This is a genomic window from Streptomyces sp. NPDC029122, from assembly GCF_055569445.1.
In genome coordinates this window covers 35044-87775 of record NZ_JBVHWK010000015.1, presented here as the reverse complement: position 1 = coordinate 87775, position 52732 = coordinate 35044, and the positions used below count along the sequence as shown (strand labels likewise).

Sequence of the window (52732 nt, the reverse complement as noted above, 5' to 3'; positions counted from 1 at the left end):
GGGCACCGGTCTCGTCAGGGGAGAGTGGGAGGGCTGGGGAAAAACTAGCCTCACCCCCCCCCCCCCTCCCCCCTTCTCTCCCCCCCCCCCCCCCCCCCCCCCCCCCCCCCCCCCCGCGCGCGTGCGCGGCGCCCGCCCGGCGGCTCAGCGCGCCCAGTCCGCCAGCGCGTCGAAGTCCGGCCGGGTCAGGCCGATCCGCTCGTCCACGTACATCAGCAGGGCGTGCGCGAGGTGACGCTGTCCGACGTACTCGTGGTCCATCGCCGTGATGTCGTCGTCGATCCAGGCGAAGGGCCGCGCGCCCGCGTACTCGAGGACGTACTGGGTCTTCCAGAAGGTCCCGCGCGGGGCCCGGCCGTGCATCCGCGGCCAGTCGATGAAGGGGAGCCGCGGCAGCCCCAGCCGCGGCCCTATCCAGTCGTTCGCCTCGTCCTTCCAGGTGGTGGCCCAGACGAGGTCGTACGCGTCCGCCAGCGCGAGCAGCTCCGCCCCGTGGTCCGGGTTCAGCCACACCCGCAGCGGCTTGCCGTCGGTGAAGCCGGTGGGCCGCATCCGGTGGGTGGTGTAGCCCTCGGGCCGCCGCTCGGCCTGGGCGGCGTACGGGTTCAGCGGGCCGTCGACGTCGATCAGCAGCAGTGGCTTCATGGCCGCATGCTTCCTCTCCGGCTGCCCGTTCGGCAGCCGATTTTTCTTGATCCGAACCGGCGAATGAGACGAGAACGTCTCATTCGGTTTATGCTTGTCTCATGGCCATGGATCGTGACCAGGTGCTCCGCCACGCGGCGGCCCTCCTCTCCCGCAAATCGACCGCCACGATGGACGAGGTCGCCCGCGCCGCGGGCATCGGCCGCGCCACCCTCCACCGGCACTTCGCCGGCCGCGACGCCCTCGTGCGCGCCCTCGAGGACCTCGGCATCCGAGAGTTCGAGGGGGCCTTCGACCGGGCCCGGCTCGACGAGGGAACGGCCGTGGACGCCCTGAGGCGGCTGATCGCCGAGGCGGAGCCCAACGCCCAGCTGCTGGCCTTCCTCGTCACCGAGAACCAGCTCTTCGAAGGCGACCAGGTCAACGAGGGCTGGGCCCGCCTCGACGCCCGCGTCAGCGCGCTGTTCAGGCGCGGCCAGCAGGAGGGCGACATCCGCATCGACCTGAGCCCCTCCTGGCTCACCGAGGCCCTCTACGGCCTCATCGGCACCTGCGCCTGGGCCGTCATGGACGGCCGGGTCGCGGCCAAGGACTTCCAGTACATGATCACCGAGTTGCTGCTCGGTGGCGCACGACGGAGTGTGGAGTGATGAGCCGAACCGAACAGCTGAAGCGGCGGACGGGAGCGGAGGGGAAGAGCCGCGGGCGCTGGCTCGCACTCTCCGTGCTCGTCCTGGCCGTCCTGCTGATCGCCGTCGACGCCACCGTACTCGGCCTCGCCACCCCCTCCCTCAGCGAGGACCTCAAGCCGTCCGGCACCCAGCTGCTGTGGATCGGCGACATCTACTCCTTCGTCATCGCCGGCCTGCTCGTCTCCATGGGCTCCCTCGGCGACCGGATCGGCCGCAAGAAGCTCCTCCTCGCCGGGGCCACCGCCTTCGGCGCCGTCTCGGTCCTGAACGCCTACGCGACCAGCCCCGAGATGATGATCGTCGCCCGCGCCCTGCTCGGCGTGGCCGGCGCCACCCTGATGCCGTCCACGCTCGCCCTGATCCGCAACATCTTCCACGACCCGCGCGAGCGCAGCCTCGCCATCGGCATCTGGGGCGCCACCGCGTCCGCCGGCGCGGCCGTCGGACCCGTCGTCGGCGGCGCCCTGCTCCAGCACTTCTGGTGGGGCTCGGTCTTCCTGATCAACCTCCCGGTGATGGCCGCCCTGGTCCTCGTCGGCATACGGCTGCTGCCCGAGTCCAAGAACCCGGTCGCGGGCCCCTGGGACCTGGTCAGCGTCGCCCTCTCCCTCGTCGGCGTCATCAGCGTCGTGTACGCCGTCAAGGAGGCGGCCACCCACGGCGGCACCCCGGGCGTCTGGATCGCCGCCGCCCTCGGCACCGCCTGCCTCTACGCCTTCGTGCGCCGCCAGTTCACCCTGGCCTCCCCCCTGCTCGACATGCGGCTCTTCCGGCACCGCGGCTTCTCCGGCGCGGTCCTCGCCGACCTGCTGACCGTTTTCGGCCTCTCCGGGCTCGTGTTCTTCCTCTCCCAGTTCTTCCAGCTGGTGCAGGGCCGCGACCCGCTGGAGGCCGGACTCGCCGAGCTGCCCGCCGCCGTCGGCGCGGTCGTCACCGGCCTGGTCGCCGGCAAGTACGCCCGCGCGTACTCCGTACGCGCCATCGTCACCGGCGGCCTCGCCGCCATCGGCCTGGCCCTCGCGGCGCTCACCGTGATCCACCGCGAGACCGGCTACCCGCTGCTCGGCGCCGCCCTCCTCGTCGTCGGCCTCGGCGCCGGCTTCTCCTTCACCGTCACCGCCGACGTGATCCTCTCCAGCGTCCCCAAGGAGCAGGCCGGTTCCGCCTCGGCCGTCTCCGAGACCGCGTACGAACTCGGCGCGGCCCTCGGCATCGCCCTGCTCGGCTCCGTCGTCACCGGCGTCTACCAGGGCTTCACCGCCCCCGCCACGGTCCCCGCCCCGGTGGCCGACGCCGCGCACGAGTCGCTCGGCGGCGCCGTCGAGGCCGCCCGCGCCCTGGACCCGCAGACCGCCCACACCATGGTCGGCGCGGCCCAGGAGGCCTTCGTGGACGGCCTGCGCCTCGCCTCCGGCGTCGGCGCCGCCGTGCTGCTGGCCACCGCCGCGGCCGCCTGGTTCCTGCTCAAGGGTCAGGAGCTCCAGGAGGGCGTCGAGCACTGACGCACCGCCAGACCGCGCCGCCCGCAAGGGGATCGGCGGAATTGACAGCCCGTCGGGCCCCGGGACACCATCCCCGCGATGGAGATCAACGATCTGACCCCGGCCGAACGACGCGTATGGGAAGCCTTCCCGCGCGGTGAGGCAGTCGACTTCCGCGAGAGCCCCGAGGAGACCTCCCACGACGGTGCCTCCTGGGGCCCCGGGCGCACCGTCCGCGCCGAGGTGCTGCGCGCCCTGCTGGTCGGCGGCTCCGCCGACGAGGGACACGTCGCGGGGATCAAGCTCTACGGTGCGAAGATCAGCGGCAAGCTCGACCTCAAGTACGCGGTCGTGGACCACCCGATCCGGATGCGGGTCTGCTGGTTCGAACGCAAGCCCATGATGTACGGGGCCCAGCTGCGCGCCGTCGTGCTCGGGGACTCCACCCTGCCGGGCCTGACCGCCGCCACCGTACGCGTCGAGGTCGTGCTCAGGCTCTCCTGCTGCCGCATCGACGGTCCCGTCCGGCTCGCCGGCGCCAAGATCGGGGGCGGCCTCTTCCTCCAGGGCGCCGTCATCCGGCCCGGGACCCTGCCCGACGAGGCCGACGAGCCGCCGCTCCAGCTCAACCACGCCGAAATAGGGACGGACATCATCGCCGGCGGCCTCACCGTCCACGGCGAGTTCCGCCTCAACGGATCCACCATCGCCGGCCAGGTCAGCCTCGACGGGGCCCGGCTCATCAACCCCGGCGGCATCGCCCTGCACGCCGAGACCCTCACCGTCGGCAGCGACGTACGCGGCCACCGGCTGCACGCCGAGGGTATGGTCAACCTCACCGGGGCCCGCGTCCCCGGCCAGGTGATACTGACCCGGGCGAGCCTGTCCAACCCCGGCCAGGTGGCGCTGCGCGCCAGCTCCGCCGTCATGGGGGAGTTCTGGCTGCGCAAGTGCCCCACCATCGACGGCATCGTCAACCTGCGCCGCAGCCAGGTCGACATGCTGTGGGCCGAGCCGTCCGTCTGGCCGCCCGTGGTCCGGGCCGACGGGCTCAGCTACCGGCTGCTGCACCCGCACCTGCCCGCCGAGGAGCGGCTTCCGCTGCTGGAACGCGAGGAGGACGGATACCTGCCGTACGCCTACGAGCAGCTGGCCGCCTCCTACCGCACCGTCGGCGACGAGGCGGGCGCCCGCACCGCCCAGCTGGCCAAACTGCGCCGCCACCGGCGCACCCGGCCCCGGCACACCCGCCTCTGGGGCCTGCTCCAGGACGTCACCGTCGGCTACGGCTTCCGGCCCCTGCGCGCGGCGGCGTGGCTGCTCGCGCTGACCGTCACCGGGACCGTCGCCTACGGGCTGGCGCCGCCCCGGGCCCTGAAGGCGGGGGAGGCGCCGGAGTTCAACCCGCTCTTCTACACCCTGGACCTGATGCTGCCGATCATCGGCTTCGGCCAGGAGGGCGCCTTCGCCCCGGCCGGCTGGTACCAGTGGCTGTCGTACCTGCTGATCGTGACCGGCTGGGTCCTCGCCACCACCACGGCGGCGGGCGTCAGCCGGTCACTCCAGCGGCAGTGAGCGCGCCGGGGGTCAGGCGGCCTTCGCCTTCGTGGCGTACATGTCCACGTACTCCTGGCCCGACAGCCGCATCACCTCGGCCATCACCGAGTCGGTGACGGCGCGCAGCACGTAGCGGTCGCGGTCCATGCCCTCGTAGCGGGAGAACTCCATCGGCTCGCCGAAGCGGATCGTGACCCGGCCCGGGCGCGGCATGCCCGCGCCGCCGGGCTGGAGCTTGTCCGTGCCGATCATCGCGAACGGGACCACCGGGGCGCCGGTCATCAGGGTCAGGCGGGCGATGCCCGTACGGCCGCGGTACAGCCGGCCGTCGGGGGAGCGGGTGCCCTCGGGGTAGATCCCGAAGATCTTGCCTTCCTCGAGGATCCGGCGGCCCGTCATCAGCGCGGCGACGCCGCCGTTCGCACCGTCCCGGTCCACCGGGATCATGCCCGCCCCGGTGAAGAACCACGCCATCAGGCGGCCCTTGAGCCCCTTGCCCGTCACGTACTCGTCCTTGCCGATGAAGTGGACCGTACGGTCGCAGACGAGCGGAAGGACCATCGAGTCGATGAAGGTGAGGTGATTGCCCGCCAGGATCACCGGACCCGTGCCCGGGATGTTGTCGAGCCCCTCCACCTTGGTGCGGAACATCAGGCGCATGACCGGTCCGACGGTGGCTTTGATGAGCGCGGTACGGAACAACGTGAGCCCTCCGGCATCGAAAAGCGGCTTTCGCACCACACGGCGGTAGTGCAGGTGAGGACGATACTCGCGGGTCACCCCTGATCGCACATCGGGTTCACGAGCTGGATACGCGTTGTTGACACATGTTTCCGCCATGTTCCGGCGGAGCCCACCCCCGGGCCACCCGCCCCCGCCTACGATCGCCACGCCGATCCGGGCCTCCACGCCCCCCGGAGATCCCGGGGCCGCGGGCCCGTCGCAGAACGAGGAGTGGCACTGATGACACACGGTGGGGCAGCGCGGCGGACGGTGCTCGGAGCGGCCGTACTGGCGGCCGGAACCGGCATCACCGCAATGACGGCGGGAACCGCCACGGCCGCCACGGCCGCCCCGGGCGAGCACGGCGGGGGCGGCTACCGCGATCTGCCCGTCCCGCTGGTGATCGGCCACCGCGGCGCCAGCGGCTACCGGCCCGAGCACACCCTCGGCTCCTACCAGCTGGCCCTCGACCTCGGCGCCGACGTCATCGAGCAGGACCTCGTCCCCACCAAGGACGGCCACCTGGTCTGCCGCCACGAGAACGAGATCGGCGGCACCACCGACGTCGCCGACCGCTCCGAGTTCGCCTCCCGGCGCACCACCAAGACCGTCGACGGGGTCTCCGTCACCGGCTGGTTCACCGAGGACTTCACCCTCGCCGAGCTGAAGACCCTGCGCGCGAAGGAACGCATCCCGGCCGTCCGCCAGCGCAACACCCTCTACGACGGCAGGTGGGCCGTCCCCACCTTCGAAGAGGTGCTGCGCTGGGCCAACCGCGAGGGACGCCTGCGCGACAAGCGGATCTGGCTGCACGTCGAGACCAAGCACCCCACCTACTTCCGGAGCCTGGGCCTCGGCCTGGAGGAGCCCCTCGCCAAGCTGCTGCGCCGCTACGGCCGCGACGGCCGCGACGCCGCCGTGTTCCTCCAGTCCTTCGAGCCCTCCAGCATCCAGCGGCTCGCGCGCCTGGTGTCCGCCCCGCGCGTGGTGCTGCTCTCGGCCGCCGGCACCCGGCCCTGGGACTTCGAGGTGGCCAAGGACCCCCGTACGGTCGCCGACCTGGTCAAGCCCGAGGGGCTCCAGTGGATCGCCGGCTTCGCCCAGGGCATCGGCCCCACCCTCGACCTGATCGTGCCCCGCGACGCGGCCGGCAGGCTCACCACCCCGACCACCCTCGTACGCGACGCCCACGCCCGGGGCCTGGTGCTCCACCCCTACACCGCGCGCAACGAGAACAGCTTCCTGCCCGCCGAGTACCGCAAGGGCACCGACCCGGCCGCCTACGGAGACGCCTTCGGAGCCTTCCAGAGGTACTTCGAACTGGGCATCGACGGCATCTTCACCGACAACCCGGACACCGGACTCCTCGCGGCGGAGGCCTTCCGCCCGGGCCGCGGCGTCAACCGCTAGCCCCCGGGCCCCGATCGGGTGGGCCGGGCCCGGAGGGGAAACCGCCCGGCCCGGCCCCCGCGTCCCGCCCGGCATGGACCTGTTACAGGAACCCGATCTGCTCGAGGAACTGGGCCCGCTGCTCTCGGCGGAGGCGGCCGCCGAGGCCCCGGCCGCCGGAGTGGAGGCCGCCGACCTCGAACAAGCCGTCTGGGTGCGGCTGCTGGAGCGAGGCCCGCGCGCACCCGACCCCACAGGCCGCGCCCGCTGGCTGCGGCGGGCGGTGCGCGCCGAGGCCCGGCACGCACGGCGGAGGGCCCGGCGCGAGGTCCCGTACGGCGGCACGCCCGCGGACGCCGCCGGCGAGCCGGAGGACGCCCTGCTGCACGGCGAGGCGAACCGGGCCCTCCGATCGGCGGTCGCCCGATTGCCGGGACGCTGTCCGGAACTGATGGCGGCACTTCTGTCGCCCAGAGACCTGACTTACCGTGAAATCGCAGGAGAGTTGGGTATCTCACAAGGAAGTTTGGGACCGGTACGTTCCCGTTGCCTGGGATGTCTGCGCAGAATGCTGGCTGTCGAGGTTGCGGCTCCTGACCCATGGGGAAAGGAGCGGTAGACCGGAGAGCCACCAGGTGAGCGGGAGGCATGCGCACATGGGCATGAGTGTGACCATTTCGGCGGCGGCCGCCGAAGACGCCGAGCAGATCTTCAAGCTGCAGTACCTGGCGTTCCAGCGGGAGGCCGAGCTGTACGGCAACTACCTCATCCAGCCCCTCACCCAGTCCCTGGACTCCCTGAAGGCGGAGCTCGCCGAGGACACCGTCCTGGTGGCCCGGCTCGGCGACGAAGTGGTGGGCGCGGTGCGCGGCAGCGTCGGCGAAGACGGCACGGCCAGCATCGCCAAGCTGTGCGTGCACCCCCGCCTCCAGGGCCACGGCCTCGGCGCGCGACTGCTGCGCGGGGTCGAGGAGGCCCTCGCCGGCCGCGGCGGCACGACCCGCTTCCGCCTGTACACGGGCCACAAGAGCGAGTCGAACCTGCGGCTCTACCGCAAGGCCGGCTACGCCCAGGTCGGCAACCGCACCGCCTCCGACGGCGTGCACCTGGTGATCCTGGAGAAGGACGCCAAGGACACCGACTACGCCGTCAGCGCGTAGCCGCACCGCGTGTCGCGGGCCCGGTCGTGGACCGGGTCCGCGGCCTCAGCGCCTGGACCGGAGCCAGAGCATCCCGGTGACCGGCAGGATCACCGGGATGAAGAGGTAGCCCATGCCGAAGTCCGACCAGACGGTCGCGTCGGGGAAGGCCTCGGGCCGCCACAGGGTCCAGGCCCCCACGGCCAGCACACCGGCGAGTTCGGCGCCGCAGCACACCAGCGCCGCCCTGCGGGCCCTCTCCCCGCCGCGCACCAGGGAGTACGTGATGAAGGCGTAGGCCAGGGCCGCCGCCGCCGACAGCGAGTACGGCAGCGGCGCCCGGTCGAACTCGGTGGAGATCTGGTAGGCCGAGCGCGAGACCGCGCCGACCACCATCACCCCGTAGAGCCACACCAGCAGCAGCCCCGGACCGGAGACCAGTCGCTTGCGCCCGGCGGGCGGGGCGGTCGTCGTGTCAGGCACCGGCGGATCCCCAGATGTCGTAGAGGCGTACTTCCAGCACGGCGAGGACGACCGCGCCCGCGGCCACCGTCACCGAGCCCCACTTGGTGCGCTCGGTCAGCGAGAGCATCCCGGCCGCCGGGACCGCCGCGAAGGCGCCCAGCAGGTAGGCCACGAAGATCACCGTCCCCTGTGCGGGCTCCTCGCCCCGGCCCAGCTGGACCAGGCCGATCACCAGCTGGGCGAGGACCAGCACGGTCACCACGGCCATGCCGATGAAGTGCCAGTCCTTGGTCGGCTGGTCCCGCCATGCGGCGTGGCCGCACCAGGCGGCGAGGGCGAGGGCGGCCGCACCGATGGCGACCGTCAGGGCGACGAGCATGCAGCGAGGGTATTACGGGCCCGGAGGCCCGATGTGCCCGCCCCTCGGGGCGCGCCCGGCCGGAAGGCGTGCCGCCGCGTGCCGGAGCGGGCCGCCCGCCGCCCGGTCCCGGAGGCCCCCGCGGGGATGCGGCCGGCCGCCCGGCCGGAAGGCGGACCGTGGCCTTGGCCACAGCGCGCCCCGTCCTCGAGCTCGGGGCGGACGCGGCGGTCAGGGGCCTCCCGGCCGTGTCAGCACTGGGCGGGCGGACCCCGTGCCGGGCTCGGGACGGAGGGGCGGAGGAGCCCCACCGCGTCCGCGATGCGGCCCGATTCCGTCCGCTATCCGGACAGCATTGATCGGTGAGTCGACGTGTCTGCTTTACTGGGGCGCATGACCACGACGAGCAGCCGCACCCTTGCGACCGAGGCGACGATGACGCCCGGTGCTCGTTGTATGTGTCGAATGTGCGCCTTCTGAGGGCCCCTTCACGCAGTCTCGCGCCCCGAAGCGAGACCGGCCGAGCAACTCCGCCACCCCGGTCGGACGACACCTCCGACTGACCCCCGGTACGGACCGCTCCTGCCCCGCGCACGCGTCGACACCATCGTTTTGTGACGGTTAGACCCGTATCGCGTCCCCAGATGTTTGCCCCGTGCACGGCACCCGCACCCCGTGCACTCGACAGCGACGGAAATCCAGTGATCACCACATCGGGCCTCACGAAGGTCTACCAGTCCCGTGGCCGCGAGGTCACCGCCCTGGACGGCGTCGACCTGCACGTCCGCGAGGGCGAGGTCTACGGAGTCATCGGCCAGAGCGGCGCCGGCAAGTCCTCCCTCATCCGCTGCGTGAACCTCCTGGAGCGTCCCACCAGCGGCACCGTGACCGTGGACGGCGTGGAGCTCACCGCCCTCGCCGGCCGCGGCCGCCGCGCCGGCAAGGAGCTCCGCGAGGCCCGCAGCCGCATCGGCATGGTCTTCCAGCACTTCAACCTGCTGTCGTCGCGCACCGTCCAGGCCAACATCGAGCTGCCCCTGGAGATCCTCGGCGTCTCCGGCCGCGAACGCTCCCGCAAGGCCCTGGAACTCCTCGACCTCGTCGGCCTCGCCGACAAGGCCAAGGCCTACCCCAGCCAGCTCTCCGGCGGCCAGAAGCAGCGCGTCGGCATCGCCCGCGCCCTGGCCGGCGACCCCAAGGTGCTCCTCTCCGACGAGGCCACCAGCGCCCTCGACCCCGAGACCACCCGCTCCATCCTCCAGCTGCTGCGCGACCTCAACCGCCAGCTCGGCCTGACCGTCCTGCTCATCACCCACGAGATGGACGTGGTCAAGGCCGTCTGCGACTCCGCCGCGCTCATGAAGCGGGGCCGGATCATCGAGTCCGGCACCGTCGCCGAACTGCTCGCCACCCCCGGCTCCGAGCTCGCCGGCGAACTCTTCCCGGTCAGCGGAGCCGCCACCGGCCCCGACCGCACCGTCGTCGACGTCACCTTCCACGGCGATGCCGCGACCCAGCCGGTCATCTCCCAGCTCTCCCGCACGTACAACATCGACATCTCGATCCTCGGCGCCGCCATGGACACCGTCGCCGGCCGCCAGATCGGCCGCATGCGCATCGAACTGCCCGGCCGCTACGAGGACAACGTCGTGCCCGTCGGATTCCTGCGCGAGCAGGGCCTCCAGGTCGACCTCGTCGACGACGACTCCGACCTCGACTCCGAGATCGCCGCACTGGTCAAGGATGGTGCCAAGTGACCTGGTCCGAGATGCAGCCCCTGCTCACCCAGGGCACCTACGACACCCTCTACATGGTGCTGTGGTCCACCCTGGTGACCGTCCTCGGCGGACTGCCCATCGGCATCCTCCTCGTCCTCACCGACCGGGGCGGCCTCCTGCAGAACCGGCCGCTCAACAAGGTCCTCGGCGTGATCGTGAACATAGGCCGCTCGCTGCCGTTCATCATCCTGCTGATCTTCCTGATCCCGGTCACCACCGCCGTCGTCGGCACCTTCATCGGCCCCACCGCCATGATCGTCCCGCTGGCCATCGGCGCCGTCCCCTTCTTCGCCCGGCTCGTCGAGACGGCCGTCCGCGAGGTGGACCACGGCCTGATCGAGGCCGTCGAGTCCATGGGCGGCGGCATCCCGACCCTCATCGGCAAGGTCCTGCTCCCGCAGGCCCTGCCCTCCCTGGTCGCCGGTGTCACCACCACCGTGATCACCCTCGTCGGCTACTCCGCCATGGCCGGCGCCGTCGGCGGCGAAGGACTCGGCTCCAAGGCCATCACCTACGGCTTCCAGCGCTTCGAGACCGGCTTCATGTTCGCCACCGTGGCCGTCCTGATCGCCCTCGTCACGGTGATCCAGCTGATCGGCGACGGCGTGGTACGCGTCCTCGCGCACCGCGGCCGGACAGCCTGAAGCACCAACCAGAACCTCCCCACCGCAGAGCCCGCACTTGTCGTGCTTGGGCCACCACCCCGCGTACACCCGCGAAAAGCAAGAAAGGCACTCTTCGTGCGTAAGAACACCAAGCTCACCGCCATCGCCGCCGCCTCCGCGGCGCTCGCCCTGGGCCTCACCGCCTGCGGCAGCTCCTCGGACCCGTCCACCGCCGCCAAGACCGACGGCGGCAAGGTCGACGAGAGCAAGCCGCTGGTCATCGCGGCCTCCCCGAGCCCGCACGCCGACATCCTGAACTTCGTCAAGGACAAGCTCGCGGCCAAGGACGGCCTCAAGCTCGAGGTGAAGGAGTTCACGGACTACGTCCTGCCCAACACCGCCACCGAGCAGGGCCAGGTCGACGGCAACTACTTCCAGCACAAGCCGTACCTCGACGACTTCAACAAGAAGAACGGCACGCACATCGTGCCCGTCGTGAACGTGCACCTGGAACCCCTCGGCCTCTACTCCAAGAAGGTCAAGGCCCTCTCGGACATCAAGCCCGGCCAGACCATCGCCGTCCCCAACGACACCACCAACGAGGGCCGCGCGCTCCAGCTGCTCGCCGCGAACAAGCTGATCACCCTCAAGGACGGGGTCGGCACCAGCGCCAAGCTGTCCGACATCACCGACAAGAAGGGCCTGGAGTTCAAGGAGCTGGAGGCCGCCACGGTCCCCCGCGCCCTGAACGACGTCGACGCCGCCGTCATCAACGGCAACTACGCCCTCGAGGCCAAGCTCGCGCCCGCCAAGGACGCCCTGGTCCTCGAGAAGGCCGACGGCAACCCGTACGCCAACTTCCTGGCGGTCAAGGAAGGCAACCAGAACGACCCGCGCATCCAGAAGCTCGCCAAGCTCCTGAACTCCGACGAGGTCAAGAAGTTCATCGAGGAGAAGTACCAGGGCTCGGTCACCCCGGCCTTCGGCTCCCCGGCCGCCTGACCCAGGACCGTCCGGCCCAAGTCCCCCTGGCGGACGCCGGATTCCCGGCCCCGCGCACCCCTTCGGGCGCGCGGGGCCGCGGGCTGCCCGGGCCGCCCGGAGGATGCCCGCCTCCGGGCGGCCCGGCCCTGCACATCCCCGGGCCGATGCTGCATGCTGTGGCCTACGACCCGCACAAACGGTCCCGTACGAACGGTCCCGCCCCACGGTCCCAGGCATGGAGCTGCGCATGACTACCACCTTCCCGGACGTCACCATCAGCACGGACCGGCTGGTGCTGCGCCCCTTCGAGGAGGAGGACGTCACCGCGCTCGCCGAGATGATGAACGACGAGCAGATCACCGCCTGGACCTCGGTCCCGCACCCCTACACCCACGCCGACGCCCACGCCTGGGCCACCGTGCTCTCCCACGCCGAGCGCACCGAGGGCCGCGGCATCGTCTTCGCCGTCACCGAGTTCCTCACCCAGCGCCTCGTGGGCATCGTCCACCTCCAGAACACCAACTGGCGCACCCGCACCACCGAGGTGGGCTACGTCACCGCCCCCTGGGCCCGCGGCGAGGGCTACGCCAGCGAGTCCGTGCTCGCAGTCGCCCAGTGGCTCCTGCGCGACCAGCGCTTCGAGAGACTCGAACTGCGCACCGCCGCCGACAACACCGCCTCCCAGCAGGTCGCCCAGAAGATCGGTTGCATCAGCGAAGGCGTCCTGCGCAACGCATGGATAGTGCGGACCCAGGCGGCCGACGGCAGCTGGACCGGGACCCGCACCGACCTCATCGTCTGGAGCCTGGTCCCCGAAGACCTCGACGACGCCGACGAATACGACGTGTACGAGAGCCGGCACGCCCGCCCCGGCCCCGCCGGACGCCCCGGCCACGACGACGGATACCCCCTGCGCCGGCGCGCCGACGCACACGGCTACGCCGTCGGCGCCGACCGGCACTGACCCGATGACCAGGTAGTCTCACCGTGACCCCCTGACGAGGCGACGACGCCGACGAGAACGCCGAAGACGCCGGCGAGCACACCGAAGACGCCGACGAGAACGCCGAAGAGGCTTCCCCCACCCCCACCCCAGGAGACCGACGACGATGGCCGACCGGGTCACGGTGATCGGCTGGGACGGCTCCCCCCTGACCGCGGCCGCCCGCTCCGCGCTCTCCGCCGCCACCCTCGTGGCCGGAGCCGCCCACCACCTCGCGCTCCCCGAAGTCCCGCCCGGCGCGGAACGCATCCGCCTCGGCAGCCTGGGCCTCGCCGCCCGCCGCATCGCCGGCCACCGCGGCACCGCCGTCGTCCTCGCCGACGGCGATCCCGGCTTCTTCGGCGTCGTACGCACCCTGCGCGCCCCGGAACACGGCCTCGAGGTCGAGGTCGTCCCCGCCGTCTCCGCCGTCGCCGCCGCCTTCGCCCGCGCCGGGATGCCCTGGGACGACGCCCAGGTCGTCGTCGCCCACCCCCGCACCCTGCGCCGCGCCGTCAACGTCTGCCGCGCCCACACCAAGGTCGCCGTACTCACCTCGCCCGGAGCCGGCCCCGCCGAACTCGCCCTGCTGCTCGAAGGCGTCCACCGCACCTTCGTCATCTGCGAGGAACTGGGCACCGACCGCGAACGCGTCACCGTCCTCACCTCCGACGCCGCCGCCGACCACAGCTGGCGCGACCCCAACGTCGTCATCGTCATCGGCGGCGCCGGGCCCGCCCCCGCCGCCGCCGACCCAGGCTGGCTGCTCGGCCAGAGCCCCGGCCCCGCCCCCGTACGCGGCTGGGCCCGCCCGCGGCCCGCCGCCGACGGACACCGGCCGGGGGAGGGGGAGTCCGCACAGCTGCGCGCCGCCCAGCTCGCCCGGCTCGGCCCCCGCACCGGAGACCTCGTCTGGGACATCGGAGCCGGCTCCGGAGCCCTCGCCGTGGACGCCGCGGCCCACGGCGCCGCCGTCATCGCCGTCGACGCCGACCCCCGCGCCTGCGAACGCGTAACCGCCGCCGCCCGCACGCGCGGTGTCCAGATCCAGGTCGTCCCGGGCCGCGCCCCGCACGTACTGGAGAGCCTGCCCGAACCCGACGTGGTCCGCGTCGGCGGCGGCGGGCCCGCGGTCGTCGCCGCCGTCGCCGAACGGCGTCCCGAACGGATCGTCAGCCACGCCTCCACGCGCGACGAGGCCGAGGCCATCGGGCGCACCCTCACCGAACACGGGTACGCCGTCGAGTGCGCGCTGCTCCAGTCCGTGGCCCTCGACCCCCGGACCTGGGCGGAACAGGAGCGTTCCGTGGTGTTCCTGCTGGCAGCCGAACGCCCCGTGAACCGCTGACGCGGAGCCCGGGGTAGGCTGGCCGATCGTCGTACCGCCAGGCGGACGCGCGACGTGGCGCAGTCCACAGCGGACCGTGCCGGTTTCTGGCCGACACGGCGGCCGACGAGCGCGACAATGCTCAGGAGTTGTTGTGGGTGCGCACGCCAGGCGTCGCACCGCGCGACGACCCGCACGGCAAAGTCCGCACGGCGGGCCCTGTGGGCGACCGGGCGATCGAAGAGGCAACACCGATGGGCGAGGGGTACGCATGACTGACACCGGCCAGGTTCCGGGCGAGGGTCACCCGGACAACACGGGCATGGTGGATCAGCAGGGCATTCCCGCACCGGTCCCGCCCCTGCCCCCGATGCCGCCGCAGGCCCCCGCCGGGTACGCCTTCCAGGACCTCGTGGACGACCCGGCCGAGGCCGAGGACGAGGAACTGCTCCTGATGCCGAGCGGGCACGGGCAGGGCGCCTGGAGCGACCCCCAGGTGGTCCCGCCGGTGCCGGCCTTCCCCGGCGACTACCAGGAGCCCGTCTACACGGAGTACCCGCAGGCCCCCGCCGCCGGCTACCCCGAGCCCGGCCACCTCGGCTTCCCCGACCAGGGCTACCCCGAGGCCTTCCCCGCCGCCGCACAGCACGCGCCCGGCTTCCCCGAGGCCGGCTACCCCACCCCCTTCGCCGATCCCGCCGCCTACAGCGCGGGCGCGCACGGGACCGGTGGCCGCGACTCCGGCTCCCTCGACCTCGGCGGCCTCGTCGTCCCGCAGGCCGGACCGGCCGCCCAGGCGCCGCCCGCCGCTCCCGTGATGCCGCCGCGCCGTCCGCTGCACATGGGCCCGCCCATGCCCGACGCCACCGGCGGAGTCGTACGCTCCCTCGCGGACCGGGGCCCGGCCGCCGCACCGGTACCGCCCGCCGCGCCCCAGGCGCAGCAGCCGCAGGCCGCCCCCGCCGTGCCGGCGCAGCCGGCCGAGGCGGAGCCGGTCGCGGCGGAGCCGGTGGAGGCCGCGACCGTCGCGCCGGAGCCGGTCGTGGTGCTGAACCCCGAGGTGGCTGCTGCCGCCGCCGCACAGGCCGCCGCGGCCGCCGCGCAGGCCGTCGACGCCGAGGCCGCCGCTCAGGGTGCCGAGGCCGTCGCGGCTCCGGCCGCCGAGGCAGTGCAGGGCGCCGCGGCCGCCGCCGTGCCCGCCGAGGCCGAGTACCAGGACCTGCCGGGTGCCGCGCCCCAGCCCGGGGACGTCCCGCCGCAGGCGGGGACCCCGTGGACGGCCGAGCCCGTGGCCGCCGCCGAGCCCGTCGCTGTGGAGCCGGCCGTCGCGGAGCCGGCCCTTGCGGAGGCGGTCGTCGGGGAGCCCGCCGTTGCGGAGCCGGCCGTCGCCGAGCCCGCCGTCGTTGCCGAGTCGGCCGCTGTCGCCGAGCCCGTGGCCGTTGCCGAGCCCGCCGTGGCCCCGCCTGCCGCGGCTCCCGTCGCCGAGCCGTCGCCCGAGGCCGCTCCCGTCGCCGAGGCCGCACCCGAGACCGCCCCCGAGACGGCCCCCGAGGTTCCCGCGGCCGCCGAGGCCGTCGAGGCGGTCGTTCCCGCGCCCGGGACTCCCGCCGAAGCCGCGCCTGCGGCCCCCGAGGCCGTCCCGGCCGCCGCCGAAGCCGCCCTCGGGGCACCGGAGACCGCCGAGGCGGCGCAGACCGCCGCGCCTGCCGGGGAACCCGCCGCCGCGCCCGCCGTCCCCGCCGAGCCGCAGGGTCCGGCCGAGGCCGTCGAGCCGGCCCCCGCGGAAGCGCCGGTCCAGGCCGAAGCCCCCGCCGAGCCCCCCGTCCCCGCCGCGCCGGAGCCCGCCGCCGAGACCGCCGAGCCGGTCGAGGCGCAGCCCGAGCCGGTGGAGGCCGCCGTACCGCCCGCCGAGCCCGCCGAAGCCGTGGAAGCCGCCGAGCCGGCCCCCGAGGGCCCCGCCGAGCCCGCCCCCGGCGACACCGGAGCCGCACCGGCGGAGCCGGCCGTCGGCGAACCGGCCCCCGCGTACGCCGACGCGGAGCGCGAGGCCGTCCTGCGCGTGATGCGCGAGCGCCGCGACATCCGCAAGGGCTTCCGCACCGACCCCATCCCGCACGAGGTGCTGCTGCGCGTCCTGGAGGCCGCCCACACCGCGCCCAGCGTCGGCCACTCGCAGCCGTGGGACTTCGTCGTCATCCGCTCCGCCGAGACCCGCCGGACGATGCACGAGCTCGCCCAGACGCAGCGGGAGGCCTACGCCAAGTCGCTCCCCAAGGGCCGGGCCAAGCAGTTCAAGGAACTCAAGATCGAGGCCATCCTCGACACCCCGGTGAACATCGTCGTCACCGCCGACCCCACCCGCGGCGGCCGCCACACCCTCGGCCGGCACACCCAGCCGCAGATGGCCCCGTACTCCTCCGCCCTCGCGGTCGAGAACCTCTGGCTCGCCGCGCGCGCCGAGGGCCTCGGCGTCGGCTGGGTCAGCTTCTTCGACGAGCGCGAGATGGTCCGCGCCCTCGGGCTGCCCGAGCACCTGGAGGTTGTCGCGTACCTGTGCGTCGGCTACGTGGACGAGTTCCCGGAGGAGCCGGAGCTGATGCAGGCGGGCTGGTCCCAGCGCCGTCCGCTGGCGTGGGTCGTGCACGAGGAGACGTACGGCCGCCGCGCGCTGCCCGGCGAGGCCCCGCACGACCTGCTCTCCGAGACCGTCGCCAGCATCCGCCCGCTCGACGCGAAGGCGCTCGGCGAGGCGTGGGAGCGGCAGAAGCGCATGACCAAGCCCGCCGGGGCCCTGGGCATGCTGGAGATCATCTCCGCGCAGCTGTCCGGGCTCTCCCGGGTCTGCCCGCCGCCGATCCCGGAGCCGGCCGCCGTCGCGATCTTCGCCGGTGACCACGGTGTCCACGCCCAGGGCGTCACCCCCTGGCCCCAGGAGGTCACCACGCAGATGGTGGCCAACTTCCTGGGCGGCGGGGCCGTCTGCAACGCCTTCGCCAACCAGGTCGGCGCCGAGGTCTGCGTCATCGACGTCGGCGTGGCCGGAGACCTCCCCGCCACCCCCGGCCTCCTGCCGCGCAAGGTCCGCCCCGGCACGGCCGACCTGTCCGTCGGCCCCGCGATGAGCCGCGAGGAGGCCGTCGCGGCCATCGAGGTCGGCATCGAGACGGCCAGGGACCTGGTCGCGGCGGGCAACAAGGCGCTCCTCACGGGCGAGATGGGCATCGCCAACACGACGGTCTCGGCGGCCCTGATCTCCGTCTACACGGGTGTGGACCCCTCCGAGGTCACCGGCCGGGGCACGGGCATCAACGACGAGACGCACGCCCGGAAGGTCGACGTCGTACGCCGCGCCCTGGAGCTCCACCAGCCCGACCCGAACGACCCGATCGGCGTCCTGGCGGCCATCGGCGGCCTGGAGCACGCGGCGATCGTCGGCCTCCTCCTCGGCGGAGCCTCGCTGCGCACGCCGGTGATCCTGGACGGCGTGAGCGCGGGCGCGGCCGCCCTGGTGGCCCGCGCCATCGCCCCCGAAGCCCTGTCGGCCTGCATCGCGGGCCACCGCAGCGCGGAACCGGGCCACGTGGCCGCCCTCAACAAGCTCGGCCTGCGCCCCCTGGTCGACCTGGACCTCCGCCTCGGCGAAGGCACCGGCGCCCTCCTGGCGCTCCCGCTGGTCCAGAGCGCGGCCCGCGCGATGCACGAGGTCGCCACCTTCGACGCGGCGGGCGTGACGGAGAAGTAGGGGCGGCGGCAGGCGCGCGCCACAACTGAACGGGGCCGGACACCAAGGGTGTCCGGCCCCGGGGCGTTCGTGGGGGCGGGCGGGAGCTGCGGAGGGCGGGGTGCCGACGGGCCCGTCTCAGGGAGGGTCCGGGGGTTCCCGTCAGTCCCATCGTCCTTCCGGTTCGTGCCGGTCCCTCAAGGGCGCTCACTTCGTTCGCGTCGCTTCGCGATGGCCTTCGGCCACCCTTGACAGCCCGACCCGCCCCGGAAAGCCGAAAGACTGCCGGGAAGCCCCCGAAGGAACGGTCACGGGGCAGGAGGAGGAGAGCGGGTCCCTCAGTGATGAGGCGAGGGGCCGGGCCACACCCTGCCGGGCATACGGCCCCCCAAGGACCCCGGCGGTCCACACCTACACGCCAGATCGCTACGAGCTCCTCCCGGCTTGGCGTCCGGCGGCCGTCCGGGGCTGATACCCGCACCACACGCTGACCAGGGCAGCATCCGGGACGGGTGGGCGCGTCAGATCGCTACGTGCTCCTCATTTCTCGGCGGCTGGTGGCCGTCTGGGGGCTGAGAGGTGTTCGACGGGAGCGGGAGGGGGGCTTCGAGGGGGAAACGGGCCGTCCGGAGGCATCTCGCGGGCCTCTCGCTCGCCTGTCGGAGTCTGGGGGTGCCTTCTTCAACCGCAGACTCCGACAGAGACCCTTCACGCCTCGCCCGCGCCTTATTAACATGGGCAAAAGGGGCAGTCGATTGCGCTTGCGGCTCGCGATCATCACAGACGGGCCGCAGACGCGTCCCGGCAGAAGCGTGTGGCGATCTGACGCGCCCACCGCTCCCGGATGGGGCTGTGATCGTCATGTGGTGCGGGTAGCCGAACCCCAGGCCTGGCCTGGCAGCGCACGGGCCCGAATGCGGGACACGGCCCTGGCCCGGCCCCTCGCCTCATCACTGAGGGACCCGCCCCTCCATTCCTGCCCCGTGGCCGTTCCTTCGGGGGGTTCCCGGCAGTCTTTCGGCTTTCCGGGGCGGGTCGGTCGGTCAAGGGTGGCCGAAGGCCATCGCGAAGCGACGCGAACGAAGTGAGCGCCCTTGAGGGACCGGCACGCCCCGGAAGGACGATGGGACTGACGGGAGCCCCCCGGACCCTCCCGACCCCCCCCGGCCGGACCCCCGTCGTCCCGGCTCCGCACCCCCGGCGGGAGACCCCCCGATGCCCGCCCGAACTTCGCCCCCGCAGGTACCACCAGCGCCGATGGGTCGTATCGTGGTCCCGGACGGGCGCCCCGCACCGCGTGCCCGCCCAGCCGCTCCAGCGCAGCAGCGGCCCCGCAGACCCCACCCCGCCGCATCAGGAGCCGCAACCGCCATGGCAAACCCGGCATACCCCGCCTACCCCGTAGGACTCCGTCTGGCAGGGCGCCGCGTCGTCGTCATCGGCGGCGGGCAGGTCGCCCAGCGCCGACTGCCCGCGCTGATCGCGGCCGGGGCCGACGTGCTGCTCGTGTCCCCCTCCGCGACGCCCTCCGTGGACGCGATGGCGGAGACCGGCGAGATCCGCTGGGAGCGCCGCCGCTACCAGGACGGCGACCTCGACGGTGCCTGGTACGCGCTCATCGCGACCCGGGACCGGGAGGCCAACGACGCGGCTTCCGCCGAGGCCGAGAGCCGCCGCGTCTGGTGCGTGCGCGCCGACGACGCCGACGCGGCCACCGCCTGGACCCCGGCCACCGGCCGTGTGGAGGGCGTCACCGTCGCCGTGCTCAGCGGCAACGACCCCCGCCGCTCCGCCGCCGTGCGCGACGCGGTCGTCGAGGGGCTGCGCGACGGCTCCCTCACCGCCGCCCGCCCCCGCGTCCCCGGTGTCTCCCTCGTCGGCGGCGGGCCAGGTGACCCGGACCTGATCACCGTGCGCGGCCGCCGCCTGCTCGCCGAGGCGGACGTGGTCATCGCCGACCGGCTGGGCCCCCGCGACCTGCTCGACGAGCTGCCGCCGCACGTCGAGGTCATCGACGCCGCGAAGATCCCGTACGGCCGTTTCATGGCCCAGGAGGCCATCAACAACGCCCTGATCGAGCACGCCAAGGCCGGCAAGGCCGTGGTCCGGCTCAAGGGCGGGGACCCGTACGTCTTCGGCCGCGGCATGGAGGAGCTCCAGGCCCTCGCCGAGCACGGCATCCCCTGCACCGTCGTGCCGGGCATCTCCAGCTCCATCTCGGTTCCGAGCGCCGCCGGCATCCCCGTCACCCACCGCGGGGTGGCGCACGAGTTCACGGTGGTCAGCGGTCACGTCGGTCCCGACGACCCGCGTTCCCTCGTCGACTGGGCGGCCCTCGCCAAGCTCACCGGCACCATCGTCGTCCTCATGGGCGTCGACAAGATCGGCCTGATCGCCGACGCGCTGGTCCGCCACGGCCGTTCCGCCGACACCCCCGTCGCGGTCGTCCAGGAGGGCACCACCGCCACCCAGCGCCGGGTGGACGCCACCCTCGCCACGGTCGGCGAGACCGTCAAGGCGCAGGAGGTCCGCCCGCCCGCCGTCATCGTGATCGGTGACGTCGTCCGCGTCAACGCACCCCTCGCCGGCGCCTGACAGGCCGTTGGCACCGCACCCAGGACAAGGCAGTATCACCCTGTGGCTGATCTCATCACCATCGAAGACCCCGAAGACCCGCGCCTGCGCGACTACACGGGCCTGACCGACGTCGAGCTGCGGCGCCGCCGCGAGCCCGCCGAGGGTCTGTTCATCGCCGAGGGCGAGAAGGTCATCCGGCGGGCCAAGGACGCCGGGTACGAGATGCGCTCGATGCTGCTGTCGGCCAAGTGGGTCGACGTCATGCGCGACGTCATCGACGAACTGCCCGCCCCGGTCTACGCGGTCAGCCCGGACCTGGCCGAGCGGGTCACCGGCTACCACGTGCACCGCGGGGCCCTGGCCTCGATGCAGCGCAAGCCGCTGCCCACGGCGCAGGAACTGCTGGCCTCGGCCCGCCGGGTGGCCGTCATGGAGGCGGTCAACGACCACACCAACATCGGGGCCATCTTCCGCAGCGCCGCCGCCCTCGGCATGGACGCGGTGCTGCTGTCGCCCGACTGCGCGGACCCGCTGTACCGGCGCTCGGTGAAGGTGTCGATGGGCGCGGTGTTCTCCGTCCCGTACGCCCGCCTGGAGGCCTGGCCCAAGAGCCTCGACACGGTGCGGGAGGCGGGTTTCAAGCTGCTCGCCCTCACCCCGCACGAGAAGGCCTCGCCGATCGACGTGGCCGCCCCGCAGACCCTGGAGCGGGTCGCGCTGATGCTGGGGGCGGAGGGCGACGGGCTGTCCACGCAGGCGCTGGTCGCCGCCGACGAGTGGGTACGCATCCCCATGGCGCACGGAGTGGACTCGCTGAACGTGGGCGCGGCGGCGGCCGTCGCCTTCTACGCGGTCGCCGGCAGCGGCCGCGCGTAGTCACCGGCCCTGACCGAAGGGGTGTCCCGCCGACGAGGCGGGACACCCCTTCAGAGCTTCTGCGCGAGGGCGATGCCGAGCGCCACGATCAGGGTCACCACGACGAACACGATCAGCCGCTGCCGCAGCAGCTTCGGGTCCGGCCGCGACGGGCGGCGTCCCGCGCCGGTCGTACGCGGCCCCGTGCGGCCCCCGGTGCGCCCGGCGGTGGACCCCGGGTTGCGGGGGGACGACGGCCGCGACCGGGGCCCGCCCTGGGGCCGCTGGGCTCTGGCGACGGGAGTGGAGCCCCCCGTACGGCGCTCCGTGCTCCGGTCCGCCTGGTCCGGGCCGCGCTCGGCGGGCCGGGCCACGGGCCGCTCGACGCGGGCCCGCTGCGCCGGCGGGCGGCCGTCGCCCAGGCCCTGCGCCTCGCGGGCGGCGATCTCCTTCAGCCGCATCGACAGCTGGAGCGTGGTCGGCCGTTCCTCGGGGTCCTTGGCCAGGCAGGCCCGCACCAGCGGCGCGAGGGCGTCCGGGACGCCGACCAGATGCGGCTCCTCGTGCACCACGCGGTACAGCATGACCTCGGAACTGCCGTGTCCGAAGGGCGAGTCGGCGGTGGCCGCGTAGGCGAGGGTGGCACCGAGCGCGAACACGTCGGTGGCCGGGGTGACGGCGGCGCCTCGCACCTGCTCCGGTGCGAGGAAACCGGGCGAGCCGACGGCGGTGCCCACGTGGGTGAGGGTGCTCGCCCCCGTGGCCCAGGCGATGCCGAAGTCGATGATCCGGGGGCCCTTGGGGGAGAGCAGGATGTTGGAGGGCTTCAGGTCCCGGTGGACCACTCCCGCCTCGTGCACGGCGACCAGCCCCTCGGAGAGCGCGGCGCCGATCGCGGCGATCTGCGCGGCCGTCAGGGGCCCCTCCTCGGCGACCTTGTCGTGCAGCGAGGGGCCGGGCACGTACTGGGTGGCGAACCAGGGGCGTTCGGCCTCCAGGTCGGCGGCCACCAGCCGCGCGGTGCAGCCGCCGCGGATGCGCCGGGCGGCGGACACCTCGCGCGCGAACCGGGAGCGGAACTCCTGGTCCTCGGCGAGATCCGGCCGGATCACCTTGAGGGCGACGCGCTGGCCGCGCCGGTCCGACCCCAGGTAGACCACGCCCATGCCGCCGGCGCCGAGCCGCCGGTGCAGTCTGAACGAGCCGACGACACGCGGGTCCTCGCGCCGGAGCCGCATCATCGCCATGTCCACCCCGCTGACGGTCGTCCTGCTGATCTGGCACAGCTTACGGACCATCCGGCACGAGCGCTCAGAGGCCGCGCCCTCACCGGAGGATTCGATTGTCAGTGCGGAGCACGCCACTTGAGGGTGTGACAGCTCCCGGGCCGCTCGCCCGCCCGCCCCCGGCCCCCCGGCCCAAACCGCCCTCGGGCCAAGGGGATTGACGGCCGCGCCGCTCCCGCGAGGAGCTCTTCCCGCTGAGGATCGGCCCGTCCGGGCGGGCGAGGCCGTCAACACCCCGTACGAAGACACGCGTGTGCGGGGAGTGACGGAAGTGAGCGAAGTCACTACCCTCCGGTCATCCCCTCCGGGAAGACCCCCATCGCGGGGGAAGGATCTCCACCCAGGGGAGTAGGCGGGGGCCGGCCTCGTCATCCTCCTGGAGGCCAGGCAATGGGTACGAGGGCATGAGGCCAGGAGCCTTGCTCCCGCCTAGTGTTGAAGACAAGCGGCGGGCGGCGCACTCGTCCCCCGAGGTCACGAGCCCGCCGCTGCAAACGACAGGGAGAGGACCATGGCGGACATCGCACGGCAGGGACGCAAGGCATTCGCGTTCAACGGCCATGAGTCCGGTACGCGCCACCCGCTGGTGGCCGCGGCCATGGTGCTCCCCCTGGCCGCCCTCCTGCTCTTCCTCTTCGGGGGATTCGATCAGGTGGCGGCGCAGGCGTCGTCCGTGGGCGTGATGCTGGGGCGCTGAGCGGCGCCCCGGGTCCGGAAGAGCGGTCCGGGCCGGGCATCGGCCCGTCGTACCCCGTGGGGACGGGGGCGCGACGGACGGCAGGTGAAGGGTGCTGCCCGTACGACTGGGGAGTCGGACGGGCAGCACCCTTTTTCGCGTGCCCGCGCCCCGGAGAACGCGGAAGCCCCGACCGTCATGACGGCCGGGGCTTCCGGTGCGGTGCGCGATACTGGGATTGAACCAGTGACCTCTTCCGTGTCAGGGAAGCGCTCTCCCGCTGAGCTAATCGCGCGGGCTGCGGTAAGGAACCACAGGTGGAACGAGGTGTGCAGTCAGTCGAGTGCTCACGTTCTGCGTGCGCGATACTGGGATTGAACCAGTGACCTCTTCCGTGTCAGGGAAGCGCTCTCCCGCTGAGCTAATCGCGCGGGGATCCTCGCGGATCGAGGTCCTTGCGGACCAGTGGACGATACTGGGATTGAACCAGTGACCTCTTCCGTGTCAGGGAAGCGCTCTCCCGCTGAGCTAATCGTCCGTGGAGGTGGAGACGGGATTTGAACCCGTGTAGACGGCTTTGCAGGCCGTTGCCTCGCCTCTCGGCCACTCCACCTCGGAGTGCGCAGGGGTTCTCGGGAAGATCCCCCACTCAGAGCGGACGACGAGACTCGAACTCGCGACATCCACCTTGGCAAGGTGGTGCTCTACCAACTGAGCTACGTCCGCAGTGTCACCGTGTTCGCTCCGGGGTTCTCCCCCTTCGCTCCCTGGCGACGTGTTGAACTCTAGCGGATTCCGGGGCCAGCTCAAAAACGCGTTTCCGCAGCGTGCTGCCACCCGATCACCGGAGGTCACCCGTCGGTCACCTCACCGGCGCCATCGCGCCACCGGTCATAGACTCGCAGCCGTGCACGACCTGCCTCCCCTGGCCCGCTTCGGCGGCCTCCTCGCGACCGACCTCCGAGACGTCACCAGCGACCCCTCCGCCCTCGACTCCACCGGGTTCTGGGCGGTGACCGCAGACTTCGAAGGCCGGCTGGTCTGCGCACGCTTCGGAGACATACGCCCCGACCCCGTACCGGCGCCCGTCCCCGGAGCCTGGCGCGGACCGGCCGCCGACCGGTGGTCCTCCTCCCTCGACCGCTCCGCGTACGTCGCGGGCGTCCGCCGGATCCGCGAGTACATCGCGGCGGGGGAGGTCTACCAGGCCAATCTCTGCCGGGTGATGTCCGCGCCCCTGCCGGACCCGGCCGCGGCCGATGTGGACGCCCTGACCGCCCTGCTCGCGCGCGGCAATCCCGCGCCCTACGCAGGAACGATTCGGCTGAGGGCGCACGGCGTCGAGATCGCCACCGCCTCCCCGGAGCTCTTCCTGAGCCGCGCCGGCCGCCACGTCGAGTCCGGACCCATCAAGGGAACCGGCCGCACCGCCGCCGACCTGCTCCCCAAGGACCACGCCGAGAACGTGATGATCGTGGACCTGGTACGCAACGACCTCGGCCGCGTCTGCTCCACCGGCTCCGTCACCGTCCCCGAGCTGTGCGTCCTGGAGGAGCACCCCGGCCTGGTCCACCTCGTCTCCACCGTCAGCGGCGAACTCGCCGAGGGCGCCGGCTGGCCCGAGCTGCTCTCGGCCACCTTCCCGCCCGGCTCCGTCACCGGCGCCCCCAAATCCTCCGCCCTGCGGATCATCGAAGAGCTGGAGACCGCCCCCCGCGGCCCCTACTGTGGGGGCATCGGCTGGGTGGACGCGGACCGTGGCACCGCCGCGCTCGCCGTGGGCATCCGCACCTTCTGGATCGACCGCGAGGCACCCGGCGGCCCCCGCCTGAGCTTCGGCACCGGCGCCGGGATCACCTGGGGCTCCGACCCCGAACGGGAGTGGGACGAGACCGAGCTGAAGGCCGCCCGGCTGGTCGCACTGGCCTCGGGCGGGCCGATACCCGGCACGGAGCCGCCGGCCGCACACGAGACGCACGACCTGAGTGGAGGAACCGTACGGTGAGGATCTGGCTCGACGGCACGCTGCGCGACGCCGATGACGCGAAGGTTTCCGTACTGGACCACGGGCTGACCGTGGGCGACGGGGTCTTCGAGACGCTCAAGGCCCAGCACGGGACCCTCTTCGCCCTCACCCGCCACCTGGAGCGGCTGACCCGCTCGGCGCGCGGCCTGGGCCTTCCGGACCCCGACCTCGACGAGGTGCGCCGCGCCTGCGCCGCCGTACTGGAGGCCAATCCCGTGCCGCTCGGCCGGCTGCGGATCACGTACACGGGCGGCCTGTCCCCGCTCGGGTCCGACCGCGGTGAGACCGGGCCCACCCTCGTCGTCGCCGTCGGCGAGACCACCCGCCGCCCCGACACCACCGCGGTGATCACCGTCCCGTGGGTCCGCAACGAGCGCTCCCCGCTCACCGGGCTCAAGACCACCTCCTACGCGGAGAACGTGGTCGCGCTGGCGCGGGCGAACCGGGCGGGAGCCTCCGAGGCCCTCTTCGCGAACACCGTCGGACAGCTCTGCGAGGGCACCGGATCCAACGTCTTCGTCGTCCTCGACGGGGAACTGCACACGCCGCCCGTGGCCTCCGGCTGCCTGGCCGGCATCACCCGCGCCCTGGCCGTCGAATGGACCGGCGCGAAGGAGACCGACCTGCCCTTCGACGTCCTGGAACGCGCCGAGGAGGTCTTCCTGACCTCCACCCTGCGCGACGTACAGGCCGTGCACCGGGTCGACGGACGCCTCCTGACCGCCGCGCCGGGACCCGTCACCGCCAAGGCCATGCGCGTCTTCGACGAGCGCGCCGCCTCCGACATCGACCCGTAGGGACGGCCAGTGGTCACGGCGGCGCGGGGCGGGTAGGAATCGACGATGACCACCACCCTGCGGCCGAGCGGGCCGCTTCAGCAGAGCGGCTCCGGCGCGCGCTCACGCCCGTACGAGGTCCGCGTCAACAGCAGGCGGGTCGGGGCGCTGCTGATAGCCGCCGACACGCCCTTCGGGCCGACGGTGGGGGAGATCCGGGACCTGGCCATCGACGCGCCGGACCGCCGCCGCGGTCGCGCCACCGTCGCGGCGCTCGCCGCCGAGGAGGTGCTCCGCGGCTGGGGCTGCCGGCGGGTGCGGGTCTCCGTCCCGGCCGGCTCCCCGGGCGGGCTGCGGCTCGCCGCGGCCCTCGGCTACACCGAGCAGGGCCGGAACATGGCCAAGGAGCTCCCCGCCGCCCCGCCCGCCCTTCCCGAAGGGACCGTCGGCCGCCCGATGACCGGCGCCGAGTACGAGGCCTGGGACGCACGGGCCCGCGCCGACTACGCGGCGAGCTGGGCCGCCCGCGGGATGCCGCAGGAGGCCGCCCGGGCCAAGGCGCGGGCCGACCACGACGCGCGGCTCCCGCAGGGACCGGCCACGCCGGGGGTCTCCTTCGCCGTCCTGGAGGCGGCCGGCACCCCCGTCGGCCACGTCTGGGTGGCGGCGGCCGGGGAGGGCTCGTACGTCTTCGACGTCGCCGTCGCCGAGGAGCACCGCGGTCACGGATACGGCCGGGGTCTGATGCTCCTCGCGGAGCGCACGGCCATCGCCGCCGGCCACCGGGTGCTCGCACTGCACGTGTTCACGGGCAACACCCCCGCCCTGCGCCTGTACGAGTCCCTCGGCTACCGGCCGACGGACCTCCACTACGCCAAGGAGCTGATCTAGGCTGTGCCCCGATGGGGGCCAGGGAGCGCGAGCGCAAGGTGTACCGGCCGCTGCGGCGGGCCGGTCTCGAGGTGATCCCGGACGCGGTGCCGGACGGCGTCATACCGTTCGTGGGCGGATTCCGCGCCGAGGACATCGCCGGGGGCTTCTCCCACCGGTACGACACCCCCCGGCTCATCGAGCGGCTCAACGAGGACTGGTACGACCTGGCCGTCTCCTCGGGCCTCTTCGACCACCGGCGCGAATTCCTCGTCCAGCTGCCCCAGGGCACCAGGACGCACCGGGCCTCGCTGCGGCACGTGCACGAGGGCTTCCACGGCGCGCCGCCGCCGGCGCTCTGGACCCGGGTCAGGCTCCTGGAGCGCTGGGACATCATGGGCCGGGGCGCGGGATCGGCGTTCCTGGGCGTGCACGCGGGCCATCCGGGTTTCGCCATGATGGCGCTCGACGGCAGCGTGTACCTCCTGTGCTCGACGGGCGAGTCCGGCGTCGACGTGATCGCGGTGCCCCATCCGGACCGCTCGGAGAACGTCCTGCGGGACCTGGAGTGGATCGCGGGCCGGGACAGCCGCTGGGGCCACCGCGAGTTCAGTCAGCGGATCGCCGCCTGGCTCGCGGGCCGCGCGCGCGGCGCGGCCGCGGCCCTCGACGGAGCTTAGGCCGTACCGCCCGCGAGCAGCCGGTCCGCGATCTCCTCGATGCGGGCGCGCAGGCCCTCCTGGCTCTTGCCGCCGTCCAGGCGCTCGCCGCCGATCACGTACGTCGGGGTGCCGGTCACGCCGATGGCCTTGCCCTCGGCCTGGTCGGCGTCGACGATCAGGATGTGCCGGCCGTCGATCAGAGCGGTGTCGAACTCCTCGACGTCCAGGTCGAGTTCACGCGCCACGTCCAGCAGTACGGCCTCGCCGCGCTCGCCCAGCTCGGCGGTGCGGGCCAGCACGGCCTCCGCGTACGGCCAGCCCCGCCCCTGCTCCTCGGCCTCCTCGACGGCCTGCGCGGCGGCGAAGGCGTGCTTGTGCTTCTCCAGCGGGAAGTGCCGCAGCCGGACGTCCAGCCGGTCGCCGTAGCGGGCGCGCAGGGCGCGCACGTCGTCCAGGGCGCTGTGGCAGTCCGGGCACTGGAGTTCGCACCAGACTTCGAGGATCACGGAATCGGTCATGCGGACAGTCTCCCAGACCTCCTCCCGGACCCCTGAGGAGGAGACCCGACCCGGAGATGTCCCGGAGATCGACGCGGAAGGGGCCGGGGGCGTGGCCGCGGCGGCGGGGGCCGGTGCAGGATGGAAGGGACAGACCGCCCACCGCAGACCGCCGGAGGACCGCATGCTGGCCGAGACCATTTGTTCCGCGGTGTCCGCGGCGGGCCTGGGCATCGCCGCGCTGACCGCGTACCGCAGGCGGTTCCTCGCGGCCGCGAGGATCACGGCCTACTCGCTGGTGCCCGTGGGGCTGGTGCTGACCGGCGTCGTGCAGTGGGTTTCCGGGATCGTCTTCAAGCCAGGCGTCTGGATCGGCTTCGCCCTGCTGGGCCTGGCCTGGGTGCTCTTGATGACCACCCGGGCGGCGGAGCGCCGGAGCCTCGGCAGGGCCCCGAAGGCCGCCGAGGGGGCCACGGGCGGGAAGGCCGTCGCCCCGGGCGCCTCCGCCCCCTCCCTGGGCGGGGGAGCGCGCCAGGACGCCGGTCCGGCCCGGACGGCGGCCCCGGCGGACGACTTCTCCGACATCGAGGCCATCCTCAAGAAGCACGGCATCTGACGGGAGCCCACAGGATCCGAACGGCCGCTAGCGGACGCCCACGGTGAAGGCGGCGCGGTAGCCGGCGCCGTCGGGGGTGGGGGAGAGGGTCATCTTCCCGGCGGCGGCCCGGTAGCGGTCGTCGTGGGCGTTGGGGTCGCGGGGGGCCTCGCGGCGCGCGTACGGCTGCCGTCCGTAGACCTCCCTCAGGAAGGCGTCGGGCAGGAAGAACTGCGAGGTCGTCTCGGAGCGTCCGTCGGGGCGGACCTTGAAGTGGATGTGCGGCGCCAGCCCCGCGTACCAGCCCGGCACGATCGTCCGGAAGGCGCAGCGGCCGGAGGCGTCGGTGATCTGGACCCCGCGCAGGTGCGTCTGCTTGCCCTCCGAGTACACGCCCGCCGCGTCGGCCTGCCAGATGTCGACGGCGGCGCCCGCCAGCGGCCGGCAGCCGTCCTTGACGCCGACCACGGTGAGCTCCAGCCGCAGCGGGACGCCCTCACGGCCCTCCGTGACGTCCGAGCGGGTCCGGCCCCGGCCGGTGTAGTTCGGGCCCGCACCCGACGTCAGGGCCAGGACGCAGTCCGGAGCGGCGGCGCCCGTCGGCGCGGGCGCGGCCCTGCCGGGGGCGTCCGGCAGGGCGCAGGCCGTGGTCAGCGCGGCGATACCGGCGGACCCGGCGGTCAGCAGGAGGGCCCGGCGGCTGGTCGGGAAGGTGTCCTCGTCGGTCATGCGGGCCTCTCGCGCGTGCGCCCGGGGCCGTCGCGTGCGGACGGCCGCCCACCACGGCCACCGTGCCGCACACCGGCGGCCGGGCCCGCGACCGACACACGGCCGACCGGGTCCTCGTAGCGGATGCGGGGCGGGGCGCGGGGGAGAAGCCGCGGGCAACCACCTGAACTGACGAGAGACGGTGAACCGCCGGGGTGTTCATGGCCGTGTTGCGGGCGTGGCCGGTACGGGCTGCGCGATCATCGGCCCGACATGCTCGACACATCGCAGGGTGAGCCGCAGGCTCCCTCCTCCGAGGCCCCCATCGCCCGGGCCGCCGCCACTCTGGCATCCAAGGCCTCGCAGGCCACGACCGTCGCCAAGGCCGCGACAGCCTCCACGCCCTCCACGGCCTCCGACGTGTCGGAAGGGCGCGGATGTCTCTTCGCGCTCTCCCAGCCGCCGCTGATGATCTTCCTAGCGGTGATCGGGACCCTGCTGCTGCTGGCCGCCCTGCACGACCTCTATCTGCTCTGAGACCTCCGGGTGGACGTCCGCCTCCTTGCGGCGGGCCCGGTACGCGGCCACGTGCAGCCGGTTCCCGCAGGTCCGGCTGTCGCAGTAGCGGCGGGAGCGGTTGCGGGAGAGGTCCACGAAGGCGCGTCGGCAGTCCGGGGCCTCGCAGCGGTGCAGCCGCTCCCGCTCGCCGGAGACCACGATGAAGGCCAGCGCCATGCCGCCGTCCGCCGCCAGATGGTCGCCGACCGAGGCGCCGGGCGCGAAGTAGTGGACGTGCCAGTCGTAGCCGTCGTGGTCGGTCAGCCGCGGGGTGGTGCCGGCCGTGGCCACCAGCTCGTTGATCAGTGCGGCTGCCGCACGGGAGTTCGGTGCCGCGAAGACCTGGGCGAACTTGCCCCGCACCGTCCGGACCCCGGCGAGGTCGCGCGCGCCCAGCTCGCCGACGTCGCTGATCGCGTACTCCTCGACGAAGCCGCGCAGTGCCGCGACGTCGGACAGCCGGTCGGGCTGGTCCGGCTCGGCCGCGGTGTTCACCAGCGCGACGACGACGTCGAGCGCGCGACGGGTGTCGTGGGGGATCTGCACGGGGTCGCTCCCTGGGGCCGGGCCTTGCGGCGGCGGGCCGCTGCCGCCCGCTGGGGGCCGACAATAGCGCCTACCGCCGGAAAGGTACCCGAGCACACAGGCGCCGCCCCCGCGGGTGGCTCCCGCGAGGACAGCGCCGGCACTGCCGTATGTGGTTGTCCGTCCCGCACCGTCGCCCCGAGTCGGACGGTGGGGGGCTGGGGGCCTGGCTCAGCTTTCGGCCAGGATGTGCGACAGCTCCTTGTCGAGGTCGAAGTGCCGGTGTTCGGTCCCGGGTGGGACCGCGGCGTCCGTCCGCTTGAGGAACGACTCGAGGGCTCGGGCGGGTGCCTCGAGCAGCGCTTCTCCCTCCGGTGAGCTCAGGGCGATGCAGACGACGCCCTGACCGTGGCTGCGGGACGGCCAGACGCGGACGTCGCCGGTACCGGTGGGCCGGTGGAGGCCCTCCGCGAGGAGGTCGCGGGCGAACACCCATTCGACCGTTTCCTCGGCGCCGGTGTGGAAGGTGGCGTGCACGGCGTAGGGATCGGCCGTGTCATACCGCAGGCCCGCGGGAACAGGCAGTGAGGACTCGCTCGACACAACGAGGCGCAGGTGCAGCTCGCAGCTGACCGTGGTGTTCATAAGCGCCAGGGCCTTTCGCTCAGTGTGCGCTCGGGGATTCGCACGTCGGCGAAATCGACATGCCACCTACGGTGCCGTTGTAAACCCCTCTGACCGTTTTGCGGACCTCTGGGTCCCTCGGACGGCGGATCCGAACCGGCATGCACGTGTGCTTCCGGCTCCGGTAGATTCGGTGTCATGAATACGGGGAGTGACCGTGGAACCAACGAATCCGCCAGCGGCGAGCCCGCCGCCGAAGAGCCGGCGCACGAGTCGAAGGCGCCCGCCTTCATCAAGGCCAACCGCAGCCTGCACCTGAGCTGGCAGGTCGGCGTCTTCATCGTCGGCCTCGCCGTCATCGGCGCGGGAGTCGCCATGCTCGTCCTGCCCGGCCCCGGCTGGGTCGCGATCTTCGCCGGCCTCGCGATCTGGGCCACCGAGTTCGCCTGGGCGTCCCTCGTCCTGCGCTGGACGAAGCGCAAGGTCACCGAAGCCGCGCAGAAGGCGCTCGACCCGAAGGTCCGGCGCCGCAACGTCATCCTCACCAGCGTCGGCCTCACCATCGCGGCCGCGCTGATCGGTTTCTACCTGTGGAAGTACGGCCTCACCCTGCCGTGGAACCTCGAGGGCCAGTGAACCGGTCCGGCGCCGGCCCGAGGGCGGTCACGGAGCACCGCTGACATGCGGTAATGTTTGCGGTGCGTCCGGGCGATTAGCTCAGTGGGAGAGCACTTCGTTCACACCGAAGGGGTCACTGGTTCGAACCCAGTATCGCCCACCCGGAGCAGAGGCCCGGAGACTCGGAAGAGTCTCCGGGCCTCTGTCGTACCCGGGCCGCGCCGCCGCCTCAGCGCAGCCGCCCGAACGCCTCCCGCAGCCTGCGCGCGTCCCGCAGCCGCTTCTCGTACGTCGCCCCCGTCACCAGCAGCAGCAGGCCAGCGAGCGCCGGCGGCAGCCAGCGCGGCAGCACGCCCGCCACCTGCACCACGTACGGCGCCAGCTCGTGCAGCGCCACCGCCGCCAGCGTCGCGCCGCCCAGCAGCAGCGGCGCCCGGAGCCGGCGGTGCGCCCCCGCCAGGGTCACCGCCAGCGCCGCCGCGCCCAGCAGCAGCGGACGCGGCCAGTGCGCGTCGCCCCAGGCGGCCACCAGGCTCGGCAGCAGCGTCACCGCCAGCCCAGGCCCGTACGAGGACCAGGACGAGGCCCCCGGATCCCGCCGGCGGCGCAGCAGCCCCACCGCCAGCGCGGGCACCGACACCGGCAGCGTGTACGCCTCCGGCACCGCCACCCCCGACGCCGCCAGCCGCACCCACGCGGCCGCCACGAACAGGGCCCCCGCCGCCCGGGCCGCCGCCCGCCGCTCCGGGCGCAGGGCCGCCCCCGCGCAGACCACCCCGGCCAGCGCCAGCACCAGCGCCAGCACCGGCGCGTCCCCCGCCGCGAGCGCCACTGCCACCGCCAGCGCCCCGGCCGCCGCCGCCTCGGCCGGGACCCGGACCGGGCCCAGCCGGGGCGCCAGGGCCGCCACCAGGGCCGGGAGCGCCAAGACCGCCACCGCACGCCAGGACCAGCCCAGGCCCGCCACCGCACCCAGCGCCACCACCAGGGCCGCCGCGTACCCGACGGCGCCCACCGCGAAGCCCGCCCGCACGGGCACCGGCGCGGCCCTGTGAGCCGCCCCCAGGGCGCAGCCCGCGCCCAGCAGCCCGAAGACCGCGAAGGTGGCCGTACGGCCGTCCAGGGCGGCCAGGGACAGGTTCAGGGCCCCGAGGGCCGCGCACCCCGCCGCGGCCCACCCGACGGCCCGCGCCCCGGGCCGCACCCCAACCCGCGAAGCCGCCACTCCGGCCGCCGCCGTCACCGCGAGCTGCGCGGCGAACACCGCCCCGGCCGGCAGGCCCGGCAGCAGCGGCGCCACGAACAGCCCCGCCCAGCCGCACACCACCGCCGACGCCCCCGCCACCGGCCGCGGCAGCACCCCGCCCGGGAGCCACAGCGCGCCCGCCGCGAGCAGCAGCGCCACCGCCAGAGCGGCCCCGGGCCCCGCCGGGTGCGGGGTCGCCCCGGCCCACACCTCGCGCAGCACCCCGGCCCGCGCCACCAGCACCACCGCCACCGCGGACAGCCCCGCCAGCGCCCCCGCGGCGGCCACCCCGGCGCCCGCCCGCAGCAGCCCCCGCCGCACCGGCTCCGGGACGGCCCCCGCCCGCACCGCCGCCGCCGACAGGGCCAGCGCCGCCGCCACCCGCGCCGCCACCGCCCACCACACGGAACCCGCCCCGGCCGGCACCAGCGCCCCCGCCGCCGACACCGCCGCAAGACCCCCCACCAGGGCGGCCGCCGAAGCCCGAGGCTCGCGCCAGGCCACCGCCACGCCCAGCACACCCCCCGCCGCCAGCAGCAGCGCCGGACCGGCCGCCCCGGCCCGCGCCAGGGACAGCGTCAGCCCCACCGCCAGCGCCGCCCCGCCCAGGAAGCCCGAGCACACCCACGCGGGCACCCGTACCGCCCGGCGGGCCACCAGCACCGCCAGGCCCGCGTCCAGCGCCGCCGTCGCCAGCAGCGCCGCGCCGGCCCCCAGCGGGCCCGCCCCCGCCGCGGCCGCCGCCAGCGGCAACGGCAGCTGCGCGGCGCCCACCGCGGCGAGCGCAGGCAGCCGCAGCCCCCTCAGGGCCGCGCCGTACCCGGCCCAGACTCCCGCCAGCACGGCCGACGTCCACGCCGCGTACGCGACGCCGTCGGTGTCCGGCAGCCCGACCGCGTGCACCGCGTACGCGTCCAGCACCGTCAGCAGCAGCCCCACCCCCGCGACCGCCTCGGCCGTCGACCGCAGCCCGCGCCGCAGCAGCGCGGCGGGCGCCGCGAGCGCCGCCGCCGTCACGACCGCCAGCACCGCGGAGCGCCCGCCGATGCCCAGAGAGCCCCAGCTGACGAGGGTGAACGCCAGTGCCGCGACGGCGAGCAGCACCGCGCCGAGCGCCAGCAGCACGTTCTGGGCGCTCGGCTTCGGGGCCCCGGCCGGCGCGGACGGGGGGAACGGCGGGAACTGCGGGTGCGCCTGCTGCACCGACTGGGCCAGGACGCGCAGCAGCCAGTCCCGACGGGCCAGCAAGTACACGCGCCGGGTGTCCAGTTGAGCCAGCTCGCCGTCGATGAGCGCCAGCTCCTGGGCCGGCGGCAGGGGGGAGTCCATAGCCGGAGTGTGGTGCCCGTCACGCCATCAGGACATGGGCGTGCCTACTCAGATCACCGCTGAGTACCTACTCGGGAGACCGCCCCGCACCGGCGCCCGCCGGGCCACACTGGAGCCATGCAGCGCTGGACGCACTACCGCTTCCGCAGCGTGTGGGACCTCGACGCCCCGCCCGCGCTCGTCTACTCCCTGCTCGCCGACCCCACCCGCTACCCCGACTGGTGGCCCCAGATCCGCCGGACCGAGCGGATCGACGCGCGCACCGGGGACGTCCTGATCCGCTCGGTCCTCCCGTACGGGATCCGCGTCACCCTCACCGAACTGCTCCACGACCCCGGGCGCGGGGTCCTCGAAGCGGCGCTGCGCGGGGACATCGAGGGCTGGGCGCGGTGGACCGTACGCCCCCGGGGCGCGGCCGGAGCCGTTCGTACGCGGGCGGTCTACGAGCAGGAGGTCGAGGTGCGGGCGGCCCCGCTGCGGCGGTTCGCGCTCGCCGGCCGGCCGCTGTTCCGGCTCAACCACGCGCTGATGATGCGGGCCGGGCGGCGCGGCCTGCGGGCCCGGCTGGCGGCTCCGCCGTAAGCGGTTTGATCCGGCCCCGGGGCTCTTGTATTGTTCAGTGCGTTCCCGGGCGATTAGCTCAGCGGGAGAGCACTTCGTTCACACCGAAGGGGTCACTGGTTCGATCCCAGTATCGCCCACCGGGACAGGCCGGTCCGTCTGATGACGGACCGGCCTTCCGCATGTTCCGGGGCTATTCCGGAGTTCCGGCTCCCGTCAGGCCGCCCGCGGCTCAGGCGGCCTGCGGCAGGTCCGGACGCAGCGGCCAGTGCGGATCCACCGCCTCCGGAGTGCCCTGCCGGGCGTACCACGCCTGCAGCCCCCGCGCCTGCGCCGCGTGCCACACCGCCTGGAGGGTGTGCAGCTCCGCCGGGCTCAGCCGCTCCAGCCGCGCCGCGAACCTGCGTCCGACCGCCCGTACGACCTCCAGCGCCGCCTGCGCGTCCACCGAGGCGTCGTGCGCCCCCTCCAGGTCTATCCCGTAGTGCGCGCACAGGTCCGTCAGCGTGCGGCGGCCCTTGCGGTAGCGGTCCAGGTGCTTGTCCAGGACCCGCGGATCCAGCACCGTCAGCGGCCTGTTGTCCAGGTACCGCGCCAGCGAGGACGCCCGGTGCCGGCGCAACTCCCGGTCCAGCAGCGTCAGATCGAACGGCGCGTTCATCACCACCACCGGCCGCCCCGCCGCCTGCTGCTCGCCCAGCGCGCGGGCTATCTCCTCCACCACCGGCGCCGGCCAGCGGCCGTTGCGCTGGAGGTGCTCGTCCGTCAGGCCGTGCACCTCCGTCGCTCCCGGCGGCACCGGAACGCCGGGATTGACCAGCCACCGGGTGGAGCGGACCCGGCCGCCCGCACACTCCTGCACGACGAGCGCGGCGGACACGATCCGGTCCTGCTCGACGTCCACCCCGGTGGTCTCCGTGTCGAAGGCGGCCAACGGCCCCTCGTACCAGCGTGTCATGACGAACTCCTCGTTCCCGGTGGGCAGATGGGCCGCACCGGGCACCTCCGCCCACGGAGCGCGCCGACCCCCGCCGAATCCGTGATACCCGGGCTTTTCGCCCCGTACGCCGTTTGGAGGCACCCGGCTGCGGAGACAACTTCTGCGGGAGGTCGTACGCGTGACCACCCGTCACCCCCTCACCCGTTCACGGCAGAGCCCGGAAGGCATGGGGAGCCGGCCATGGCGCTCACGCAGCCCGAACCGGGCGGGGTACCGCACGGACAGGGCGATCCGCCGACCGGACCGCTGCGCGGCACACTCGCCACCACCGCCTGCATGGAGACCCTCCAGGTGGGCTACCTCCACGCCGTCGCGGCCGCGGCCGGCTGCTCGCTCTCCCAGCCCTTTCCGGACAACGGCATCGACTGGCACGTGAGCCACGGCGCGCCCGAGCACGTCGTCGACGACGAGGTGACCATCAAGGTGCAGCTGAAGGCGACCTACCAGGTACCGCCCCGCCCCGCCGGGACCAGCTTCGGCTTCACCCTCGACAACGAGCACCTGGTGAAACTGGCGCGGACGCCGGTCGCCGTCCACAAGATCCTCGTGGTGATGCTCGTACCCCGGGAACGGGAACTCTGGCTGAGCGCCGGGCACGACCGGCTCGACCTGCGGCACTGCTGCTACTGGACCAACCTCGCCGGGCACCCCGTCACCGGCAGGCGCCGCACCACCGTACGGATCCCGACCGGGCGGATCTTCGACGACCGGGCGCTGTGCGAGATCATGACCCGCGTCGGGTCGGGAGGGACACCCTGATGGACCGGCACCCGCCGCACCTCGAACCCCTGCCCCGCCCGCGGCCCGCCCCGGGCACCCCCGATCCGGGGCAGGTCGACCCGCAGGTCCTCGGGGCACTGCTGCACCGCCACGGCTGGCTGAGGCGCGGCGGAGCGGCGGGCCGCTACGGGCGCTGGACCCCGCCGGACCGGGCCGGCACCAGCCTGCTCGTCCCCGAGAACCGGACCTTCCCCGACTGCGCGGACCTCCTGGAGGAGGCCCTGACCGCGCTCTCCCGCAGCGGAGTGCCCTCCGCGCGGGAGGTGCTCTTCGGACTGAGCGTGCCCAGCGACGAGGTCCGCTGGGAGCGGGAGGTCCCGCCGGGGCCGTACGGGCTCCAGGGCGAGGCCGCCTGGCCCGCGCAGGAGCGGCTGCGCTCGGCCGCGCGCCGGCTGCTGCTGGCCGGGGCCCTCGCCGACCGGGCCCGCGCCGGGTACTACGGCGCCCGCCACCGCGCGCAGGCCGAACGCTTCCTCGACGGGGTGCTGGTGGGTCCCGCCCCCGGCGGGCGCAGGCTCGCCGCGTACGTCCCGGTGGCCGGGGGGCGCGGGGCGGTGACGCGGCTGCACCACGCTCTGCACGCGGCGCGGGAGGCGGTGGACTACCGGAGGGCGGCCGGCGGCATGGAGGCCTTCGACGCCGCCGTGGCGGCGGGGGTCAGCCGGGAGCTCGCCGAGGCGCTGGTCGCCCTCGTACGGGGTTCGGAAGGGGCCCGGATCACACTGGCCTGGGCGCCCGCGGCGGGGGTTCCGGCCGGGTGCGCGGCTCGGCCCGAGCCGGTGGAGTTCTCGCCGGGCGACCTGCCGGTGCTGCGCGAGGCCGCCGCCCGCTACACCCGGGCCGAGCCGTCCGTCGCCGTCCGGATCGCGGGGGCCGTGGTCCGGATGCGGCGCTCGGCGTCGGGCGGCGGGGGGACCGTCCGGCTGCGGGTGCTGTCGGGCGCGGAGGTCCCGTACGTCCGGGCCGCCCTCGACGAGGAGGGGTACCGCACCGCGGTCCACGCCCACCTGGCGGGGCTGCCGGTCCGGGTCAGCGGCCGGCTCTCCCGCCGGGGCGGCTTCCGCAGGCTGGCGGGGGCCTCGGACGTGACGCCGGTGCCGCTGGACGAGATGGAGCGGGACCGGCTGATGAAGTCCCTGGACGCGGCCCTCGACGCCGACGAGGTGCTGCCGTCGGACGACGACTAGGACGTCTCCCCGGACCGCCCCGCCCACCCGCTGAGGACGGCGGCGGTCCTGCCGCACCCCGCGCCCCCCGTCAGGGGGCGACAGGCCCTACGGAGCGACCGGTGATGCCGTGTCCCCGGACTTCGGGAGCTTGTCGCTCCCTAGGGGCGTGGCCGGGTCGCCCCTTTCGACCGTGACCGGGACACCGCCCGTGATCTGCTCCAGCCGGGCCTTCAGGTCCTTCGAGGCGGCTCCCTCGGCGGTGCTCGTCGCCACCACCCCGGAGGCGTCGGCGGCGGGCGAGAAGCCGTAGAGGGGGAAGGCGGGCCGCCCCTGGTCGGCGGTGAGCCGCTCCACGGCGGCGACGAGCGCGCGGTGGGTGTAGCGGCTCAGGTACAGGTCCGCGCGGCCGGGGTCGGCGGAGGGGTCTGCCTTCCCGGCGGCTTCCAGCAGCCGGCGGCCCCGCGCGAGGTCGGTGACGCACACCGCGACCCGCCCGGCCGGGCGGTCGGTGACGTGGGTGCCGTAGACGTCGGCGAAGGCGCCGTACCCCTGCGCGCCGACCGCCTGCGACAGGCGCGCGGCCTCGGGGGTGTTCGCGGGCGTGCCGTCGACGGTGGTGGGCGGGCCGCCGGGCCCGGCGCGGTCGTGCCCGGGGCAGGCCGGTGCCCCCTCCAGGGAAGGCGGCGCGGGCGGCTCGGCCGCCGGGCCGGAACCGCCGGCGGCCGAGCAGCCGCTGAGCAGCGCGGCCGCGAGACAGGTGAGCGTGACGGCGGTACGGCGCATGGTTCCTCGATCCGGCTCGGTGCCCGCTCCGGGCGCCCCTGTGACGTACCCGGCCGCCGGCCGGTTCCCCCCGGGCCGGCCGCTACGCGGTGCCGCGCAGGGTGAAGGAGGCCATCCGCAGGCCGGGGACGGGGCTGAAGTCCGCGCCCCGGGTGAAGCCGAGGCGTTCGTAGAGGGTGACCGCCGGGGTGTTGTCCGCGCCGGTGGAGACCTCGACGGGGCGGCCCGGGAAGAGCTCCGCGAGGGCGTGGCGCACCAGCAGCGAGGCGATGCCCCGGCGGAACCGGGCCGGGTCCACGCACAGCCGGTCGACGGACACGCCGTCCGGTGTCTCCTCCCAGGCCAGGAAGCCCGCGACCGCTCCGTCCCCGGTGACCCCGCCCAGCCAGCGCAGCGGCCGCGCCCGCATCGCCTCCAGGCCCTCGCCGAGCGCGGGGATGCCGTCGAAGCCGATCAGCTCCGCCTCCACCGCGTAGGCGGCCAGGCCGACCGCGTGCACGGCGGCCGCCGTCGCGTCGTCGGTGAGGTCCAGCGGGCGGAGCTGCGGCATACGGGTGTCCCTTCGGGGGCTCGGACGGGAACGGCCCACGCTACCCGCGCCGCGCGGGAGCGCGCCGGGGGTTTCCGGGCCGGCCCGGATCGGACCCGCCCCGGGGCCCCGGTATCAACCGTTTCGCGGCGCGGCCGTTCGGCTCGGTACGATTCAGGCGCGCGGCGTTCGCCCGCGTGCCCCCTGAGTCAGGAGAGACCGGTGTCAGACGTCCGTGTGATCATCCAACGCGATTCCGAGCGGGACGAGCGCGTGGTGGCCACGGGCACTACGGCGGCGGAGCTCTTCGCCGGCGAGCGCGCCATCGTCGCCGCGCGCATCGCGGGTGAGCTGAAGGACCTCTCGTACGAGGTGCGGGACGGCGAGACCGTCGAGCCGGTGGAGATCTCCTCCGAGGACGGCCTGAACATCCTGCGCCACTCGACCGCGCACGTCATGGCGCAGGCCGTGCAGGAACTGTTCCCCGAGGCCAAGCTGGGCATCGGCCCGCCGGTCCGCGACGGCTTCTACTACGACTTCGACGTCGCCAGGCCCTTCACCCCCGAGGACCTGAAGACCATCGAGAAGAAGATGCAGGAGATCCAGAAGCGCGGCCAGAGGTTCGCCCGCCGCGTGGTCTCCGACGAGGCGGCCCGCGAGGAGCTCGCCGACGAGCCGTACAAGCTGGAGCTCATCGGCATCAAGGGCTCCGCGTCGACCGACGACGGCGCGAACGTCGAGGTGGGCGGCGGCGAGCTGACCATCTACGACAACCTGGACGCCAAGACCGGCGAGCTGTGCTGGAAGGATCTCTGCCGCGGTCCCCACCTGCCCACCACCCGCAACATCCCGGCGTTCAAGCTGATGCGCAACGCGGCCGCCTACTGGCGCGGCAGCGAGAAGAACCCGATGCTCCAGCGCATCTACGGCACCGCCTGGCCCTCGAAGGAGGAGCTGAAGGCCCACCTCGACTTCCTCGCCGAGGCCGAGAAGCGCGACCACCGCAAGCTCGGCAACGAGCTCGACCTCTTCTCCATCCCGGACGAGATCGGCTCCGGCCTGGCCGTCTTCCACCCGCGCGGCGGCATCATCCGCCGGGTCATGGAGGACTACTCGCGCCGCCGGCACGAGGAGGAGGGCTACGAGTTCGTCTACTCCCCGCACGCCACCAAGGGCGCCCTCTTCGAGAAGAGCGGCCACCTGGACTGGTACGCGGAGGGCATGTACCCGCCCATGCAGCTCGACGGTGGTACCGACTACTACCTCAAGCCGATGAACTGCCCGATGCACAACCTGATCTTCGACGCGCGCGGGCGCTCCTACCGCGAGCTGCCGCTGCGCCTGTTCGAGTTCGGCACCGTGTACCGGTACGAGAAGTCGGGCGTGGTCCACGGCCTGACCCGGGCCCGCGGCTTCACCCAGGACGACGCGCACATCTACTGCACCCGCGAGCAGATGGCCGAGGAACTCGACCGCACGCTCACCTTCGTGCTGAACCTGCTGCGCGACTACGGTCTGACCGACTTCTACCTGGAGCTGTCGACCAAGGACCCGGAGAAGTTCGTCGGCTCGGACGAGGTCTGGGAGGAGGCCACCGCGGTCCTCCAGCAGGTCGCCGAGAAGCAGGGCCTCCCGCTGACCCCCGACCCCGGCGGCGCGGCCTTCTACGGCCCGAAGATCTCCGTGCAGGCGCGCGACGCCATCGGCCGCACCTGGCAGATGTCGACCGTCCAGCTGGACTTCAACCTGCCGGAGCGCTTCGACCTGGAGTACACCGGCCCGGACGGCTCCCGCCAGCGCCCGGTCATGATCCACCGCGCGCTGTTCGGCTCCATCGAGCGGTTCTTCGCGGTGCTGCTGGAGCACTACGCGGGCGCCATGCCGCCGTGGCTGGCCCCCGTGCAGGCGGTCGGCATCCCGATCGGCGACGGGCACGTGGAGTACCTCCAGGAGTTCGCCGCGGCGGCGAAGAAGCAGGGCCTGCGGGTCGAGGTGGACGCCTCCTCGGACCGCATGCAGAAGAAGATCAGGAACCACCAGAAGCTCAAGGTCCCGTTCATGATCATCGTCGGTGACGAGGACATGGCCGCGGGCACCGTCTCCTTCCGCTACCGCGACGGCTCGCAGGAGAACGGCATCCCGAAGGACGAGGCGCTGGCCAAGCTGGCCAAGGTCGTCGCCGACCGCGTCCAGGTCTGACCCGGACCGAAGCGAGAGCGGGGCCCCCGGAAAGGGATCACTTTCCGGGGGCCCCGCTCGTCCGTCCGGACGAGGTCATATGCTGCGCCTATGACGATTGAGCCGGAGCAGCAGATCGGTGTGGGCACGCAGGACGCGTTCCAGCGTCTGTGGACGCCCCACCGGATGGCCTACATCCAGGGCGAGAACAAGCCGACCGGCCCGGAAGCCGGGGACGGCTGTCCCTTCTGCGGGATTCCGGAGATGTCCGACACGGACGGCCTGGTCGTGGCGCGGGGCAAGCACGTCTACGCGGTGCTGAACCTCTACCCGTACAACGGCGGCCACCTGATGGTCGTCCCGTACCGCCACGTCGCCGACTACACGGAGCTCGACGCGCCGGAGACGGCGGAGCTGGCGGACCTGACGAAGCGGGCCATGGTCGCGCTGCGCAAGGCCTCCGGGGCGCACGGCTTCAACATCGGCATGAACCAGGGCAGTGCCGCCGGCGCCGGCATCGCCGCCCACCTGCACCAGCACATCGTGCCCCGCTGGGGCGGGGACACGAACTTCATGCCCGTCGTCGGGCACACCAAGGTGCTGCCGCAACTCCTCGCGGACACCCGCCAGATGCTCGCCGACGCCTGGCCGAACGGCTAGGGGGTGTCCGAGGCAGGGCCGGCAGCGCGGAACGGCCGGCCTAACCCTCCGTAGGGCCGGACCGCCGCTCCGCCAGGACGGCCTCGACGTCGAACTCGGCGAGGCCGAGCGGCGGGCCCGGCGGCGGCCGGCGCAGGGCCGTGCGGATCTTCTCGTTGACCTCCGCCAGGATCGCCCTGGCCCGGCGCTCCGTGCCGGCCGCCAGGGCGGCCTCCCGGGCGTCCTCGGCCTCCTTGCGCAGGGCCAGCGCGGGCGGCAGCGTGGAGAAGCCCTCGCGGTGCAGCTTCTCCTTGATCCACCACATCTCGTCGTACGGGGCGTCCAGCGAGGACAGCGGCTTGCCCCAGCCCGGCAGCTTCTCGAACTCGCCCCGCTCGGCGGCCTCTCTGATCTGCCGGTCCACGAAGGACTCGAAGCTGACTCCTGGCGGTTTCCGCTCGGTCACGGTGCTTCCTCCCCGGCGGCTGCGGCTCCTCCAGCGTACCTACGCGTCGTAGACGTCCGCCTTCCGCGGGGCGGGCTCCTGGACGACCCCGTTCATGATCGAGGAGCGGTTGGTGAAGGCCGAGGTGTCCACGCCGTTCTCCTCCAGCACCCTGAAGGTCGCCCGGTGCACCGACCGCAGGACCGGGGCCACGGTGCGCAGGGCGTCGTCCGCCATGAAGCGGTGGCGCCACATGGAGCTCGCCCACACGTGCCGCAGGCCGAAGGGCTCGGGCAGGACCAGCTTGCCGCCGAAGTAGTCCAGCAGCGGCGGGTACCAGGTCAGGGGGGCGCGCACGGCCAGGCGTACGACTTCCATGGTGTCCACCAGCGGCAGCGGACGCTCCACGGTCTCCCAGAAGCGGATCGACTTGGGGACCTCGACCACCGGGGCCTTGGACTTGGTGGTGAACAGGCCGTGGACGGGGCCGAGGGCGTGCGCGGTGACGTCCACGCGCAGGGTCTTGTAGAGGACGGTGACCGTGACCAGCATCGTGATGACGAGCTGGCCGTCCCAGAGCGGGTACTGGATGCCGAGGTAGTGCCGGTTGCCGGCGCTGAACTGCTGCTCGTTGCAGATCCGGGTGATCTCGTGCGGCTTGACCAGGAAGGTGTCGACGTCCTCGCCGCTCGGCCGGGCCACTTCGGCGGCGCCCTCGCCGACGGGGGTGACGATCCAGTGCTGGATGGAGGCGGGCGGGAAGCCGCCGGTGTGCAGGGGGCCGCGCTCCAGCTTGCGCAGCTCGGTGTCGATCGCGCGTATGACGTCCCAGCTGCGGAAGGGGTGGATGTCACGCCCGTCCACCTTCGGGGTCAGCTCCTCGGCCATCTGCCAGCTGCCCCAGCGGGTGCCCATGCCGAGGATGCCCTTGGGGCCGGCGTAGAAGACGGAGTTGCTGCGGTCCTCCGCGGTCAGCTTCGCCAGTTGCCGGCGCAGGTCCTCGCGGGCCTTCTCGTCGGGGTTGCCCGGAACCGCCTCCGGGATCTTGGCGGCGACGGGTGCGCCGCCCCCGAGCAGGCCGTCCCAGCGGGAGCGCAGGTCGGCGGCGGTGGTCTCGCAGATCCGGCGGGCCAGGTACCAGCCGAGGACGGGGGCGACGAGAGCGCCGAGCAGGTAGAGCTCCAGCAGGCCGCTGCCGGGCTGGCGGTACACCACCCGGTAGAGCAGCACCGCGCCGAAGAGGACCACCCCGACCAGCAGGGCGGTGCCGATCCAGCCGCTCTTCTTGCCCTCGCCGCCCGACAGGGTCTTGCGGAGCTGGAAGAGGCCGAGCCACAGCAGCAGCCCGGGCAGGAACACCACTCCGCTGACCAGCGTGATCAGGCGCAGCTTGCGGTCGCGTTCCTTGCGGATCCGGGAGGCCGCCAGGCAGTGCTCGACCACGGTCTGCGGGTCGGCGCCGAAGGACTGGATGAGCGGCTTGCGGCCGGCGCCGAGGGTGCGGGCCTCGACGGCGCGGCAGAAGGCCTCGCCGAGGTTGGGTTCGAAGAGGGAGATCCTGGGCGGCTTGACCGTGGCCGGGTGGTTCTCGCTGTTCGCCGTGAGGATCGTGTCCAGCTTGGTGTCCCTGCCGCCGTCGCGGTACGCGGCGGAGGCGAGCGCGTTGGTCGCCGCGGTCTGGCCGCCGCCCCCCTGCAGAGGAATCTGTGCTCCGGGCCTGAAGTCGAAACCGTCGTCCGCCACCGCTGCCCCCATCGCCGTGCCACTGTGCTCTTTGCCCGTGGTGCCGTCGTGCTAGTCGTTCCGGTCGTTCTGGTCGTGCCGTACTGCCGTACTGCCGTACTGCCGTACTGCCGTGCCGCTTTCGCGGCGTGTCGCGCTCTGTCGTGGTCCGTTGCGCTCTCCGTCGCGGCGAAGAGCCTATCGGCGTACTCGTCCCCATGGTCATGGGACAGGGAAACACCGCCCACCGCAAGCGGGTTGGGTGGGCGGCATCCAGGTGCTATGTCAACTAACTTCCCTTCTCGGTCTGTTCGCGCACCTTGTCCGCGAGATGGCCCGGCATGGGCTCGTGCCGGGCGTACGCGCGGCTGAAACGGCCCGTGCCGTGGGACACGGAGCGCAGGTCCACGGCGTACCGGCCGATCTCGATCTCGGGGATCTCGGCCCGCACCCGGGACCGGCCGGGGCCCGCCTGCTCGGTGCCGACGACGCGGCCGCGGCGGCCGGCGAGGTCGCTCATGACCGGGCCGACGTACTCGTCGGGCACCTCGACGTCGAGTTCGGCGACGGGCTCCAGCAGGTGGATCGGGATGTCGGCGGCGGCTTCGCGCAGGGCGAGGGCGCCCGCCGTCTGGAAGGCGGCGTCGGAGGAGTCGACCGAGTGCGCCTTGCCGTCGCGCAGGGTGACGCGTACGTCGACCAGCGGATAGCCGGCAGCGACGCCGCGGGCGGCCTGGGCGCGTACTCCCTTCTCCACGGAGGGGATGAACTGGCGGGGCACCGCGCCGCCGACGACCTTGTCGACGAACTCGATGCCGCTGCCCGGCGGGAGCGGTTCGACCTCGATCTCGCAGATGGCGTACTGGCCGTGGCCGCCGGACTGTTTGACGTGCCGGCCGCGCCCGGCGGCCTTGGCGCCGAAGGTCTCGCGCAGGCTGACCTTGTGGGGGACGGGGTCGACCCGGACCCCGTAGCGGGTCTTCAGCCGCTCCAGCACGAGGTCCTGGTGGGCCTCGCCCAGGCACCACAGGACGAGCTGGTGGGTGTGCGGGTTCTGTTCCAGCCGCAGGGTGGGGTCCTCGGCGACCAGGCGGGCCAGGCCCTGGGAGAGCTTGTCCTCGTCGGCCTTGCTGTGGGCCTCGACGGCGAGGGGGAGCAGCGGCTCGGGCATCGGCCAGGGCTCCATCAGGAGCGGGGCGTCCTTGGCGGAGAGGGTGTCGCCGGTCTCGGCGCGGGTGAGTTTGGCCACGCAGGCGAGGTCGCCCGCGACGCAGGCGCCGAGGGTGCGCTGCTGTTTGCCGAAGGGGGAGGTGAGGGCGCCGATCCGCTCGTCGACATCGTGATCCTCGTGGCCCCGGTCCTCCAGGCCGTGCCCGGAGACGTGGACGGTCTCCTCGGGGCGCAGGGTGCCGGAGAAGACGCGGACCAGGGAGACCCGGCCGACGTAGGGGTCGGAGGAGGTCTTGACGACCTCGGCGAGGAGCGGCCCGGCCGGGTCGCAGGTGACGTCGGGGCGGGGGGAGCCGTCGGGGGCGGTGACGCCCAGGGGGGCGCGTTCCGCGGGGGTGGGGAAGCCGCCCGTGATCAGTTCGAGGAGTTCCACGGTGCCCAGGCCCTGGCGGGCGCCGTCGGCCGCCGGGGCGGCCATCAGGACGGGGTGGAAGGTGCCCCGGGCGACGGCCCGCTCCAGATCGTCGATCAGGGTCTTGACGTCGATGTCCTCACCGCCGAGGTAGCGGTCCATGAGGGTCTCGTCCTCGCTCTCGGCGATGATCCCCTCGATGAGGCGGGAGCGGGCGTCGTCGATGAGGGCGAGCTCGGCGGGGTCCGGGTCGCGCTCGGCGCGCTCGCCGGAGGTGTAGTCGTACACGCGCCGGGAGAGCAGGCCCAGGAGGCCGTTGACGGGGGAGTGGCCGTCGGGTCCGGCCGGTCCGTGCAGGGGGAGGTAGAGCGGGATGACTGCGTCCGGGTCGTCGGCGCCGAAGATCTCTCCGCAGACGGCGGTCATCTGGGAGTAATCGGCGCGGGCTGCCTCCAAATGGGTGACGACGATGGCGCGCGGCATGCCGACGGCCTCGCATTCGTCCCAGACCATCCGGGTGGCCCCGTCGATCCCGTCGGAGGCGGAGACGACGAAGAGGGCCGCGTCCGCGGCGCGCAGACCGGCCCTGAGTTCCCCGACGAAGTCGGCGTATCCGGGGGTGTCCAGGATGTTGATCTTGATTCCGGCCCATTCGACGGGGACCAGGGACAGCTGTACGGAGCGCTGGCGGCGGTGCTCGATCTCGTCGTAGTCCGAGACCGTGGTGCCGTCCTCGACCCGTCCTGCCCGGTTCAAGGCCCCCGCCGTCAGGGCCAGGGCCTCGACCAGGGTCGTCTTCCCCGCGCCGCTGTGGCCGACCAGCACGACGTTCCGTACGGAATCGGGGCGGTCGGCCGTCAGTGCCCTGCCGGCGGCTCCGGCTTGGTGTGATGTGGCTCCCATGGTGCTCGTGCCTCCTGGTGTCGCGGTGAGGAGGGTGATCGGGGTCCTTCGAGCTTTGCACTGCCGTCACACTGCGTCCATACGTGGTACCGGCCACGGCCGCCCGCGCGGCGGGAGGGTGACGCGGGCCCGCCGCGGGCGGGGAGCGGGAGCCGACCGGTGGGTGCGCGGCACCGCGGGCGCGGGGCGCTGGCTACGATGGGCCAGCCGGTGGCCGTGGTGGCCGCTCGGCCCACCGACCCTCTGGGAAGGCCATGCTGAACAAGTACGCGCGTGCGTTCTTCACGCGTGTTCTCACGCCGTTCGCCGCGTTTCTCCTGCGCCGGGGGGTGAGCCCGGACGCCGTCACCCTCATCGGTACGGCCGGAGTGGTGGCCGGGGCGCTGGTCTTCTTCCCCAGAGGCGAGTTCTTCTGGGGCACCATCACCATCACCCTCTTCGTCTTCTCCGACCTGGTGGACGGGAACATGGCCCGCCAGGCCGGGCTCTCCAGCCGCTGGGGGGCGTTCCTCGACTCCACGCTCGACCGGGTGGCCGACGCCGCGATCTTCGGCGGCCTCGCGCTCTGGTACGCCGGCCAGGGCGACGACAACGCCCTGTGCGCGGTGGCGATCTTCTGCCTGGCCAGCGGGCAGGTGGTCTCGTACACGAAGGCCCGCGGCGAGGCGATCGGGCTGCCGGTCGCCGTCAACGGGCTCGTCGAGCGGGCCGAGCGGCTGGTGATCTCCCTGGTCGCGGCCGGCCTGTCCGGGCTGCAGACCTTCGGCGTCCCCTCGTGGATCGGGGTGCTGCTGCCGGTCGCGCTGTGGATCGTGGCGGCGGGCTCGCTCGTCACGCTGGTGCAGCGCGTGGTCACCGTACGCCGTGAGGCGGCCGAGGCCGACGCGGCGGCCACCGGCGCCGAGGGCGGGTCGCTCTGATGGGCAAGGCGCAGGACAAGCTGGTCGACGGGCTGTACGGGCTCGGCTGGGCGGGCGTGAAGAAGCTGCCCGAGCCGGCGGCGGTGGCCCTCGGCCGCAAGATCGCCGACGTGGCGTGGAAGCGCCGCGGGAAGAGCGTGCTGCGGCTGGAGTCCAACCTGGCCCGGGTGGTGCCCGACGCGACCCCCGAGCGGCTGCGCGAGCTGTCGCACGCGGGCATGCGTTCGTACATGCGCTACTGGATGGAGTCCTTCCGGCTGCCGGCCATGGATACGAAGCGGTTCGGCGAGGACGTCCAGCTGAAGGACGACCACATCCTGCGCGAGGCGCTCGCCTCCGGGCGGGGGGTCGTCGCCGCCCTGCCGCACCTGGCCAACTGGGACCTCGCCGGGGCGTGGGTCACCGGCCACCTGGGCGTACCCTTCACCACCGTCGCCGAGCGGCTCAAGCCCGAGTCCCTCTTCGACCGCTTCGTGGCCTACCGGGAGAGCCTCGGCATGGAGGTCCTCCCGCACACCGGGGGCGCCTCCTTCGGCACCCTGGCGCGCCGGCTGCGCTCCGGCGGGCTGGTCTGCCTGGTCGCCGACCGGGACCTGTCGGCCTCCGGGGTCGAGGTGGACTTCTTCGGATCCCGGGCCCGGATGCCCGCCGGGCCGGCGCTGCTGGCGCAGCAGACCGGGGCGGTACTGCTGCCGGCCACGCTGTACTACGGCGACAGCCCGAAGATGTACGGCCGGTTCCACCCCCCGGTGGAGGTGCCCCGGCAGGGCACGCGGAGCGAGAAGACCGCCGCCATGACCCAGGCGCTCGCGGACGCCTTCGCGTCGGGGATCGCCGAGCACCCGGAGGACTGGCACATGCTGCAGCGCTTGTGGCTCGATGACCTGGAGGAGCGCCCGTAGTGAAGATCGGCATCGTGTGCCCGTACTCGTGGGACGTCCCGGGCGGCGTCCAGTTCCACATCCGCGACCTGGCCGAGCACCTGATCCGCCGGGGTCACGAGGTGTCGGTGCTGGCCCCGGCGGACGACGAGACCCCGCTGCCCCCCTACGTGGTCTCGGCGGGACGGGCGGTGCCGGTGCCCTACAACGGGTCGGTCGCCCGGCTGAACTTCGGCTTCCTCTCCGCCGCCCGCGTACGCCGCTGGCTGCACGAGGGCGTCTTCGACGTGATCCACATCCACGAGCCGGCCTCGCCCTCCCTGGGCCTGCTGTCCTGCTGGGCGGCCCAGGGCCCGATCGTGGCGACGTTCCACACCTCCAATCCCCGCTCGCGGGCGATGATCGCCGCGTACCCGATCCTCCAGCCGGCGCTGGAGAAGATCAGCGCCCGGATCGCGGTGAGCGAGTACGCCCGGCGCACGCTGGTGGAGCACCTCGGCGGGGACGCCGTGGTCATCCCCAACGGCGTCGACGTCGACTTCTTCGCCCGGGCCGAGCCCAAGGCCGAGTGGAGCGGGCGGACGCTCGGCTTCATCGGCCGCATCGACGAACCCCGCAAGGGCCTCCCGGTGCTCATGGCCGCCTTCCCGGCCATCGTCGAGGCCTGCCCGGACGTACGCCTGCTCGTGGCGGGCCGGGGCGACGAGGAGGAGGCCGTGGCCTCCCTCCCGGCGGAGCTCCGCTCCCGGGTCGAGTTCCTCGGCATGGTCTCCGACGAGGACAAGGCCCGCCTGCTGCGCAGCGTGGACGTCTACGTCGCCCCCAACACCGGCGGCGAGAGCTTCGGGATCATCCTGGTCGAGGCCCTCTCGGCCGGCGCCGCCGTCCTGGCCTCGGACCTCGACGCCTTCGCCCAGGTCCTGGACCAGGGCGCTGCGGGAGAACTGTTCGCCAACGAGGACGCCGCCTCCCTGGCCGGGGCGGCGACCGCCCTCCTGCGCGACCCGGCCCGGCGCGCGGAACTGAGCGCCCGCGGCTCGGCGCACGTACGCCGCTTCGACTGGTCGACGGTGGGCGCGGACATCCTGGCCGTGTACGAGACCGTCACCGCCGGCGCGGCCGCCGTCGCCGCCGACGAGCGGGTCTCCCTCCGCACCCGCCTCGGCTTCTCGCGGGACACGTAGGCGTCCGCAGCGGGTAGTGTCGCCGCCCGTGATCGAAAACCTTGTCTGGATCGCGGTGGCGCTCGCCGTCGTCGGGGTCTACCTCAGCTGGACCGCCGGGCGGCTGGACCGGCTGCACACGCGGATGGACGCCGCCCGCGCCGCCCTCGACGCTCAGCTCGTGCGGCGGGCCTCCGTCGTGCTGGAGGTGGCCACCTCCGGGGCGCTCGACCCCGCCTCCTCGCTGGTGCTGTACGAGGCCGCGCACGCCGCGCGGCAGGCGGAGGAGGAGCACCGGGAGGTCGCCGAGAGCGAGCTCAGCCAGGCGCTGCGGGCGGTGTTCGCCGACGCCGACCAGGTGGAGGTGCTGAAGGCGGCCCCGGGCGGCGAGGAGGCCGCCGAGGAGCTGGCCGCGTCGGTGCGCCGGGTGCCGATGGCGCGCAGGTTCCTCAACGACTCCGTACGGGCCGCCCGCGCGCTGCGCCGCCACCGCAAGGTCCGGTGGTTCAGACTGGCGGGACATGCGCCGTTCCCGCTGGCCTTCGAAATGGACGACGAGCCGCCGGTGGACCTCGCGGACCGCCCCGTCTGATCCTCATAGGGCCGCGGGGGACAAGTGAAAGAGCCACCGGCTCCACATTGGCCCTTGTAGTGGACTGGTCGGTGGGGTTTTCTCAGCGAGTACCGCCCGTCTTCCCTTTCGAGTTCGTTTCGAGTGAGGTCAACCCGTGAGCACGCTTCCCACCTCTTCCCAGTCCGCTGAGTCGGCCATCGGCACCTCCCGCGTCAAGCGCGGCATGGCCGAGCAGCTCAAGGGCGGCGTGATCATGGACGTGGTCAACGCCGAGCAGGCGAAGATCGCCGAGGACGCCGGCGCCGTGGCCGTCATGGCCCTGGAGCGGGTCCCCGCCGACATCCGCAAGGACGGCGGCGTGGCCCGCATGTCCGACCCCAACATGATCGAAGAGATCATCGAGGCCGTCTCCATCCCGGTCATGGCCAAGTCCCGCATCGGCCACTTCGTCGAGGCCCAGGTCCTCCAGTCCCTCGGCGTCGACTACATCGACGAGTCCGAGGTCCTGACCCCGGCCGACGAGGTCAACCACTCCGACAAGTGGGCCTTCACCACCCCCTTCGTCTGTGGCGCCACCAACCTGGGCGAGGCCCTGCGCCGCATCGCCGAGGGCGCGGCCATGATCCGTTCGAAGGGCGAGGCCGGCACCGGCAACGTCGTCGAGGCCGTCCGCCACCTGCGCCAGATCAAGAACGAGATCGCCAAGCTGCGCGGCTTCGACAACAACGAGCTGTACGCCGCCGCCAAGGAGCTGCGCGCCCCGTACGAGCTCGTCAAGGAGGTCGCCGAGCTCGGCAAGCTCCCGGTCGTGCTGTTCTCCGCCGGCGGTGTCGCCACCCCGGCCGACGCCGCCCTGATGCGTCAGCTCGGCGCCGAGGGCGTCTTCGTCGGCTCCGGCATCTTCAAGTCCGGTGACCCGGCCAAGCGCGCCGCCGCCATCGTGAAGGCCACCACCTTCTTCGACGACCCGAAGGTCATCGCGGACGCGTCCCGCAACCTGGGCGAGGCCATGGTCGGCATCAACTGCGACACCCTCCCCGAGGCCGAGCGCTACGCCAACCGGGGCTGGTAGCCAGCATGAGCAATCCCCCCGTCATCGGTGTTCTGGCACTCCAGGGCGACGTACGGGAGCACCTGATCGCCCTGGCCGCGGCGGACGCCGTGGCCAGGCCGGTCCGGCGTCCCGAGGAGCTCTCCGAGGTGGACGCCCTGGTGATCCCCGGCGGCGAGTCCACGACGATGTCCAAACTCGCCGTGCTGTTCGGCATGCTGGAGCCGCTGCGCGAGCGCGTGCGCGCCGGGATGCCCGTCTACGGCACCTGCGCCGGCATGATCATGCTCGCCGACAAGCTGCTGGACGGCCGTGACGACCAGGAGACGCTCGGCGGCATCGACATGATCGTGCGCCGCAACGCCTTCGGACGCCAGAACGAGTCCTTCGAGGCCCGGATCGACTTCGCGGGCATCGAAGGGGGCCCCGTCGAGGGCGTCTTCATCCGCGCCCCCTGGGTCGAGTCGGTCGGCGCCGCCGCCGAGGTCCTCGCCACGTACGACGGCCACACCGTCGCCGTGCGCCAGGGCAACGTCCTCGCCACCTCCTTCCACCCCGAACTGACCGGCGACGACCGCGTCCACGCGTACTTCGTCGACATGGTGCGCGCGGGGCTGTGACGAGGTCCCGGTAGGATCGTCGGTGAACACTGTTGGTTACGCGAAGGAGACAGGCGGATGTCCGGCCACTCTAAATGGGCTACGACGAAGCACAAGAAGGCCGTGATCGATGCCAAGCGCGGCAAGCTCTTCGCGAAGCTGATCAAGAACATCGAGGTCGCGGCCCGTATGGGCGGCGCGGACATCGACGGCAACCCGACGCTCTTCGACGCCGTTCAGAAGGCCAAGAAGCAGTCGGTCCCGAACAAGAACATCGACTCCGCGGTCAAGCGCGGCGGCGGCCTCGAGGCCGGCGGCGCCGACTACGAGACGATCATGTACGAAGGCTACGGCCCCAACGGTGTCGCGGTGCTCATCGAGTGCCTCACCGACAACCGCAACCGTGCCGCCTCCGACGTCCGCGTCGCCATGACCCGCAACGGCGGCTCCATGGCCGACCCGGGCTCTGTCTCGTACCTGTTCAACCGCAAGGGCGTCATCCTCCTGCCCAAGGCCGACCTCTCCGAGGACGACGTCCTGGGCGCGGTCCTGGACGCCGGTGCCGAAGAGGTCAACGACAACGGCGACACCTGGGAGATCATCAGCGAGGCCACCGACCTGGTCGCGGTCCGTACCGCGCTCCAGGAAGCCGGCATCGACTACGACTCGGCCGACTCCAGCTTCGTCCCGACCATGCAGGTCGAGCTCGACGAAGAGGGCGCGCGCAAGATCTTCAAGCTGATCGACGCGCTGGAGGACAGCGATGACGTGCAGAACGTCTTCGCCAACTTCGACGTCTCCGACGAGGTCATGGAGAAGGTCGACGCCTGACCGGCGCCGCCCCCTCCCCCCTCCCTTCGGCGGGGGGGGGGGGAAAAAAAAAGACGGCCCGAAGCGTTTTTTTGGGTGGGGGGGGGGCCGCCCCGCAAACGGGAAAGAGGGGGAGGAGAGGGGGGGAGGGGGGGGGGCGGTGGTGGGG

49 protein-coding genes, 7 tRNA genes and 1 pseudogene are annotated in these 52732 nt (G+C 73.3%); 36 read left to right on the top strand and 21 right to left on the bottom strand.

The window, feature by feature from the left end; translation table 11 throughout:
* Nucleotides 1-144 precede the first annotated feature (144 nt).
* Entirely contained in the window at nt 145-645 is a 501-nt protein-coding gene (locus ACZ4WZ_RS19040) for an HAD domain-containing protein (RefSeq protein WP_467891695.1), read from the bottom strand.
* Between the two features lie 101 nt (nt 646-746).
* On the opposite strand from ACZ4WZ_RS19040, the gene ACZ4WZ_RS19035 reads away from it, so the two are divergent.
* The 3 genes from ACZ4WZ_RS19035 (at nt 747) to ACZ4WZ_RS19025 (ending at nt 4393) form a co-directional block, all read left to right on the top strand.
* Nucleotides 747-1295 carry a TetR/AcrR family transcriptional regulator gene (locus ACZ4WZ_RS19035; protein WP_467891693.1) on the top strand — a complete coding sequence of 183 codons (549 nt, stop codon included), beginning with the start codon at nt 747-749 and terminating at the stop codon, nt 1293-1295.
* Nucleotides 1295-2839, top strand: coding sequence for an MFS transporter (locus ACZ4WZ_RS19030; RefSeq protein ID WP_467891691.1), 1545 nt, complete (start codon nt 1295-1297; stop codon nt 2837-2839). The genes ACZ4WZ_RS19035 and ACZ4WZ_RS19030 overlap by 1 nt, the downstream gene beginning before the upstream one ends.
* Before the next feature lie 78 nt (nt 2840-2917).
* On the top strand, nt 2918-4393 hold the full coding sequence (locus ACZ4WZ_RS19025) for a bactofilin family protein (protein WP_467891688.1): 1476 nt from the start codon (nt 2918-2920) through the stop codon (nt 4391-4393).
* Nucleotides 4394-4405: 12 nt separating this feature from the next.
* Here the strand turns inward: ACZ4WZ_RS19025 and ACZ4WZ_RS19020 are convergent, their stop codons facing one another.
* The gene (locus ACZ4WZ_RS19020) at nt 4406-5035 is read right to left on the bottom strand and encodes a lysophospholipid acyltransferase family protein (protein WP_467891835.1); all 630 of its coding nucleotides are present in this window, start codon (nt 5033-5035) and stop codon (nt 4406-4408) included.
* 303 nt (nt 5036-5338) lie between these two features.
* Between ACZ4WZ_RS19020 and ACZ4WZ_RS19015 the strand changes: the two genes are divergently transcribed.
* The 3 genes from ACZ4WZ_RS19015 (at nt 5339) to ACZ4WZ_RS19005 (ending at nt 7647) form a co-directional block, all read left to right on the top strand.
* Entirely contained in the window at nt 5339-6508 is a 1170-nt protein-coding gene (locus ACZ4WZ_RS19015) for a glycerophosphodiester phosphodiesterase (protein ID WP_467891686.1), read from the top strand.
* 73 nt (nt 6509-6581) lie between these two features.
* Nucleotides 6582-7106 (top strand): RNA polymerase sigma factor, encoded by a 525-nt coding sequence (locus tag ACZ4WZ_RS19010; protein WP_467891683.1) that lies wholly within the window; start codon nt 6582-6584, stop codon nt 7104-7106.
* A 37-nt stretch (nt 7107-7143) separates the two neighbouring features.
* The gene (locus ACZ4WZ_RS19005; RefSeq protein WP_467891680.1) at nt 7144-7647 is read left to right on the top strand and encodes a GNAT family N-acetyltransferase; all 504 of its coding nucleotides are present in this window, start codon (nt 7144-7146) and stop codon (nt 7645-7647) included.
* 45 nt (nt 7648-7692) lie between these two features.
* Here ACZ4WZ_RS19005 and ACZ4WZ_RS19000 read toward each other — a convergent pair whose 3' ends face one another.
* Nucleotides 7693-8109, bottom strand: coding sequence for a hypothetical protein (locus tag ACZ4WZ_RS19000; protein ID WP_467891678.1), 417 nt, complete (start codon nt 8107-8109; stop codon nt 7693-7695).
* Nucleotides 8102-8470: a hypothetical protein gene (locus ACZ4WZ_RS18995; protein ID WP_467891676.1), complete on the bottom strand. Its 369-nt coding sequence runs from the start codon at nt 8468-8470 to the stop codon at nt 8102-8104. Before ACZ4WZ_RS18995 ends, ACZ4WZ_RS19000 begins: the two co-directional genes overlap by 8 nt.
* A gap of 680 nt (nt 8471-9150) precedes the next feature.
* On the opposite strand from ACZ4WZ_RS18995, the gene ACZ4WZ_RS18990 reads away from it, so the two are divergent.
* The 8 genes from ACZ4WZ_RS18990 to ACZ4WZ_RS18955 all read left to right on the top strand — a co-directional run bounded on the left by ACZ4WZ_RS18990 (nt 9151) and on the right by ACZ4WZ_RS18955 (nt 21299).
* Entirely contained in the window at nt 9151-10206 is a 1056-nt protein-coding gene (locus ACZ4WZ_RS18990) for a methionine ABC transporter ATP-binding protein (protein ID WP_467891674.1), read from the top strand.
* Nucleotides 10203-10871 (top strand): methionine ABC transporter permease, encoded by a 669-nt coding sequence (locus ACZ4WZ_RS18985; protein WP_467891672.1) that lies wholly within the window; start codon nt 10203-10205, stop codon nt 10869-10871. Before ACZ4WZ_RS18990 ends, ACZ4WZ_RS18985 begins: the two co-directional genes overlap by 4 nt.
* 96 nt (nt 10872-10967) lie before the next feature.
* Nucleotides 10968-11834, top strand: a complete 867-nt coding sequence (locus ACZ4WZ_RS18980; protein WP_467891669.1) for a MetQ/NlpA family ABC transporter substrate-binding protein — start codon at nt 10968-10970, stop codon at nt 11832-11834.
* Nucleotides 11835-12063: 229 nt separating this feature from the next.
* A complete protein-coding gene (locus ACZ4WZ_RS18975; protein WP_467891667.1) occupies nt 12064-12780 on the top strand; it encodes a GNAT family N-acetyltransferase in 717 nt (238 codons plus the stop codon).
* Nucleotides 12781-12925: 145 nt separating this feature from the next.
* The gene (cbiE, locus tag ACZ4WZ_RS18970) at nt 12926-14146 is read left to right on the top strand and encodes a precorrin-6y C5,15-methyltransferase (decarboxylating) subunit CbiE (RefSeq protein ID WP_467891665.1); all 1221 of its coding nucleotides are present in this window, start codon (nt 12926-12928) and stop codon (nt 14144-14146) included.
* Between the two features lie 250 nt (nt 14147-14396).
* Nucleotides 14397-17867, top strand: coding sequence for a nicotinate-nucleotide--dimethylbenzimidazole phosphoribosyltransferase (cobT, locus tag ACZ4WZ_RS18965; RefSeq protein ID WP_467891663.1), 3471 nt, complete (start codon nt 14397-14399; stop codon nt 17865-17867).
* A 1350-nt stretch (nt 17868-19217) separates the two neighbouring features.
* The gene (gene cobA / locus ACZ4WZ_RS18960; protein WP_467891661.1) at nt 19218-20441 is read left to right on the top strand and encodes a uroporphyrinogen-III C-methyltransferase; all 1224 of its coding nucleotides are present in this window, start codon (nt 19218-19220) and stop codon (nt 20439-20441) included.
* A gap of 42 nt (nt 20442-20483) precedes the next feature.
* Entirely contained in the window at nt 20484-21299 is an 816-nt protein-coding gene (locus tag ACZ4WZ_RS18955; protein WP_467891659.1) for a TrmH family RNA methyltransferase, read from the top strand.
* 50 nt (nt 21300-21349) lie between these two features.
* Here the strand turns inward: ACZ4WZ_RS18955 and ACZ4WZ_RS18950 are convergent, their stop codons facing one another.
* Entirely contained in the window at nt 21350-22525 is a 1176-nt protein-coding gene (locus tag ACZ4WZ_RS18950; RefSeq protein WP_467891833.1) for a serine/threonine-protein kinase, read from the bottom strand.
* 550 nt (nt 22526-23075) lie between these two features.
* Between ACZ4WZ_RS18950 and ACZ4WZ_RS18945 the strand changes: the two genes are divergently transcribed.
* Nucleotides 23076-23261: a hypothetical protein gene (locus tag ACZ4WZ_RS18945; RefSeq protein ID WP_037797219.1), complete on the top strand. Its 186-nt coding sequence runs from the start codon at nt 23076-23078 to the stop codon at nt 23259-23261.
* Nucleotides 23262-23463: 202 nt separating this feature from the next.
* Here ACZ4WZ_RS18945 and ACZ4WZ_RS18940 read toward each other — a convergent pair.
* The 5 genes from ACZ4WZ_RS18940 to ACZ4WZ_RS18920 form a co-directional block, all read right to left on the bottom strand.
* Nucleotides 23464-23535 (bottom strand) — tRNA-Val (locus ACZ4WZ_RS18940).
* A gap of 64 nt (nt 23536-23599) precedes the next feature.
* Nucleotides 23600-23671, bottom strand: a tRNA-Val gene (locus ACZ4WZ_RS18935).
* A 35-nt stretch (nt 23672-23706) separates the two neighbouring features.
* Nucleotides 23707-23778: transfer RNA gene (locus ACZ4WZ_RS18930), tRNA-Val, on the bottom strand.
* Nucleotide 23779: 1 nt separating this feature from the next.
* Nucleotides 23780-23853 (bottom strand) — tRNA-Cys (locus tag ACZ4WZ_RS18925).
* 40 nt (nt 23854-23893) lie between these two features.
* Nucleotides 23894-23966: transfer RNA gene (locus tag ACZ4WZ_RS18920), tRNA-Gly, on the bottom strand.
* A gap of 181 nt (nt 23967-24147) precedes the next feature.
* Between ACZ4WZ_RS18920 and ACZ4WZ_RS18915 the strand changes: the two genes are divergently transcribed.
* Genes ACZ4WZ_RS18915 through ACZ4WZ_RS18900 form a run of 4 tightly spaced genes read left to right on the top strand, consistent with a single transcriptional unit; the run spans nt 24148 to nt 27592 of the window.
* On the top strand, nt 24148-25245 hold the full coding sequence (locus tag ACZ4WZ_RS18915) for a chorismate-binding protein (RefSeq protein ID WP_467891657.1): 1098 nt from the start codon (nt 24148-24150) through the stop codon (nt 25243-25245).
* Nucleotides 25242-26063, top strand: coding sequence for an aminotransferase class IV (locus ACZ4WZ_RS18910; protein WP_467891655.1), 822 nt, complete (start codon nt 25242-25244; stop codon nt 26061-26063). Before ACZ4WZ_RS18915 ends, ACZ4WZ_RS18910 begins: the two co-directional genes overlap by 4 nt.
* A 45-nt stretch (nt 26064-26108) precedes the next feature.
* Nucleotides 26109-26933, top strand: a complete 825-nt coding sequence (locus tag ACZ4WZ_RS18905) for a GNAT family N-acetyltransferase (protein ID WP_467891653.1) — start codon at nt 26109-26111, stop codon at nt 26931-26933.
* Nucleotides 26934-26944: 11 nt separating this feature from the next.
* Complete coding sequence (locus tag ACZ4WZ_RS18900; RefSeq protein WP_467891651.1) at nt 26945-27592, top strand: hypothetical protein; 648 nt, start codon at nt 26945-26947, stop codon at nt 27590-27592.
* Here the strand turns inward: ACZ4WZ_RS18900 and ACZ4WZ_RS18895 are convergent.
* Entirely contained in the window at nt 27589-28092 is a 504-nt protein-coding gene (locus ACZ4WZ_RS18895) for a DsbA family protein (protein ID WP_467891649.1), read from the bottom strand. The genes ACZ4WZ_RS18900 and ACZ4WZ_RS18895 overlap by 4 nt on opposite strands.
* Nucleotides 28093-28255: 163 nt before the next feature.
* On the opposite strand from ACZ4WZ_RS18895, the gene ACZ4WZ_RS18890 reads away from it, so the two are divergent.
* Nucleotides 28256-28687: a hypothetical protein gene (locus ACZ4WZ_RS18890; RefSeq protein ID WP_467891831.1), complete on the top strand. Its 432-nt coding sequence runs from the start codon at nt 28256-28258 to the stop codon at nt 28685-28687.
* A gap of 27 nt (nt 28688-28714) precedes the next feature.
* Here the strand turns inward: ACZ4WZ_RS18890 and ACZ4WZ_RS18885 are convergent, their stop codons facing one another.
* Nucleotides 28715-29395 (bottom strand): dioxygenase family protein, encoded by a 681-nt coding sequence (locus ACZ4WZ_RS18885; protein ID WP_467891646.1) that lies wholly within the window; start codon nt 29393-29395, stop codon nt 28715-28717.
* 252 nt (nt 29396-29647) lie between these two features.
* On the opposite strand from ACZ4WZ_RS18885, the gene ACZ4WZ_RS18880 reads away from it, so the two are divergent.
* Nucleotides 29648-29911 carry a hypothetical protein gene (locus ACZ4WZ_RS18880; protein WP_467891845.1) on the top strand — a complete coding sequence of 88 codons (264 nt, stop codon included), beginning with the start codon at nt 29648-29650 and terminating at the stop codon, nt 29909-29911.
* 18 nt (nt 29912-29929) lie between these two features.
* Here the strand turns inward: ACZ4WZ_RS18880 and ACZ4WZ_RS18875 are convergent.
* A pseudogene (locus tag ACZ4WZ_RS18875) lies at nt 29930-30478 on the bottom strand (CGNR zinc finger domain-containing protein); the annotation flags it as partial.
* A 210-nt stretch (nt 30479-30688) separates the two neighbouring features.
* Entirely contained in the window at nt 30689-31102 is a 414-nt protein-coding gene (locus ACZ4WZ_RS18870; RefSeq protein ID WP_030011909.1) for an SsgA family sporulation/cell division regulator, read from the bottom strand.
* A gap of 177 nt (nt 31103-31279) precedes the next feature.
* On the opposite strand from ACZ4WZ_RS18870, the gene ACZ4WZ_RS18865 reads away from it, so the two are divergent.
* Both ACZ4WZ_RS18865 and ACZ4WZ_RS18860 read left to right on the top strand, forming a co-directional pair.
* Nucleotides 31280-31717, top strand: coding sequence for a TIGR02611 family protein (locus ACZ4WZ_RS18865; protein ID WP_467891643.1), 438 nt, complete (start codon nt 31280-31282; stop codon nt 31715-31717).
* Nucleotides 31718-31787: 70 nt separating this feature from the next.
* Nucleotides 31788-31859 (top strand) — tRNA-Val (locus ACZ4WZ_RS18860).
* Between the two features lie 69 nt (nt 31860-31928).
* Here the strand turns inward: ACZ4WZ_RS18860 and ACZ4WZ_RS18855 are convergent.
* Nucleotides 31929-34274: an SCO7613 C-terminal domain-containing membrane protein gene (locus tag ACZ4WZ_RS18855; protein WP_467891640.1), complete on the bottom strand. Its 2346-nt coding sequence runs from the start codon at nt 34272-34274 to the stop codon at nt 31929-31931.
* A 117-nt stretch (nt 34275-34391) separates the two neighbouring features.
* On the opposite strand from ACZ4WZ_RS18855, the gene ACZ4WZ_RS18850 reads away from it, so the two are divergent.
* Together ACZ4WZ_RS18850 and ACZ4WZ_RS18845 are read left to right on the top strand one after the other, a co-directional pair.
* Entirely contained in the window at nt 34392-34856 is a 465-nt protein-coding gene (locus tag ACZ4WZ_RS18850; protein WP_467891638.1) for an SRPBCC family protein, read from the top strand.
* A 47-nt stretch (nt 34857-34903) separates the two neighbouring features.
* A tRNA-Val gene (locus ACZ4WZ_RS18845) sits at nt 34904-34975 on the top strand.
* 92 nt (nt 34976-35067) lie between these two features.
* On the opposite strand, the gene ACZ4WZ_RS18840 is transcribed toward ACZ4WZ_RS18845, so the two are convergent.
* Nucleotides 35068-35793, bottom strand: a complete 726-nt coding sequence (locus ACZ4WZ_RS18840) for a 3'-5' exonuclease (protein WP_388944380.1) — start codon at nt 35791-35793, stop codon at nt 35068-35070.
* A 222-nt stretch (nt 35794-36015) separates the two neighbouring features.
* On the opposite strand from ACZ4WZ_RS18840, the gene ACZ4WZ_RS18835 reads away from it, so the two are divergent.
* Both ACZ4WZ_RS18835 and ACZ4WZ_RS18830 read left to right on the top strand, forming a co-directional pair.
* Entirely contained in the window at nt 36016-36594 is a 579-nt protein-coding gene (locus tag ACZ4WZ_RS18835) for a DUF4365 domain-containing protein (RefSeq protein ID WP_388944383.1), read from the top strand.
* The gene (locus ACZ4WZ_RS18830; RefSeq protein WP_467891634.1) at nt 36594-37802 is read left to right on the top strand and encodes a hypothetical protein; all 1209 of its coding nucleotides are present in this window, start codon (nt 36594-36596) and stop codon (nt 37800-37802) included. The genes ACZ4WZ_RS18835 and ACZ4WZ_RS18830 overlap by 1 nt, the downstream gene beginning before the upstream one ends.
* A gap of 87 nt (nt 37803-37889) precedes the next feature.
* Here the strand turns inward: ACZ4WZ_RS18830 and ACZ4WZ_RS18825 are convergent, their stop codons facing one another.
* Nucleotides 37890-38567, bottom strand: coding sequence for a hypothetical protein (locus ACZ4WZ_RS18825; protein ID WP_467891631.1), 678 nt, complete (start codon nt 38565-38567; stop codon nt 37890-37892).
* A gap of 82 nt (nt 38568-38649) precedes the next feature.
* Nucleotides 38650-39117, bottom strand: coding sequence for a GNAT family N-acetyltransferase (locus ACZ4WZ_RS18820; protein ID WP_467891629.1), 468 nt, complete (start codon nt 39115-39117; stop codon nt 38650-38652).
* Between the two features lie 201 nt (nt 39118-39318).
* On the opposite strand from ACZ4WZ_RS18820, the gene thrS reads away from it, so the two are divergent.
* On the top strand, nt 39319-41295 hold the full coding sequence (gene thrS, locus ACZ4WZ_RS18815) for a threonine--tRNA ligase (RefSeq protein ID WP_467891626.1): 1977 nt from the start codon (nt 39319-39321) through the stop codon (nt 41293-41295).
* A gap of 90 nt (nt 41296-41385) precedes the next feature.
* Nucleotides 41386-41934 (top strand): HIT family protein, encoded by a 549-nt coding sequence (locus tag ACZ4WZ_RS18810; RefSeq protein WP_467891624.1) that lies wholly within the window; start codon nt 41386-41388, stop codon nt 41932-41934.
* A gap of 40 nt (nt 41935-41974) precedes the next feature.
* Here the strand turns inward: ACZ4WZ_RS18810 and ACZ4WZ_RS18805 are convergent, their stop codons facing one another.
* The 3 genes from ACZ4WZ_RS18805 to ACZ4WZ_RS18795 form a co-directional block, all read right to left on the bottom strand.
* Nucleotides 41975-42379, bottom strand: coding sequence for a DnaJ family domain-containing protein (locus tag ACZ4WZ_RS18805; protein WP_467891622.1), 405 nt, complete (start codon nt 42377-42379; stop codon nt 41975-41977).
* A gap of 39 nt (nt 42380-42418) precedes the next feature.
* A complete protein-coding gene (locus tag ACZ4WZ_RS18800; RefSeq protein ID WP_467891620.1) occupies nt 42419-44113 on the bottom strand; it encodes a hypothetical protein in 1695 nt (564 codons plus the stop codon).
* A 256-nt stretch (nt 44114-44369) separates the two neighbouring features.
* The gene (locus ACZ4WZ_RS18795; protein ID WP_467891618.1) at nt 44370-46565 is read right to left on the bottom strand and encodes an elongation factor G-like protein EF-G2; all 2196 of its coding nucleotides are present in this window, start codon (nt 46563-46565) and stop codon (nt 44370-44372) included.
* A 254-nt stretch (nt 46566-46819) separates the two neighbouring features.
* Here ACZ4WZ_RS18795 and pgsA point away from each other — a divergent pair, with 254 nt between their 5' ends.
* From pgsA to ACZ4WZ_RS18760, 7 genes are all read left to right on the top strand, one after another.
* The gene (gene pgsA / locus ACZ4WZ_RS18790) at nt 46820-47485 is read left to right on the top strand and encodes a phosphatidylinositol phosphate synthase (protein WP_467891616.1); all 666 of its coding nucleotides are present in this window, start codon (nt 46820-46822) and stop codon (nt 47483-47485) included.
* Complete coding sequence (locus ACZ4WZ_RS18785; RefSeq protein WP_467891614.1) at nt 47485-48387, top strand: phosphatidylinositol mannoside acyltransferase; 903 nt, start codon at nt 47485-47487, stop codon at nt 48385-48387. The genes pgsA and ACZ4WZ_RS18785 overlap by 1 nt, the downstream gene beginning before the upstream one ends.
* Complete coding sequence (locus ACZ4WZ_RS18780) at nt 48387-49550, top strand: glycosyltransferase family 4 protein (protein WP_467891612.1); 1164 nt, start codon at nt 48387-48389, stop codon at nt 49548-49550. The genes ACZ4WZ_RS18785 and ACZ4WZ_RS18780 overlap by 1 nt, the downstream gene beginning before the upstream one ends.
* Nucleotides 49551-49578: 28 nt before the next feature.
* Nucleotides 49579-50121, top strand: coding sequence for a hypothetical protein (locus tag ACZ4WZ_RS18775; protein WP_467891610.1), 543 nt, complete (start codon nt 49579-49581; stop codon nt 50119-50121).
* Between the two features lie 136 nt (nt 50122-50257).
* Nucleotides 50258-51175, top strand: coding sequence for a pyridoxal 5'-phosphate synthase lyase subunit PdxS (gene pdxS / locus ACZ4WZ_RS18770; RefSeq protein WP_388944424.1), 918 nt, complete (start codon nt 50258-50260; stop codon nt 51173-51175).
* A 5-nt stretch (nt 51176-51180) separates the two neighbouring features.
* On the top strand, nt 51181-51774 hold the full coding sequence (gene pdxT, locus ACZ4WZ_RS18765) for a pyridoxal 5'-phosphate synthase glutaminase subunit PdxT (RefSeq protein WP_388944427.1): 594 nt from the start codon (nt 51181-51183) through the stop codon (nt 51772-51774).
* A 57-nt stretch (nt 51775-51831) separates the two neighbouring features.
* Nucleotides 51832-52584 carry a YebC/PmpR family DNA-binding transcriptional regulator gene (locus ACZ4WZ_RS18760; RefSeq protein ID WP_125817794.1) on the top strand — a complete coding sequence of 251 codons (753 nt, stop codon included), beginning with the start codon at nt 51832-51834 and terminating at the stop codon, nt 52582-52584.
* Nucleotides 52585-52732 lie beyond the last annotated feature (148 nt).

Bases quoted from the DNA above. Each gene is read 5' to 3' on its own strand.
- ACZ4WZ_RS18825 (WP_467891631.1), bottom strand. From the start codon at position 38,567: ATGCGCCGTACCGCCGTCACGCTCACCTGTCTCGCGGCCGCGCTGCTC.
- ACZ4WZ_RS19040 (WP_467891695.1), bottom strand. From the start codon at position 645: ATGAAGCCACTGCTGCTGATCGACGTCGACGGCCCGCTGAACCCGTAC.
- ACZ4WZ_RS18840 (WP_388944380.1), bottom strand. From the start codon at position 35,793: ATGACACGCTGGTACGAGGGGCCGTTGGCCGCCTTCGACACGGAGACC.
- ACZ4WZ_RS18800 (WP_467891620.1), bottom strand. From the start codon at position 44,113: ATGGGGGCAGCGGTGGCGGACGACGGTTTCGACTTCAGGCCCGGAGCA.
- ACZ4WZ_RS18830 (WP_467891634.1), top strand. From the start codon at position 36,594: ATGGACCGGCACCCGCCGCACCTCGAACCCCTGCCCCGCCCGCGGCCC.
- ACZ4WZ_RS19030 (WP_467891691.1), top strand. From the start codon at position 1,295: ATGAGCCGAACCGAACAGCTGAAGCGGCGGACGGGAGCGGAGGGGAAG.
- ACZ4WZ_RS18995 (WP_467891676.1), bottom strand. From the start codon at position 8,470: ATGCTCGTCGCCCTGACGGTCGCCATCGGTGCGGCCGCCCTCGCCCTC.
- ACZ4WZ_RS18810 (WP_467891624.1), top strand. From the start codon at position 41,386: ATGACGATTGAGCCGGAGCAGCAGATCGGTGTGGGCACGCAGGACGCG.
- ACZ4WZ_RS18880 (WP_467891845.1), top strand. From the start codon at position 29,648: ATGCTCGACACATCGCAGGGTGAGCCGCAGGCTCCCTCCTCCGAGGCC.
- cobT (WP_467891663.1), top strand. From the start codon at position 14,397: ATGACTGACACCGGCCAGGTTCCGGGCGAGGGTCACCCGGACAACACG.
- ACZ4WZ_RS18885 (WP_467891646.1), bottom strand. From the start codon at position 29,395: ATGACCGACGAGGACACCTTCCCGACCAGCCGCCGGGCCCTCCTGCTG.
- ACZ4WZ_RS18895 (WP_467891649.1), bottom strand. From the start codon at position 28,092: ATGACCGATTCCGTGATCCTCGAAGTCTGGTGCGAACTCCAGTGCCCG.
- ACZ4WZ_RS18865 (WP_467891643.1), top strand. From the start codon at position 31,280: ATGAATACGGGGAGTGACCGTGGAACCAACGAATCCGCCAGCGGCGAG.
- ACZ4WZ_RS18795 (WP_467891618.1), bottom strand. From the start codon at position 46,565: ATGGGAGCCACATCACACCAAGCCGGAGCCGCCGGCAGGGCACTGACG.
- ACZ4WZ_RS18950 (WP_467891833.1), bottom strand. From the start codon at position 22,525: ATGGCGATGATGCGGCTCCGGCGCGAGGACCCGCGTGTCGTCGGCTCG.
- ACZ4WZ_RS19025 (WP_467891688.1), top strand. From the start codon at position 2,918: ATGGAGATCAACGATCTGACCCCGGCCGAACGACGCGTATGGGAAGCC.
- ACZ4WZ_RS18890 (WP_467891831.1), top strand. From the start codon at position 28,256: ATGCTGGCCGAGACCATTTGTTCCGCGGTGTCCGCGGCGGGCCTGGGC.
- ACZ4WZ_RS18900 (WP_467891651.1), top strand. From the start codon at position 26,945: ATGGGGGCCAGGGAGCGCGAGCGCAAGGTGTACCGGCCGCTGCGGCGG.
- ACZ4WZ_RS18855 (WP_467891640.1), bottom strand. From the start codon at position 34,274: ATGGACTCCCCCCTGCCGCCGGCCCAGGAGCTGGCGCTCATCGACGGC.
- ACZ4WZ_RS19035 (WP_467891693.1), top strand. From the start codon at position 747: ATGGCCATGGATCGTGACCAGGTGCTCCGCCACGCGGCGGCCCTCCTC.
- pgsA (WP_467891616.1), top strand. From the start codon at position 46,820: ATGCTGAACAAGTACGCGCGTGCGTTCTTCACGCGTGTTCTCACGCCG.
- ACZ4WZ_RS18850 (WP_467891638.1), top strand. From the start codon at position 34,392: ATGCAGCGCTGGACGCACTACCGCTTCCGCAGCGTGTGGGACCTCGAC.
- pdxT (WP_388944427.1), top strand. From the start codon at position 51,181: ATGAGCAATCCCCCCGTCATCGGTGTTCTGGCACTCCAGGGCGACGTA.
- ACZ4WZ_RS18975 (WP_467891667.1), top strand. From the start codon at position 12,064: ATGACTACCACCTTCCCGGACGTCACCATCAGCACGGACCGGCTGGTG.
- ACZ4WZ_RS18835 (WP_388944383.1), top strand. From the start codon at position 36,016: ATGGCGCTCACGCAGCCCGAACCGGGCGGGGTACCGCACGGACAGGGC.
- ACZ4WZ_RS18820 (WP_467891629.1), bottom strand. From the start codon at position 39,117: ATGCCGCAGCTCCGCCCGCTGGACCTCACCGACGACGCGACGGCGGCC.
- ACZ4WZ_RS19020 (WP_467891835.1), bottom strand. From the start codon at position 5,035: ATGCGCCTGATGTTCCGCACCAAGGTGGAGGGGCTCGACAACATCCCG.
- ACZ4WZ_RS19005 (WP_467891680.1), top strand. From the start codon at position 7,144: ATGGGCATGAGTGTGACCATTTCGGCGGCGGCCGCCGAAGACGCCGAG.
- cbiE (WP_467891665.1), top strand. From the start codon at position 12,926: ATGGCCGACCGGGTCACGGTGATCGGCTGGGACGGCTCCCCCCTGACC.
- ACZ4WZ_RS18870 (WP_030011909.1), bottom strand. From the start codon at position 31,102: ATGAACACCACGGTCAGCTGCGAGCTGCACCTGCGCCTCGTTGTGTCG.
- ACZ4WZ_RS19015 (WP_467891686.1), top strand. From the start codon at position 5,339: ATGACACACGGTGGGGCAGCGCGGCGGACGGTGCTCGGAGCGGCCGTA.
- ACZ4WZ_RS18905 (WP_467891653.1), top strand. From the start codon at position 26,109: ATGACCACCACCCTGCGGCCGAGCGGGCCGCTTCAGCAGAGCGGCTCC.
- ACZ4WZ_RS18760 (WP_125817794.1), top strand. From the start codon at position 51,832: ATGTCCGGCCACTCTAAATGGGCTACGACGAAGCACAAGAAGGCCGTG.
- cobA (WP_467891661.1), top strand. From the start codon at position 19,218: ATGGCAAACCCGGCATACCCCGCCTACCCCGTAGGACTCCGTCTGGCA.
- ACZ4WZ_RS19010 (WP_467891683.1), top strand. From the start codon at position 6,582: ATGGACCTGTTACAGGAACCCGATCTGCTCGAGGAACTGGGCCCGCTG.
- ACZ4WZ_RS18785 (WP_467891614.1), top strand. From the start codon at position 47,485: ATGGGCAAGGCGCAGGACAAGCTGGTCGACGGGCTGTACGGGCTCGGC.
- ACZ4WZ_RS18945 (WP_037797219.1), top strand. From the start codon at position 23,076: ATGGCGGACATCGCACGGCAGGGACGCAAGGCATTCGCGTTCAACGGC.